This is a genomic window from [Phormidium] sp. LEGE 05292 (genome assembly GCF_015207735.1).
Lineage (GTDB): Bacteria > Cyanobacteriota > Cyanobacteriia > Cyanobacteriales > Aerosakkonemataceae > Floridanema.
In genome coordinates, this window is record NZ_JADEWG010000002.1 from 1 (window position 1) to 57,302 (window position 57,302).

Annotated in this window: 62 protein-coding genes and 3 pseudogenes (1 of these 65 running past the window's edge); 24 read left to right on the forward strand and 41 right to left on the reverse strand. The window is 41.2% G+C overall.

Annotation, left to right across the window (positions count from 1 at the left end; all coding sequences use genetic code 11):
• The 3 genes from IQ264_RS00840 (at position 1) to IQ264_RS00850 (ending at position 2,403) form a co-directional block, all read left to right on the forward strand.
• Positions 1–114, forward strand: coding sequence for a transposase (locus IQ264_RS00840; protein ID WP_413470325.1), 114 nt, complete (start codon positions 1–3; stop codon positions 112–114).
• Between the two features lie 22 nt (positions 115–136).
• Positions 137–1,666, forward strand: a complete 1,530-nt coding sequence (locus IQ264_RS00845; protein ID WP_193977659.1) for a hypothetical protein — start codon at positions 137–139, stop codon at positions 1,664–1,666.
• 122 nt (positions 1,667–1,788) lie between these two features.
• Positions 1,789–2,403, forward strand: coding sequence for a hypothetical protein (locus IQ264_RS00850; RefSeq protein ID WP_193977661.1), 615 nt, complete (start codon positions 1,789–1,791; stop codon positions 2,401–2,403).
• 93 nt (positions 2,404–2,496) lie between these two features.
• Here the strand turns inward: IQ264_RS00850 and IQ264_RS00855 are convergent, their stop codons facing one another.
• Positions 2,497–2,898, reverse strand: coding sequence for a four helix bundle protein (locus IQ264_RS00855; protein WP_193977663.1), 402 nt, complete (start codon positions 2,896–2,898; stop codon positions 2,497–2,499).
• A 90-nt stretch (positions 2,899–2,988) separates the two neighbouring features.
• On the opposite strand from IQ264_RS00855, the gene IQ264_RS00860 reads away from it, so the two are divergent.
• The 7 genes from IQ264_RS00860 (at position 2,989) to IQ264_RS00890 (ending at position 14,744) form a co-directional block, all read left to right on the forward strand.
• Positions 2,989–6,189, forward strand: a complete 3,201-nt coding sequence (locus IQ264_RS00860) for a hypothetical protein (protein ID WP_193977665.1) — start codon at positions 2,989–2,991, stop codon at positions 6,187–6,189.
• A gap of 47 nt (positions 6,190–6,236) precedes the next feature.
• Positions 6,237–7,103 (forward strand): hypothetical protein, encoded by an 867-nt coding sequence (locus IQ264_RS00865; protein WP_193977667.1) that lies wholly within the window; start codon positions 6,237–6,239, stop codon positions 7,101–7,103.
• Positions 7,104–7,193: 90 nt separating this feature from the next.
• Positions 7,194–8,279 carry a hypothetical protein gene (locus IQ264_RS00870; protein WP_193977669.1) on the forward strand — a complete coding sequence of 362 codons (1,086 nt, stop codon included), beginning with the start codon at positions 7,194–7,196 and terminating at the stop codon, positions 8,277–8,279.
• A 51-nt stretch (positions 8,280–8,330) separates the two neighbouring features.
• Positions 8,331–9,044, forward strand: coding sequence for a hypothetical protein (locus tag IQ264_RS00875; protein ID WP_193977671.1), 714 nt, complete (start codon positions 8,331–8,333; stop codon positions 9,042–9,044).
• A gap of 11 nt (positions 9,045–9,055) precedes the next feature.
• Positions 9,056–11,056, forward strand: coding sequence for a hypothetical protein (locus IQ264_RS00880; RefSeq protein ID WP_193977673.1), 2,001 nt, complete (start codon positions 9,056–9,058; stop codon positions 11,054–11,056).
• Between the two features lie 5 nt (positions 11,057–11,061).
• Positions 11,062–11,826: a hypothetical protein gene (locus IQ264_RS00885; RefSeq protein WP_193977675.1), complete on the forward strand. Its 765-nt coding sequence runs from the start codon at positions 11,062–11,064 to the stop codon at positions 11,824–11,826.
• A gap of 521 nt (positions 11,827–12,347) precedes the next feature.
• Entirely contained in the window at positions 12,348–14,744 is a 2,397-nt protein-coding gene (locus tag IQ264_RS00890) for a response regulator (protein ID WP_193977677.1), read from the forward strand.
• Positions 14,745–14,761: 17 nt separating this feature from the next.
• Here IQ264_RS00890 and IQ264_RS00895 read toward each other — a convergent pair whose 3' ends face one another.
• Together IQ264_RS00895 and IQ264_RS00900 are read right to left on the reverse strand one after the other, a co-directional pair.
• Entirely contained in the window at positions 14,762–15,565 is an 804-nt protein-coding gene (locus tag IQ264_RS00895) for a hypothetical protein (RefSeq protein ID WP_193977679.1), read from the reverse strand.
• Between the two features lie 328 nt (positions 15,566–15,893).
• Positions 15,894–16,115 carry a hypothetical protein gene (locus IQ264_RS00900; RefSeq protein ID WP_193977681.1) on the reverse strand — a complete coding sequence of 74 codons (222 nt, stop codon included), beginning with the start codon at positions 16,113–16,115 and terminating at the stop codon, positions 15,894–15,896.
• A 2-nt stretch (positions 16,116–16,117) separates the two neighbouring features.
• Here IQ264_RS00900 and IQ264_RS00905 point away from each other — a divergent pair.
• Positions 16,118–16,345: pseudogene (locus IQ264_RS00905) on the forward strand (IS607 family transposase); the annotation flags it as partial.
• The gene (locus IQ264_RS00910) at positions 16,342–17,565 is read left to right on the forward strand and encodes an RNA-guided endonuclease InsQ/TnpB family protein (protein ID WP_193977685.1); all 1,224 of its coding nucleotides are present in this window, start codon (positions 16,342–16,344) and stop codon (positions 17,563–17,565) included. The pseudogene IQ264_RS00905 and the gene IQ264_RS00910, both read left to right, overlap by 4 nt.
• Here IQ264_RS00910 and IQ264_RS00915 read toward each other — a convergent pair.
• From IQ264_RS00915 to IQ264_RS00955, 9 genes are all read right to left on the reverse strand, one after another.
• Positions 17,543–17,737 (reverse strand): hypothetical protein, encoded by a 195-nt coding sequence (locus IQ264_RS00915; RefSeq protein WP_193977687.1) that lies wholly within the window; start codon positions 17,735–17,737, stop codon positions 17,543–17,545. The two genes, IQ264_RS00910 and IQ264_RS00915, sit on opposite strands and share 23 nt — an antisense overlap.
• Before the next feature lie 4 nt (positions 17,738–17,741).
• A complete protein-coding gene (locus tag IQ264_RS00920; protein WP_193977689.1) occupies positions 17,742–19,091 on the reverse strand; it encodes an AAA family ATPase in 1,350 nt (449 codons plus the stop codon).
• Positions 19,092–19,247: 156 nt separating this feature from the next.
• The gene (locus IQ264_RS33325) at positions 19,248–20,180 is read right to left on the reverse strand and encodes a ParB/RepB/Spo0J family partition protein (RefSeq protein WP_193977691.1); all 933 of its coding nucleotides are present in this window, start codon (positions 20,178–20,180) and stop codon (positions 19,248–19,250) included.
• Positions 20,177–20,947 (reverse strand): ParA family protein, encoded by a 771-nt coding sequence (locus IQ264_RS00930; RefSeq protein ID WP_322744571.1) that lies wholly within the window; start codon positions 20,945–20,947, stop codon positions 20,177–20,179. Before IQ264_RS00930 ends, IQ264_RS33325 begins: the two co-directional genes overlap by 4 nt.
• Before the next feature lie 101 nt (positions 20,948–21,048).
• Positions 21,049–21,519, reverse strand: a complete 471-nt coding sequence (locus tag IQ264_RS00935) for a thermonuclease family protein (protein WP_193977693.1) — start codon at positions 21,517–21,519, stop codon at positions 21,049–21,051.
• Positions 21,506–22,192 (reverse strand): thermonuclease family protein, encoded by a 687-nt coding sequence (locus IQ264_RS00940; RefSeq protein ID WP_193977695.1) that lies wholly within the window; start codon positions 22,190–22,192, stop codon positions 21,506–21,508. Before IQ264_RS00940 ends, IQ264_RS00935 begins: the two co-directional genes overlap by 14 nt.
• Positions 22,193–22,201: 9 nt before the next feature.
• Positions 22,202–22,372, reverse strand: coding sequence for a hypothetical protein (locus IQ264_RS00945; protein ID WP_193977697.1), 171 nt, complete (start codon positions 22,370–22,372; stop codon positions 22,202–22,204).
• A 405-nt stretch (positions 22,373–22,777) separates the two neighbouring features.
• Positions 22,778–23,341 (reverse strand): GIY-YIG nuclease family protein, encoded by a 564-nt coding sequence (locus IQ264_RS00950; RefSeq protein ID WP_193977699.1) that lies wholly within the window; start codon positions 23,339–23,341, stop codon positions 22,778–22,780.
• Positions 23,342–23,558: 217 nt separating this feature from the next.
• Positions 23,559–24,527 (reverse strand): GIY-YIG nuclease family protein, encoded by a 969-nt coding sequence (locus tag IQ264_RS00955; protein ID WP_193977701.1) that lies wholly within the window; start codon positions 24,525–24,527, stop codon positions 23,559–23,561.
• A gap of 653 nt (positions 24,528–25,180) precedes the next feature.
• Between IQ264_RS00955 and IQ264_RS00960 the strand changes: the two genes are divergently transcribed.
• Entirely contained in the window at positions 25,181–26,419 is a 1,239-nt protein-coding gene (locus IQ264_RS00960; protein ID WP_193977703.1) for a glycosyltransferase, read from the forward strand.
• A 130-nt stretch (positions 26,420–26,549) separates the two neighbouring features.
• Here the strand turns inward: IQ264_RS00960 and IQ264_RS00965 are convergent, their stop codons facing one another.
• Positions 26,550–27,092, reverse strand: coding sequence for a PadR family transcriptional regulator (locus tag IQ264_RS00965; RefSeq protein ID WP_193977705.1), 543 nt, complete (start codon positions 27,090–27,092; stop codon positions 26,550–26,552).
• Between the two features lie 128 nt (positions 27,093–27,220).
• Here IQ264_RS00965 and IQ264_RS00970 point away from each other — a divergent pair, with 128 nt between their 5' ends.
• Both IQ264_RS00970 and IQ264_RS00975 read left to right on the forward strand, forming a co-directional pair.
• Positions 27,221–28,114, forward strand: coding sequence for a pirin family protein (locus IQ264_RS00970; protein ID WP_193977707.1), 894 nt, complete (start codon positions 27,221–27,223; stop codon positions 28,112–28,114).
• On the forward strand, positions 28,107–28,523 hold the full coding sequence (locus IQ264_RS00975) for a hypothetical protein (RefSeq protein ID WP_193977709.1): 417 nt from the start codon (positions 28,107–28,109) through the stop codon (positions 28,521–28,523). Before IQ264_RS00970 ends, IQ264_RS00975 begins: the two co-directional genes overlap by 8 nt.
• A gap of 94 nt (positions 28,524–28,617) precedes the next feature.
• Here IQ264_RS00975 and IQ264_RS00980 read toward each other — a convergent pair whose 3' ends face one another.
• The 4 genes from IQ264_RS00980 to IQ264_RS00995 all read right to left on the reverse strand — a co-directional run bounded on the left by IQ264_RS00980 (position 28,618) and on the right by IQ264_RS00995 (position 30,998).
• Positions 28,618–29,238, reverse strand: coding sequence for a DNA-3-methyladenine glycosylase family protein (locus IQ264_RS00980; RefSeq protein WP_193977711.1), 621 nt, complete (start codon positions 29,236–29,238; stop codon positions 28,618–28,620).
• A 29-nt stretch (positions 29,239–29,267) separates the two neighbouring features.
• A complete protein-coding gene (locus IQ264_RS00985) occupies positions 29,268–29,990 on the reverse strand; it encodes a pentapeptide repeat-containing protein (RefSeq protein ID WP_193977712.1) in 723 nt (240 codons plus the stop codon).
• A 170-nt stretch (positions 29,991–30,160) separates the two neighbouring features.
• Positions 30,161–30,583, reverse strand: coding sequence for a DUF1348 family protein (locus IQ264_RS00990; RefSeq protein WP_193977714.1), 423 nt, complete (start codon positions 30,581–30,583; stop codon positions 30,161–30,163).
• A gap of 37 nt (positions 30,584–30,620) precedes the next feature.
• Entirely contained in the window at positions 30,621–30,998 is a 378-nt protein-coding gene (locus IQ264_RS00995) for a hypothetical protein (protein WP_228061198.1), read from the reverse strand.
• A gap of 68 nt (positions 30,999–31,066) precedes the next feature.
• Between IQ264_RS00995 and IQ264_RS01000 the strand changes: the two genes are divergently transcribed.
• Positions 31,067–31,474, forward strand: coding sequence for a TetR/AcrR family transcriptional regulator (locus IQ264_RS01000; RefSeq protein ID WP_193977977.1), 408 nt, complete (start codon positions 31,067–31,069; stop codon positions 31,472–31,474).
• 43 nt (positions 31,475–31,517) lie between these two features.
• Positions 31,518–31,847: an arylamine N-acetyltransferase gene (locus IQ264_RS01005; protein WP_228061199.1), complete on the forward strand. Its 330-nt coding sequence runs from the start codon at positions 31,518–31,520 to the stop codon at positions 31,845–31,847.
• 199 nt (positions 31,848–32,046) lie between these two features.
• Here IQ264_RS01005 and IQ264_RS01010 read toward each other — a convergent pair whose 3' ends face one another.
• The 12 genes from IQ264_RS01010 to IQ264_RS01065 all read right to left on the reverse strand — a co-directional run bounded on the left by IQ264_RS01010 (position 32,047) and on the right by IQ264_RS01065 (position 42,215).
• Positions 32,047–32,514, reverse strand: a complete 468-nt coding sequence (locus tag IQ264_RS01010; protein WP_193977718.1) for an NAD(P)-dependent oxidoreductase — start codon at positions 32,512–32,514, stop codon at positions 32,047–32,049.
• A 298-nt stretch (positions 32,515–32,812) separates the two neighbouring features.
• A complete protein-coding gene (locus IQ264_RS01015; protein WP_193977720.1) occupies positions 32,813–34,948 on the reverse strand; it encodes a DNA translocase FtsK in 2,136 nt (711 codons plus the stop codon).
• A gap of 111 nt (positions 34,949–35,059) precedes the next feature.
• Positions 35,060–35,356 carry a hypothetical protein gene (locus IQ264_RS01020; RefSeq protein ID WP_193977722.1) on the reverse strand — a complete coding sequence of 99 codons (297 nt, stop codon included), beginning with the start codon at positions 35,354–35,356 and terminating at the stop codon, positions 35,060–35,062.
• A gap of 41 nt (positions 35,357–35,397) precedes the next feature.
• Entirely contained in the window at positions 35,398–35,715 is a 318-nt protein-coding gene (locus IQ264_RS01025) for a hypothetical protein (RefSeq protein ID WP_193977724.1), read from the reverse strand.
• Between the two features lie 234 nt (positions 35,716–35,949).
• Positions 35,950–36,315, reverse strand: a complete 366-nt coding sequence (locus tag IQ264_RS01030) for a hypothetical protein (RefSeq protein WP_193977726.1) — start codon at positions 36,313–36,315, stop codon at positions 35,950–35,952.
• Positions 36,302–36,535, reverse strand: coding sequence for a hypothetical protein (locus IQ264_RS01035; protein ID WP_193977728.1), 234 nt, complete (start codon positions 36,533–36,535; stop codon positions 36,302–36,304). The genes IQ264_RS01030 and IQ264_RS01035 overlap by 14 nt, the downstream gene beginning before the upstream one ends.
• A 238-nt stretch (positions 36,536–36,773) precedes the next feature.
• Entirely contained in the window at positions 36,774–37,286 is a 513-nt protein-coding gene (locus IQ264_RS01040) for a hypothetical protein (RefSeq protein WP_193977730.1), read from the reverse strand.
• Positions 37,249–37,683, reverse strand: coding sequence for a hypothetical protein (locus tag IQ264_RS01045; RefSeq protein ID WP_193977732.1), 435 nt, complete (start codon positions 37,681–37,683; stop codon positions 37,249–37,251). Before IQ264_RS01045 ends, IQ264_RS01040 begins: the two co-directional genes overlap by 38 nt.
• Positions 37,684–37,942: 259 nt before the next feature.
• Positions 37,943–38,164, reverse strand: a complete 222-nt coding sequence (locus IQ264_RS01050; protein ID WP_193977734.1) for a hypothetical protein — start codon at positions 38,162–38,164, stop codon at positions 37,943–37,945.
• 141 nt (positions 38,165–38,305) lie between these two features.
• Positions 38,306–38,623, reverse strand: a complete 318-nt coding sequence (locus IQ264_RS01055) for a hypothetical protein (protein WP_193977736.1) — start codon at positions 38,621–38,623, stop codon at positions 38,306–38,308.
• A 72-nt stretch (positions 38,624–38,695) separates the two neighbouring features.
• Positions 38,696–39,121 carry a hypothetical protein gene (locus IQ264_RS01060; protein WP_193977738.1) on the reverse strand — a complete coding sequence of 142 codons (426 nt, stop codon included), beginning with the start codon at positions 39,119–39,121 and terminating at the stop codon, positions 38,696–38,698.
• 37 nt (positions 39,122–39,158) lie between these two features.
• Entirely contained in the window at positions 39,159–42,215 is a 3,057-nt protein-coding gene (locus IQ264_RS01065) for a DNA cytosine methyltransferase (protein ID WP_193977740.1), read from the reverse strand.
• 308 nt (positions 42,216–42,523) lie between these two features.
• Here IQ264_RS01065 and IQ264_RS01070 point away from each other — a divergent pair, with 308 nt between their 5' ends.
• The gene (locus IQ264_RS01070; protein WP_193977742.1) at positions 42,524–43,138 is read left to right on the forward strand and encodes a helix-turn-helix domain-containing protein; all 615 of its coding nucleotides are present in this window, start codon (positions 42,524–42,526) and stop codon (positions 43,136–43,138) included.
• A gap of 177 nt (positions 43,139–43,315) precedes the next feature.
• Here the strand turns inward: IQ264_RS01070 and IQ264_RS01075 are convergent.
• Both IQ264_RS01075 and IQ264_RS01080 read right to left on the reverse strand, forming a co-directional pair.
• Positions 43,316–43,471 (reverse strand): annotated as a pseudogene (locus IQ264_RS01075) (IS1380 family transposase); the annotation flags it as partial.
• A gap of 155 nt (positions 43,472–43,626) precedes the next feature.
• Entirely contained in the window at positions 43,627–44,184 is a 558-nt protein-coding gene (locus IQ264_RS01080; protein ID WP_193977744.1) for a hypothetical protein, read from the reverse strand.
• 262 nt (positions 44,185–44,446) lie between these two features.
• Between IQ264_RS01080 and IQ264_RS01085 the strand changes: the two genes are divergently transcribed.
• Positions 44,447–45,694, forward strand: coding sequence for an aminotransferase class III-fold pyridoxal phosphate-dependent enzyme (locus IQ264_RS01085; protein ID WP_193977745.1), 1,248 nt, complete (start codon positions 44,447–44,449; stop codon positions 45,692–45,694).
• A 31-nt stretch (positions 45,695–45,725) separates the two neighbouring features.
• Here IQ264_RS01085 and IQ264_RS01090 read toward each other — a convergent pair whose 3' ends face one another.
• Both IQ264_RS01090 and IQ264_RS01095 read right to left on the reverse strand, forming a co-directional pair.
• A complete protein-coding gene (locus IQ264_RS01090; protein ID WP_193977747.1) occupies positions 45,726–46,601 on the reverse strand; it encodes a radical SAM protein in 876 nt (291 codons plus the stop codon).
• A 221-nt stretch (positions 46,602–46,822) separates the two neighbouring features.
• Positions 46,823–47,185 (reverse strand): annotated as a pseudogene (locus IQ264_RS01095) (transposase); the annotation flags it as partial.
• 180 nt (positions 47,186–47,365) lie between these two features.
• Between IQ264_RS01095 and IQ264_RS32560 the strand changes: the two are divergent.
• The gene (locus tag IQ264_RS32560) at positions 47,366–47,653 is read left to right on the forward strand and encodes a helix-turn-helix domain-containing protein (protein WP_228061200.1); all 288 of its coding nucleotides are present in this window, start codon (positions 47,366–47,368) and stop codon (positions 47,651–47,653) included.
• Entirely contained in the window at positions 47,557–48,033 is a 477-nt protein-coding gene (locus IQ264_RS32565; protein ID WP_228061205.1) for a transposase family protein, read from the forward strand. The genes IQ264_RS32560 and IQ264_RS32565 overlap by 97 nt, the downstream gene beginning before the upstream one ends.
• Before the next feature lie 129 nt (positions 48,034–48,162).
• On the opposite strand, the gene IQ264_RS01105 is transcribed toward IQ264_RS32565, so the two are convergent.
• Entirely contained in the window at positions 48,163–48,333 is a 171-nt protein-coding gene (locus IQ264_RS01105) for a hypothetical protein (RefSeq protein ID WP_193977749.1), read from the reverse strand.
• 112 nt (positions 48,334–48,445) lie between these two features.
• Between IQ264_RS01105 and IQ264_RS01110 the strand changes: the two genes are divergently transcribed.
• The 3 genes from IQ264_RS01110 to IQ264_RS01120 all read left to right on the forward strand — a co-directional run bounded on the left by IQ264_RS01110 (position 48,446) and on the right by IQ264_RS01120 (position 51,284).
• Positions 48,446–50,020 (forward strand): glycosyltransferase, encoded by a 1,575-nt coding sequence (locus IQ264_RS01110; RefSeq protein WP_193977751.1) that lies wholly within the window; start codon positions 48,446–48,448, stop codon positions 50,018–50,020.
• Between the two features lie 34 nt (positions 50,021–50,054).
• Positions 50,055–50,714, forward strand: a complete 660-nt coding sequence (locus IQ264_RS01115) for a hypothetical protein (RefSeq protein ID WP_193977753.1) — start codon at positions 50,055–50,057, stop codon at positions 50,712–50,714.
• Between the two features lie 366 nt (positions 50,715–51,080).
• Positions 51,081–51,284, forward strand: coding sequence for a hypothetical protein (locus tag IQ264_RS01120; RefSeq protein WP_193977755.1), 204 nt, complete (start codon positions 51,081–51,083; stop codon positions 51,282–51,284).
• Positions 51,285–51,328: 44 nt separating this feature from the next.
• Here IQ264_RS01120 and IQ264_RS01125 read toward each other — a convergent pair whose 3' ends face one another.
• The 7 genes from IQ264_RS01125 to IQ264_RS01155 form a co-directional block, all read right to left on the reverse strand.
• Positions 51,329–52,021, reverse strand: a complete 693-nt coding sequence (locus IQ264_RS01125; protein WP_193977757.1) for a class I SAM-dependent methyltransferase — start codon at positions 52,019–52,021, stop codon at positions 51,329–51,331.
• 295 nt (positions 52,022–52,316) lie between these two features.
• A complete protein-coding gene (locus IQ264_RS01130; protein WP_193977758.1) occupies positions 52,317–53,108 on the reverse strand; it encodes a glycosyltransferase in 792 nt (263 codons plus the stop codon).
• A gap of 65 nt (positions 53,109–53,173) precedes the next feature.
• On the reverse strand, positions 53,174–54,142 hold the full coding sequence (locus IQ264_RS01135; protein WP_193977759.1) for a phosphotransferase: 969 nt from the start codon (positions 54,140–54,142) through the stop codon (positions 53,174–53,176).
• Complete coding sequence (locus IQ264_RS01140) at positions 54,130–54,954, reverse strand: glycosyltransferase (protein WP_193977761.1); 825 nt, start codon at positions 54,952–54,954, stop codon at positions 54,130–54,132. Before IQ264_RS01140 ends, IQ264_RS01135 begins: the two co-directional genes overlap by 13 nt.
• Positions 54,951–55,871 carry a TRM11 family SAM-dependent methyltransferase gene (locus IQ264_RS01145; protein WP_193977763.1) on the reverse strand — a complete coding sequence of 307 codons (921 nt, stop codon included), beginning with the start codon at positions 55,869–55,871 and terminating at the stop codon, positions 54,951–54,953. The genes IQ264_RS01140 and IQ264_RS01145 overlap by 4 nt, the downstream gene beginning before the upstream one ends.
• 27 nt (positions 55,872–55,898) lie before the next feature.
• Entirely contained in the window at positions 55,899–56,624 is a 726-nt protein-coding gene (locus IQ264_RS01150; RefSeq protein WP_193977765.1) for a PIG-L deacetylase family protein, read from the reverse strand.
• 3 nt (positions 56,625–56,627) lie between these two features.
• Positions 56,628–57,302 carry the 3' portion of a glycosyltransferase family A protein gene (locus IQ264_RS01155; RefSeq protein ID WP_193977767.1) on the reverse strand. 510 nt of this gene lie beyond the right edge of the window, so 675 of the gene's 1,185 nt are visible here — the last part of the coding sequence; the start codon falls outside the window, past its right edge; the stop codon is at positions 56,628–56,630.

Here is a 57,302-nt window from a genome sequence, read left to right on the forward strand (position 1 = left end):
ATTAATAATAAATTGAAATTACTCAAACGTTGTGGATTTGGCTTTAGGAATTTCCGCAATTTTGAATTAAGAGCTTTATTGTTCTGGCACTTCCCTAATAATTTAGCACAGTAAGTACGGAAGAACCGATGAACCATTGACTAAAACCCAAAGACAGAGAAAAGTTAAGAGCAATGATTCAGAGGAATTAACTTTAGAAGAAGCTCAACCAAAATCTAAAAGTAAGAGCCAATCTCGAACCGATGAATTAGATGACTTATTAGATGAATTGGATGGAAATGAACCATTATCTAAAACTAAAAATCAACCTCAAAAAGATGAGGTAAAATCAAATCACATTAGCAGACAATCAGTTCATCAATCATCAAATAACTTAGATATTGATAGCATACTCGATGTTACTTCCCAGGTTAGTAGTCGAGCCGCCACTTCTGGAAGTGAAGTAGATGGTACAACTGTTGGTGGACTTAGTACTCAAATTGCTGTCCTCACTACTTTGATTGGCAAAAAAGCAGCCGCACAAGTTTTTGCAGCAGCTAAAGCTACTGGAAGAGAACGTCAGATTAGTCATATTATCAAAAGACTTAAAACACAAAGTCAACGTGCTGACTCCTTATCTTCACGAGTTAAAAGCTTGTCCCAAGAAGAATCAGATGAATCAGATGAATTAGAAACATCACCAGATGAACCCATAATAATGGAGGAATCTTCGTCAGAAGAAGAGGTAGAATCTGTATCAAATCCTGGGGTTATTTTGGCTGAAGCTATTAACCAAATCAGCGATAGAATCGATAAAACTTCCCTCACCTTAGCACCAGATACTTCAGACAAATCTGAACCTATTAAAATTGACACCAACGCTAGTTTTGATAAACAACTTGCACAAATTAATCAGGCTCTCGACCGACTAGAAAAGCGTCTCGATACTCTAGAAGCACGAATTGAAGCTTTAGAACAAAAACTTTCTCCTACTGAACCAGTGGTTGAACCTGATAATGGTTCAAATTCAAACAACAGCAAACCGTCTCCATTAAAACCGATAAATATGGACAATCCCAACGATAAAAAAGCGTCTGACTCATCACAAATTGCTTCCTTATTAGCACAAATTTATAACCTAGTTGAAGAAGAAGCAGCAGCAGCAGGTGAAACCTTAGAAGATGGAGTTGAATTGGGAAGCACCAAACTTTATCAGACTCGCCAGCGTAATTCTATATCTGTAAAATTAGAAAATCAACAAGGTGAAGAGTTGTTCCGAGCAACTTGCTCCCAAGGTCAATGGAAAGTCATTAATGATTTCTTGAGCCAAGAAGACAAACAAGAAATCGCTCGTTTAGACATTCTACAACAAACGATTCATCAAGAAACATTAGCTGAAGTATTAGGGAGAAGCGGTTTAACCCAAATGAACTTTACCGACTTGCAAGGTCGTCGTCTCGACTTTGAAATTGAGTTTAACGATAGGTCTAAGTCCTCTGCTTCTATTCAAGGCTTTAACGAACACGATGAAGTAGTTTTTGACGCAACTATTGCTAAAGGTAAAGTTGAAGTACTTCAGTGCGATATCCCTATCGAAGATGTAAAATATCTGCTTTCTCAAAAGCAACATAATTCTCATCTCGAAGCACAAAAGAATCAAGAAAGCGAATCCGAATTGGAAGCTTAAAATGTCTCCCCTCTAATTGGAGGGGTTCATTCTAACTATTTCAATTGACCGAGTATGGTGAAGTCACGAACACCGAGTTCCTTTTAAATTGGCATCGAACCTACATAAATCAAGAAACTCTTATGACAGTTTACCAAAATTCTTTGAAGAGCCAGCGCAAAAAACTCTTATTCAATCGCTGGTTTGCTCAACAAAAAATCAACCTTGGCGATTTACTATTTATTGCTATTTGCATAGCAGCACTAATCTACTTTACCATCCGTCAACCCTTTTTTATCACAATACTAGGTTGCTCTAGCCTTGTATTTCTCAGTTTATGGCATATCGTTAGAGCTATTCCAATTGTAGAACGGTATATTGGTAGCAAAATTCGTTTTTGGCACGTTACTACTGCTATTATTACCGCCACTGCATTATGTTCCGTACTCGATTCTCCAGCTAATGCAATCTTTCTTTCAGGTTTAGAAGTATTTATGCAACAACTAGCGCAAGGTGCGGCGGCGGCGGGAGGTCAACCGATTTCTACTGATGTGATTACGTTGATTTTCAACTTAATTCGAGGTGCTTTTCTTTTGCTAGTAGCTGCTGCTTCCTTGTTCGCTTATAACCAAGCACAGCAAGGAAATGATTGGCGACCAATTGTAACTCAAGTAGCACTGGCTTTTTCCATTGTAATTGCTATTGATGTTGTTACCTTTTTATTCGTTGGTAATGGTACTGGTGGTACTGGAGGCTAGAAAGAAGAGGGGGGGAGTGGGTGAGTGGGTGAGTGGGTGAGGGGGTGAGGTTTGTGAAACGCTAATAACTGGCTTAATTTCCACCTTTGATTCTTACTGCTGTTTTTTTTGTGTTGGTAGGAGCCACCTAGAAAAGTTAGTAATCATGTTAACTAATGTGCCTAGTATTCGGTTGTACTGCCGATAAAGTTCCCTACCAACTTCGACATCTAAGTAGCCACATTTAACAGCAAATTCAATCCATGTTTGAGTTTCAGCAGCTTCTGCTTCCGCATCACTTAATTTGGATATAAAAGCACCTTCATAACGCCTTTTACGCCATGCCTCTGATAAGTTTGCACAAACAGAACGTGATGACCGACGAATTTGATCAACCAACGAGTACCTTTCTTCAACGGGAAATTTCTTAGAAAGTTCAAAAATTTGCATAGCTACCTCAAAAGCAAGTTGGTAAACTTCCAAATCTCGATGAGATTGAATTTGTTTACGGCTCATTTTAAACCCTCCTTTTTCCTTCCTTCTTTTATTATCCCCCACTCACCCACTTACCCACTCACCCACTCACCCACTCTCCCCCTTAAAACTATGCTCAAAGACCCAGACAAAGACTTTGTAACTGTCAATAAAATCCTTGGAAAGCAAGCATCAATAGGCTTTATTCCAGCCGAACAACTCGTTCCTTGGATGGCTATCGCTATTGTTTCATACATTCTCACTAACGGCTTTTTTAGCTTGGGAATGCCTTGGTTTTTCACTACTACGTTCTGGCTAATTATTAGTTGGTGGTTTTTGACAGGAAAAAAACCTCACCTGTTTGTAGATAAGTTCAGATTCCCACCCGGTAACGAATGGTACAACGGCAATCTATCATACTTACCCCCTGTACCAGAAAAACGACCGCCTGCGCTTCGTACTCGCTTTAAAGATTCGCAAGTTCGCATCAAACTAAAACCCAAACTTGCGCCGAATCAACAAGGAGGTAATAGCAGACTTATGCCATTTCAGAACTACCAAAATCTTCTGTGTCTAGTGACCATCAAAAAAGATAATCGCGAAGTATCGGGTTATTTGCTTAACGAAGGCAGTCAATATCAAGTTGTATTTGGTTTCCAGACTCAAGGATTGCATAACCTCCTATATCGTCAGGAAGTTAGCAATGCAGCTACTGCTTTAGAAGAAGGATTAAAAGATATCCCTCCAGGTGAAAAGTTGGTATTCCATACAGGTTGCTATAGCAATGACAGTATTCGACAGCAACAACTAGACGAACAAGTTGAAAATTGCGATCTCAAACCAATTTCAGTATTAATCAGAAACGAACAAAAGCGCGTTCAAGAATTAACGCTAACTGGCACCAGACAGGTGTGGAATCAAACTATTTTCTGTACTTGGACATTTAACGCGCAATCTGGTTCTAAATCCAACGACCCTTTGAGTAAGTTTATTGACGGCATTTTAAATACAGCTAGCAGTATCACTGCCCAGTTTACCGGAAACGATCGCCTGAGTAAAGAACGCTTTTACAAGCAATTACTACTGCAATCTTTCGAGCAAGGTTACTTAAGTTGGGAAATCTTACTTAATACCAAAATCGGGCTAGAAATTCAACCGATGAATGCCGAGCAATTGTGGTCATACTTGTGGAAAAAATTCAACAATACACCTGCATCGCCTATTCCGCAATTACTCACTTTAGAAGAAACTGCATCCGACTACAAACTAACGGAAACTATCAACAGTTATAAACACGCTTGCACCATTTTAATTGAAGGTCAAAACGGTCGTTCCAGTTGTCCAGAACACAAACAAGATAAATCGCGCATCTGGCTAAATGGCAGAAATACGGAATGCGGCGTGCTGACAATGGAAGAAAGTCCCGGTGGTTGGATTAATACTAGAGAACAATTGAGATGGCTGTGGAAAGTGATGAGTTCCACTTACGTTCACGATACCGAAGCAGTTGTGGAAATTAGTACAGCTTCTAACTTTTTTATTCAAGACAATTTAGCTCGTCAAGCCAAACAATCTAAAACTGCTAGAAAACTTGCTTTGGAAAAAGGACAAGGGCGAGATGTCGGTGCTGAAGTTAAGCAGGACGAATCTTTCGATGCTCAGAAAAAAATGTACAAAGGTGCGAAAGCACTGCACGCTGCGGTTGTGTTTTTAGTCTATCGACCAACTCCAGAACAACTCAATCAAGCTTGTCAAATGTTAACCAATAGTTTCGGTTCTGCCAAAGTAATTAGAGAGCGAAATATTGCTTGGTTAGTCGGGCTAGAAACTTTACCAATTACGCTCGGTTGGCTCTTGCACAGCAGTTCGCTCATTAACGAACGTCGCCTTACTTTTGATACAGAAACTGTTGCAGGTGTTTTACCTTTAACTGCGGTGAGAGATCTCGATTCAATTGGTGTCGAATTTATCACTAAGGGCGGTAAGCCTGTCTGCATTGACCTCATGCACGAACAAACTAGCCGAGCTGTCATTACTGGGGAAAGCGGTAGCGGTAAATCAGTTTTGGGTTGGCGATTTGCTCTTGATGCTTTAGCTGCTAACATTCCTGTTGTTGGCATGGATATTTCTAGCGGTTCTGGTAGCACGTTTGAAACTGCTCTAGCACTTTTAGGCGATGATGGTGCGTACTACGACATTACCAAAGGTAGCTCTAATTTACTCGAAATTCCCGACCTGCGACGCTTTGATAAAGAGGAACGCTCCCGTCGGTTAGACCAGTGGAAAGAGTTTATTAGAAAATCCCTGACTATTATCAGTATGGGTAAAGTAAATGACCCTAAATTAGCGCAGCGAGTTGACGCTATTCTGCTGCTGACTTTGAAAAAGTTTCTTGAAGACCCAGAAATAATCGAACGCTACAATGTTGCCTTTGAAAAAGGTTGGAAATCAAGCGAATGGCAAGAAATGCCAACCCTCAAACATTTGCTCAAATTCTGCACTAAGGAACAATTAAATCTACAAAACTTTACCGACCTCGATCGCATTGCCATCAATCAGATTATTACTCAATGTAATGCCTTACTTGCTTCACCTTTAGGAAAAGCGATCGCTAGACCTTCTACCTTTTCCCCCGAACCTGCAATTAAGTTTTTCGCTTTGAGCGGTTTGAGCAACGAACAAGACCAATATTTGATGGCAATGAACGCCCATGCTGCTTGTATCCGCAATGCCCTTTCACACCCGAAAAGTTTATTTATTGGCGACGAACTTTCGATTTTGTTCAAAAAAGATGGCTTTGCTGAAGTAGTAGGCGAACTTTGTGCGGTTGGACGAAAAAATGGCATTTCAGTGTTACTGCTTTCCCAAGATATCGATAGCATCTGCGATTGCAGTGCAGGAACGATGATTCTCCAAAACATGGTTTACCGCATTACCGGGAGATTAACATCTAATGCAGTTAATTCTTGGGTTAAGCGTTTGGGATACCCATCAGAAATTATCGGTCAAAATGCTACCGAAGCGTTTCTTCCAAAAGCCACTGAACTCTGCTCAAATTGGCTGATTGAAAAAGGTGGTCGCTTTTGGCAAACGCAATTTTATCCAGGCGAAATGGTATTAGCGAGCGTAGCAAATAATCAAACAGAATTGATGGCTCGCGCTAGAGTGATGGCTCAATATCCCGATACCCTAAAAGGGCGATTGTTAGCCCTCAAACAGTTTACTTCTGAATACGTACAAGCCATTAAAGAAGGTCGCTCTCTTGCCAATATTGGCAACAATTCTCTTTCCGATATTCAGCACAAACAACATCCCACTCGGATGGCTAGCTGACAGCTAATGTCGGTCATTACACAACAATCTCTAAAGGAGAATAGACGATGAATACCAGAATACTTGTGATGAAACTTGCTCTCACCGTTCCGGCGCTCGGAATCGCGTTAATGCTAAACTCTGTAGAGGCGCAAGCTCAAACTTCTGATAAGTCTAACACTACAACTACGGTTCCTAGTTCTAGTTTGAATAACGTCAATCCTTCTAGCTTCACGGTTCCTACTTCTCAAACTCAACAAATCGAGCAACAAATTCAGAAAGAATCTGAAGAGTTTTTAGGTCAAGTTAAGAATCCAATTGATAAAGTATCGGGTGCGATCGCCAAAATTACGACGCAACTCGACCAAATGCTGCAATCATTCGTAGGTTCCCTCAAAGTTCCCGATTTACAAGAAGTTGTAGCTAAAATAATGAGTGGTAACTTCACCGATAATGAAGGTACTAAACTATCTGCAACTTTAGAGAATAAACCGCAAGGTTCTTACAGCATTCAATCAGATTTAGCTAACCTTGCCCAACAGCAAACAGCAACTTCAAGTGCTTCAGACGCTACTCTCAGTAAAGCTGCTCAGAATAGGCAAGCTCAAATGGCACAAATGGTTGACCAAAATGTTACTAAAAATATTCAACTGGGTGAAGAATCGCAAAACCAAGATGTGACGCAACACATCATGCGTAATATCTCTCAACAAACCGCACTAACAGCGCAGAATCAAGGCGTGATTATACTTCAAAACCAACAAGCGCAGATCGATCGCGCCCTCGCTAATACTTTAAGCGCTCAACAAGCTAAAGAACTCAGCGAACTTAATGTAACTCAGCGAAGACAAGATGCTGCTGCTGGTACTGCTTCTTCCACGCAAGCCGGACTGTTTCAAATGCCGGGTGGCATTACGTTAGGAGAAAAAGAATAAGTAACTCGAAAAGTCAAAAAAAGTTAGTTAGCAGTCAGTCTTTATTAGTAATTGAAATTGACTGCTGACTGAGCATCGAGGAGTCAGAAAATGTTTGCACCATTTATTGCCCAAACAAGCACAGCAGGACAAGCTTTAGATACCCTTTCTAGTGCCATAGAAGTTTCCCAAAAAACAGTCGAATCTTGGAATTTACTATGGTTTAACACTTTCAATACCCAAGAATCTGCTTTGTGGATTGCCTTAGTCAAATTGGGATTAATTTTGGCAGGTATGTCCGTTATCTACTTAGCTGTTACTAGCGGTAAGGAAATTATCGAAAAACAATCTTGGTCTGAATTGATTGCTATGCTAATTTGGCCGATCGTTATTCTATTTTTCTTGAGTAACAATGGCAAAATTCTAGCTGAAAGCGTTAAGTTTGTTCATGGGATTGGAGGAGCGCAAGTTCAACAAATATTGGAAATACAATTGGGAGAAATGACATTTAGAAGCGCTCTGACAGATGTCAATCTTACCAGTGCTGCCAAAGAAGAGATTGAAAAACTTTACAGCGAATGTCAGGGTAAAGTAGGCGAAGCTTTAGTTGAGTGTTGGAATGATAAAAAAGAAGCAGCCCAAGCTATTCTCAATGAAGCCGAACAGAAAAATGGTAGTCCTCTCAAAAGTTTGCAGCGATTTGTTGAAAATCTAGCCAATGTTACTAATGTCGCCGATATCGCTAGTGGTGATTTTGCCGGACAAGTTTTTCGCTCTACTGTCTTGCCAATTATTCGCTTAATTTTGAGAGCAGTTCAGTGGGCTTTTGTCAATATCTTAGAAGCTGCATTGTTGTTAACAGCATTGTTCGCTCCTGTGGCGATGGGTTTATCTTTACTACCATTACAAGGAAAGCCTATTTGGGCTTGGTTAGTTGGATTTATGTCTTTGTTTGGAATTCAGCTTGGCTACAACATTGTGGTGGGATTGGTAGCTGTAGTTATCGTCAATTCCGATGCCGAACTCGTCACTGATATTGCTTTCCTTTTCTTTTTAGCTGTGTTTGCTCCCGTTCTAGCTATTTCCATCGCTAGAGGCGGCGGTACGGCTTTATACAATGCGATCACTAATAATACCAAACAGCTTACCGATATTTTTAGCAATGCGATCGGTGTATTTGCGGGCAAGTTGATTTAAGACATTTAATTGCTTTAACAACTGTTATTACTTTACTTCTGTGTGAAGCTTATGACTTTTAAATCATCACCATCTCAACCCTTATTACCAGAATCAAAAAACACTTTAGCTTTGTGCTTCGTGTTACTGACAGCTATGGTTAGCATTTTGACTGCTGCTGTTGTATTCAATACCTTGAGTCTCAAAACATTGTCTCAAAAGAAAGTAACATTCGTACAACTCAAAGATGGAACGACAGCTTCAGTTATGGAAGCAGATGGTTTATACAGAGAACCAAAAACTATCAAAACTTTTGTTTCTTCTTGGGTTAATCTCACCTGGGGGTGGGATGGAAAGATTCCCGGTACAGATGACCCCGATCCAGGGATAAAAATCAAAAAATCCGAAAGAGTTCCCACCAGTGCATGGATGGCTTCTTTGATGATGGAGTCACGATTTGGAGAGGCTTCTTTGGTGGAACTTGCCAAATTAATACCGAACGGAGTTTTTGAAGGTAAAACTCGTTCTACAGCTTACGTTTCTTACCTTTCCGAACCGAGAGAAATCAAAAAAGGTGTTTGGGAAATTGATGTAATTGCTACCCGCGTCGTCCTCGAACAAGGTGTTGGCGAAAGCCGACAACCATTTAATCGCACTATCACTGTGAAAGCAACTGAAGTTCCCATCTCTCCATTAGGCGAAAATGCCAACCTGGTTGAAAAAACAGTTAACTCGATGCGTTCAGCCGGGTTGGAAATTACCAAAATTGTTGAATTTAAACCATAAAGAGGTAGATTATGAATCAACAAACTAATCCCGCAGATCCTAATTCCATCAATTCTTCAACTACAGATATTGAAAATAGCAAGCCAATTGATGCCGAGCAAAGTAACAGCCATCCAACCCAGACATCGAAAGTTGAATCTTCTGCTAATTCAACCCCTTCTTCTTCAGGAAATGATATCGACTTCAACGAATTTGCTGGTTTCAATCCTCATGTTTCACTAACACTTGAAGCTCAATACCAACTCGCTCAAGATGAAGAGAAACCCTTACCTCCTCCTGTTTCTGAAAGAGGTATTCCACGAATGGTAGCGATGCTCTTGTTAACTGGGGGAGTGATATTACTGGGGCTGGTAATTTGGGAGTTTGTTAAACCCAGATCGGCTATCAAACCGATCGCTCAAACCACACCCAAGGAAACTAAAGAATCTCCCATTAAAGATGAAAAGCCAGAACTGCTGGCTAGGTTAGCTTATGTTGACCAACAGAAACTCGTAGCACAAAACCCAAAGACTGAGAAACAACCCCAAACAGAACCGGAAGCCAAACCAACTCCTCCCCCGGTTGCGGAACGATCGACTCCACGCCCAGCGCCTGCTAAGAGTCCGACACCCCCTCCCAGAACCATTGTCCGAACCGTCACCGTTCCTGCACCACCCCCACCGCCCAAGACTATTGTGCGAACGGTCACCGTTCCAGGGCCACCTCCGCCGCCGAAGGTTATTGTGCGAACTGTTACTGTTCCTGCGCCAGCCCCTAAACCCGCACCTGTTTCCACCCCCGAACTTACCCCCAAACCGATAGCAACTCCAGCGCCTACTACCGAAAAAGTTGACCCTTTCGAGCGCTGGAACCAGCTGGCGCAGTTGGGTCAAACCAGGGGAAACGTTGAAAACGATTCTTCTGTTGGACTCCAAAATGCTTCAACACCGACTGGCGCAGACACTCCTGGTTCTGAACCACCGTTAATCTCTGAAATTCAGGTATCCTCAAAACCAACTGGTAAAGAACAAGCCTCGAACAGCATACTTACAAACAATACAGCGGTTCCCGTTACCGTTGACGATCGCCTGCCATCAGACACAGCTATACAATCGCGTCTTGGCGGCTCACAAGCAGAACTCAGTGCTGCGCGAGTGGCTCCACAGTCATCTATAAGTAGACTGGGACATATCGCAGATGAATCTGCCTCGTCTGGCTCTTTACCAACTTCTAGCGATCGCACTTCCGAATTTTTGACAGTTGCGATCGGCAATTCACCACAAAACAAACAACCCGCACGCAACAATCTCTCACCAGGCGCGATCGGGATTCTGACTCGAACGCCCCAATCTTCAAAACCAACGGAAACGGCACAAGTAGCACTCGGAACTACAGCCTCTGGGACAGTATCCGTTCCCCTGCTGTGGGATGAAGATAGCCAGGAGCAGCTTTATAACCGATTTGCCATTACCTTAACTGAAGACATTCTAGCGACAGACGGCTCAGCAGTATTAAAAGCTGGGACGGTCATTATTGCTAAAGCCAATCGGGTCGGTAAAGAAAACCGGATGGTACAAGCGAGTGCGATCGCAGCTGTATATACCGATGAATCGGGACAAGTCAAACAGCAAGAAATTCCTAATGGTGTAATGCAGATTGCAGGTGAAGATGGAGAACCGTTGATTGCTAAAGGTTATCTCGATCCTGGTGATGATATTGCCAAACAAGATCTTCTGATTGCTCTGCTGTCTGGAGCGGGACGAGTCGGAGAAGTTTTAACCTCACCCAGAGTCAGAAGTCGCAGCAGTATTAGCAGCGGCGGGTTTTCCTCTGACACCATTACTGTAGAAAGCCGAGACCCTCAAATTTGGTCTGCCGTCCTCGATGGCTTTTTTACCCCTCTAGCCAAACGACTTGAAAAACGCTCCGATAAAGCGGTCGAAGAACTTTTAAATCGCCCCAATATTGCAATGCTTCCGAAAGGAACTAAGGTTTCGCTCGTTCTCAATAGTTTTCTCAACGTTAATCCATAATAGCCATGAAGACTTGCACGAAATTCCCCCATCTCCAAATTCTTGGTTGGTCTTTAGTAACAGCAGCGATCGCTGCTGGCACTTGCCCGATAACCACCTTAGCCCAATCATCAAGTGGTTATCGAATAGTAAATCGCGATGTTGCTGCTAATGGCGCGATCGATGTCAAAGTGTATCCAGGGCGAGCAAGTGCGATCGACTTCACCCAAACTGATGAAGTAGTTAGTTACGTAATGATTGCTGACCCTTCTCGTCTCGTGTTCGGTACAGATACGGAATTATCAGACGGTCGCGCTAAAACTGTATTTTTGCGATCGATTCTACCATTGCGATTCCCTGGTGCTACTACTGCCAAAATCACCAGCCTTTCCATAAAAACAGTGGACTCTAGAGGTAGACAGCGACTTTACACTTTTAACGTCGTACCAACCAATAATCGGCAAGACCAATTGGGAATTCGGATTGCTACAGTTCAACAATCTGGAAATCCCCCTAGTTCGGATATTAGTACAGATCGAAGTATTAGAACATCAGAAGTAGAAAGAGGGTTGTCAATTGCGATCGCAAGAAGGTACACGACAGCTAATGACCCTGTTGTTTCTCAAGTGCAACAGTTTTTAGACAAACTGAGAAATCAAAACTTATCCCCAATTGATGCTGCCCGAGAGGTGGGATTAGATTTCTCAGTAATTATTGAACTCGTCAAGATTGCCAAAGAAGAACCAGCTATTTCCTTGACTCCTATTCCCGTTCAGGCATCCAGAGGGTAAGGAGTGAGGTTAGGTTATCTGCCGAGGGTTAATTTTCTTTTCTAGTAGTTGATAGTTCCATTATCTTCAGATATGCAAATCTTCACAGCTTTCATCAATCTAATAAAAACTGCATTCGAGATGGGGCTATCAACTATCCTTAACAGGCTCGTTCGATTCAAACAGTTTATTCAAAGATTAAACGAAGGCTACAACGATTTCTTTCAAAGCTATTTAATTTGGCACTGGTTCTTTGTGGGGCTAGGAATTTTACTACTTTTACACGCATTCTTTACTGGCAACATCCGGGGGATGATTGCTAATGCAGTCATTACTGCTTTTGTTTCCCCCATAGCACCGTTTAACAAAATTCCTGGATTGGTGCGATATCTAACAATTGGGCTATTGACAATCGAACAGCTATTGGAATCCATCCGACTTAAGTGACATCTAACAAAGGTTTATCACTCCAGGCTGAACCATAAGTTATCAGGGCTGAGTTATCAACGAAAAAAGACGGACAAAGTGATTGAAAGAGGCTGATGAGACATCTGACAAATAAGCTTAAAAAGAATTCGCCGCCTTTATCGCTGCGCTTACTCTTAACAGTTCCCTTTGCTCTTTTGATTACTGCATCCGTTGGGCTAACTGGGTGGATATCATTTATTGCCAGCAAGCAGACAATGAACGACTTGGTGGCACAGTTGCTTCAACAAGCAACTAAACGCATCTCGGAACCCTTGGACTACTTCGATAGTTTGCCTAATGCCAACCAGGTCGCTCAAGAGAGCGGACAGTCTGTTTTGAAAGACCTACAAATCAGCCCTAATAGTCAAATTTTTATTATCAATTGTTCGGGAAAAATCATTGCTTACTCTACTCCTAGTACGAAAGATATTCCCGATTATCTAGTTGCACAAAAATTAATTCATCAGCAAAATATCATTAAATATTCAGTCCAATTTTTGATAAAACATTTCGATAATTTATATGCGATTGAAAAGAGTAAAACGCTCAATTTTACTGTTAATGGCGACAAACATTTACTCCAGGTCAAACCTTTTTCCGAATCGGGTTTGGAGAACAAGCACGGTATAGATTGGTTAATTGTTGCTGTCGTCCCTGAAAGTGATTTTATGAACCAGGTGAACGCCAACACTCGCATCACGTTCGTGCTTTGTTTGTTAGCGTTAATTCTCTCTATTGTACTGCTATTATTTATTTCTTTAAGAATCGAACTCAAACTATGGCGATTAATTGAGGCTACGCAAGCAATTGCTCAAGGAAACCTGAACCAAGAGGTGTTAGGAAGTAATGTCGCCGAACTAGAATATCTAGCTCGTGCTTTCAACCAGATGAGCCAACAATTGCAAAAATATCGTTCTCAATCCGAGTATTACTCCAATATCCTGGAACGGAGAGTCGAATCTAAAACTCGCCAACTAAAACAGAAAAACCGGGAACTCAAACTGGCAAAAAAGGTAGCTGAAGCGGCTAATCATGCTAAAACTACTTTCCTCGCTAATATGAGCCACGAATTGAGAACGCCACTTAATGTAATTCTTGGCTTTGTCCAACAGATGACTCGTCACGAGCTAACGACTCCCTCTCAGCAGTCAAGGCTGGATGTTATCAATCGAAGTGGCTCACATCTGTTAAAACTTATCAATAATATTTTGTCTCTGTCTAAAATTGAAGCGGGTCAGATGACGCTCGATGAAATCGCTTTTGACTTCTATGCTTTACTCGATGATATCGAACAGATGTTGTTGCCCAAAGCTAACTTGAAAGGTTTGCAATTAGTTTTCCAACGTTCTAAAAAAGTCCCGCAATATATACGGACTGACGAAAGCAAATTGCGCCAAGTTTTAATGAATCTTTTAGAAAATGCGATTAAATTTACTGACTCCGGCAGTGTTACACTTCAAGTTCAAGTAACTGACCGTTTACGTCTATCTCCTGACGAGCAATCGTCAAAAGTTAAAGCTTTACTTTTTTGTATTAGCGATACGGGTTCCGGTATTGCACGAGAGGAATTGGGGTCTTTATTTAAACCATTCGTACAAACCGAAACTGGTAGGCGCAGTCAAACCGGAACTGGATTGGGGCTGCCCATTAGTCGTCAATTTATTAAAATGATGAGTGGCGATATCCGAGTGAAAAGCCGATTAGGGCAAGGCACCGCTTTTCGGTTTTATATTCGAGTCGGTTTGGCTGAAGTTGGTGAAGTTAAAAATAACCTATCGCCTTCCAGAGTTATTGGTTTAGCACCTAACCAACAAAAGTATCGCATCTTGGTTGTTGATGACCAATGGGAAAATCGTTTGCTTTTAAGTGAGTGCTGTAAGGAAGTGGGTTTTCAAGTTTGGCAAGCATCTGATGGCAAAGAAGCTATTGAGTTGTGGCAGCAACACAAACCTCACCTGATTTGGATGGATATTCGGATGCCGATAATGGATGGCTATCAAGCTACTCAATATATCAGAGAACAGCAAAACGGTGAAGAGACGGTGATTATTGCTTTGACGGCTAGCGCCTTTGATGTCAAGAGGGAAAAAGCTTTCAAGGTTGGTTGCAATGACTTTGTGGCTAAACCTTTCCGAGAAGGGGTAATTTTTGAAAAGATGGCACTTTATTTGGGTGTTCGCTACGTCTACGAAGCGGAATCTTCCAATTTACAAGAGCAGCATCAGTTAGTTCAAAAGCTCACTCCTGAATCGCTTTCTGTGCTGCCTAAAGAGTTGCTAACTCAACTTCATCAAGCAGCGTCGCTTGGGGATGACCAAAAAGTTAAAGAACTGCTCGAGCAAATTCCCCAGTTGCAAAATCCACTCAAAATTGCACTTGCTCAATTGGTTGAAGATTTGCGATTGGACACTATCAGCGATTTAACCAAATTGTATGTTGAAACTGAAGGATTGGCATCAAAAGCGAGGTGAAGCCACGATAATTTTTCTTATTTTTTCTTAGGATTGAAAACAGTGTCGATAGCTCTATCGATTAATTCAATGGCTTCCTCGCCTGGGTAACTAGATACGGGGATTCTGCGGTTGGTTAATTTTGGTGGGTTAGTACCGTGTTTCGCTTGGTAATAATCGTCAGCGAAACTTTGGATTAGCTGAATTTGGTCGGGATTACTTTTAATACCTTTTTCTTTCAATCTTTCTGCTATTGTCCAAGCTTTCTTTGATTTAGCGTTAGCTTTGTTGCTAGCTGAATTATGGTTTGAATGGTTAGAATTACTAGCCTCAGTCTCAGGTGATGAACCATTCTTTTGTTCAACATTATCGGTTGAATTACCTGCTTGTTGAAAATACTCTTCTAAAATCGGGATAACCGAACGATACCACTTTAACTGTGGCCCTTGCCATTTGTTAGTTTTAGAAGAAGCTAGCAAACTGATACCATGTTCGCAGCCTGCTTCCGTGATTACCCAAATTCGCTTTTCGTCATTTCTTTCCTGGTATCCCAGCTTAGCTAATGCAGTGTTTACTTGCTCCGGTTTGATTTTAACGGTTAAGTTCTCTGTTAGTGTCGCCGCTAGTTCTGTGACGCTCATTCCCTCTTCTGGTAACGAGTGAGTTGCACCAATTAAAGATTTGGCTAATTCTGCCACTTCTTTAAGTTCGGGGTGCATGGCAGCTAAAGCATTGAACTTGAACTGAGCTATTGCGGCATTACTCAGTCCGGCATTTTCTAGCCAGCCTGATAGTTGGTCGATAGTTTGGACGGCAGTAGCAACCTGTTCGGGAGAAAGCATAAAGTAATCTTCTAGCTTTTCAACAGATTAAAGACTATTCCGTTACAACAGTCCAGCTATCTGTAGAGCAAACTCTGACTTGAAGAAGATTTTGCCCAGGTTTGGAAGAAGAAATTGGCCAGCTTAAAATGTTTCGTTACTTAAATATTTCTCAAGCGTCAACTTTTCCTGTAGTCTGCCTGTATGTCATTTTCCGGCCTTTTTTGGAACGTAAAGTTGACCATCTGTTTTTGGAACGTAAAGTTGGCCATATTGACCAATTTCTTCTTTAAGTTACACAAACTTATCCACGCTTTTTGTGCGCCATGGCGCACAAAGTCACTCACCCTTAAGGGCCATCTCCTCTGACATAACCAAGCTCCACCAACGCCGTCAATAATTCCAGTTCAAACCGCTGATAAGCTGAAACCTCTCGCAACCGTTCCAATCTTACCCGTTCGCCAATAGCATCAAAAAAATCCGCCACCTTTCTTTTCCCTCGCCGCTTGTCACCCACAACATTTCTGTAAGCTTGTGACAAAACCACTTTCGGGTCGAAAATACCTTCCACCTCGAGATAGAGTAACGAGGTTTGGGCTAAACTACATCAAACTTCTGTTGTCGGCAACAGGTAAAAGGTTGGAAATTGTAAACGATGCAGACAACGGAAAAGATGAGTTGATGCAGGACTTAGTATCTGTAATCACTTCATTCGTGCAACGAATTTATGGATTAAGGAGAGCCAAAAGAAAAACCGAAAAAATTATGGCCCAACTACACAATAATGGGGGAGAAGAATGAGATTAGTGGAGCGTCATGTTATAAAGATAGGTCATCAATTCTATAAAGAAATAGATGATTTGGCGTGGCGTTCCAAGAATCTTTACAATTATGCCAATTACTTAGTGAGGCAGTCATTTATTGGGGAAGGTAAATATCTGAATAATGCTGCTATCTTTCATTTAGTAAAGCATCATGAGTCATACAGTGCAATACCTCGAAAAGTTAGTAATCAGGTATTAATGGTGCTACATCGAAACTGGAAATCGTTCTTTGAGGCACAGAAGTCTTACAAACGAAATCCCTCAAGGTTCAAAAGTCGTCCGAAGTTACCTAAGTACAAAGATAAAGACAAGGGACGAAACATTGTAATTTACGAACTGGGAGCGATTTCTAAACCTTTGCTAAGAAAGGGGGTTATTAAGTTATCTCAAACCGAAATCACAATTCCAACAAAGGCAACCGATGTCAAAGAAGTACGCCTTATTCCTCAATGTGGACGGTATGTAATTGAAGTAGTTTATTTCCAAGAAATCAAACCACTTCAGTTAAACCCTGATTGGGTAGCAGGTATCGATATTGGATTAGATAATTTAGCAGCGTTAACTTCAAACAAGCTAGGGTTTAAACCTATTCTTGTTAAGGGACGACCACTAAAATCTATCAACCAGCAATACAATAAAAGCAGATCTATTCTGCAATCTCAACTCAAGGGTAATACTAAAACATCAAAACGTATTCAAGCATTAACTTGTCAACGTAACAACCGAGTAGACAACTATCTACACAATGCTAGTAGATGGATTATTGATTATTTGGTGAGGGAAGGAATTGGGATATTGGTTATTGGAAAAAATGACCAATGGAAGCAAGAAATTAATTTAGGTGCCACAACTAATCAGAACTTCGTAAGTATTCCTCATGCTCGATTTATTGAGCAGTTAAAATACAAAGCTGAATTAGTTGGGATGACCGTTTTAGTTAATGAAGAAAGTTATACTTCTGCTTCATCGTTCTTGGATTTAGATCCAATTCCGGTAAGGAGCGAAGGTGCAAAACACACCTTTAGTGGTAAACGGATTAAAAGAGCTTGGTATAAATCAAAGAATGGAAAACTCATTCATGCAGATATCAACGCCAGTCTCAATATCACAAGAAAGGTAGTCCCTGCGGCTTTTAGCTTAGGGATAGTGGGTATTGCAGTTTACCCTTCTCGGATCACTCCGGGTAAAGTAGCTTAGGATATTTGTCCATAAATCTACTAACTGTAAACAATCCCAATACCTCTCCCACCTCAATACTAGAGCGAGCTAACCGCAAACATAACTCCTCTGTAGCACGACGCAAAACAGGAGGGAAAAATCGATAGTCAGTTGGCCCTTCGGCAAACAAAGCCAGTCCCAAATAGCGCATAGGGTTAGTTCTCCCGGTCAACGCTACTTAAATACCGTTCCACCTCAAAGCGACTGACATACTCTTGCTTCCCATTAGAAGTAGCTACAGGTCGAATTCGAGTTTTCCGACTTACAGAACCAACTTCCGGGTTGACAACGCTAACTAAATCAGCAAACATCGCCTCTCCTTCCTCCAAACAAGAGAGAACTACTGGCGAGTGACTGTTAAGCAATATCTGAAAAAACGGTTCCTCCTCATCCACTTCCAAAGAAGTTGGAGCAGTTACCCCCTCCCGCAACCTTTGAATTAGCGTCATCAACCGAGATGGGTGAACTCCGTTTTCCGGTTCCTCAAAACAAACCAACCCGCGATGCTCTGGGTCATGTAAGATGGTCAGCAAAGCTAGAACGCGCAACGTACCGTCGGAAACTACACGAGAACTAAAAGGCTGTTGATGAGCGTAACCAATCTCAATCCGATACTCCCGGTCTTTCTCATCTTCCTCTACAATTACATCCACTACACCAGGAATCAGAGAAGCTAAATCAGCAGCAATATCTGCAATAACTCCCTTCGGCTGGCTTAAAGTAGCTGTTTGAGCTTGAATTCTAGCTAGCACTGTAGCTAAATTTGCGCCATCTGGTTCCAGTTCGAGAGCAGCAGTGGTAGCACTCGGTTGTCGTAACTGTCTGGGGTCGAGTTGGAGAAAACGTATCGCGAGCATTTCTTCTCGAATGGCAAACAGATGAGGAAATTCCGCACTGGTAATGGAAGAAAGCACTGTCGCTTCTGCATTTGTAGCTGAGTGCGTGCGACCTGCCTGATTATCTGGCAGAATTTGAAAGCGGCGCACCCCTTCCGCTTCTACTGTAGTTAACCAAGGTGTGGAGCGAGAATACTTGAAAAATGCCTCTCTAAATTGAGAGGATGGTTCTTGTCCTAACGATCGCCATCGGTCATTTTCGGGCAAGATAGGTAAAGCCGCTTCTCTGACTACAATAAGTCGCTCCAACCCTCGCTCATCTTGCCTTAATTCAATTTCAACTTCGTAACGCACCCTTGAATGAGAAATTTCCACCGTATCACCCCAAGGGTCGCTGACTTCTTTGAAGAGAAGTAATTCAACGGCAAAAGACATTTTCGTACTTCTTGTACCATCAGCTTGCCGTCTGAATAACTCAACGGCTTCACCGCGCAGATTTTTTACTGCGTCGCGTAGGTTATTCCCTGCTATTTGGGAAAGAAATCGCAGCGCATCGAAGAGGTTGGATTTACCCGCAGCATTTGGCCCTAATATCACCCCGAAAGGAGATAAATCAAGCGTAAAGTTCTCAAAGGTTTTGAAACCGTTAATCTCTATTCGGGTTAACATTTTCTACCCATCTTGCTAGAACGTAAGAAATGAACTTTACTAATTTAAAATCAGCTTTATATTCCCCTGAGTGTACTACAGCGAGAAATTGCGATTGCATTTATCAATATAGCCTTGAGATCGAATGTTGTTATTGACAAACAGCAGATAGCTTTATTATTGCTCATCTACTAAAAGTGCTTCCATCTGGCTAAGTAGCTTTTCCAAAGCTTTTTGCTTTTTCGGATTGTCCCAAAACTTAGCTACGAGTAACTGACGCGATACTTCTTTCATTCTATTTTTTAAAGGATTTTGTGTTGGTTCGGATTTAGCTGGGCGAATAGCTTTGATGCGTTCTTTGATTTGGCTGAGCGACCAATTCTCCTCGATCGCTTCCTCTAAAAATTCTTCTCGCTTCCTTATATCTTTAATTCGAGCGATCGCGCAAGCCTTCGTATATTCGATGCGTCCTTCCCGCAAGACTCCAATAATATCTTCTGGCAGATTCAACAAGGGTAGCCGACTGCTGACGAAAGATTCCCAACTCATCAGCCCCAAGGAGCTAAACAATTCCTCAATTTCCTGCCCTTGGGAATTACCCAAAACGTTTTGGGTAACTTTTCCTTTCAGTTCGTTTTGCATTCGATACAGTAGCCCACGAGCTTCTTCCAGAGTTACTTGCAGCCTGAAAGCCAGTAATTGCAGGATGCCTTCTGTTTCTTCAACCGGATTTAAATCTTCCCGTTGCAAGTTCTCTATCAAAGATAACACAAGAGCTTGTTCGTCGCTCAGTTCCCTCACTACTACTGGGACACTGGTAATTCCAACTATTTGAGCGGCTCGATAGCGACGTTCTCCAGCTACTAGCTCGTAGCTTCCCCCATTCATCGATCGTACTAGCAATGGTTCTAGGATACCGTGTTCTTTGATAGAAGCTGCCAGTTGTTGCAGCTTTTCCGGATCGAAATATCGCCTGGGTTGCTTTGACGGTAACCCGATGGCAGAAATTTCAATTAGTTGTGCAGCTGCCTCTACTTCTGGTTCTCCTAGTAGTGCTGCGACACCTCTAAGTTTGCTGGTATAGGGTTGGTCTTTTTTGCTCGAACTCACTTTAGACTCTCTAAACTTTTAGCGATTTTGTTTAATACAGCTACGGCTGGATGTTTGGAGTTAGCTTTAGCTAAAGGTACTCTAGCTTCCGAAGCATCTGGAAAAGCGATCGTGCGAGGGATGGGATCGTAAACTTTAGCCAAGGGAGACAACTGCTCGGTAATAGCTTTAAAAGTTCGCGTTTCTTGGGCTGTACGACCATCGTACATGGTGGGAATGAAACCCGCGATCGCTAGATTGCGATTAGCTGCTTTGCGAAGTCCTGCAATTGTCCTTAATAATAGATCCGTACCCTGAAATGCTTTAAATTGAGTTTGGATCGGCACTAAAACATGAGTAGCTGCTACCAAACTAACGATACTCAATATACCCAAACTGGGAGGACAGTCGATCAGGATAAAATCGTAGTTGGGCAGTAGGGGAGCTAAAGCATTTTTCAAGCGCATCTCTCGCATCATACTTGCTACCAATTCTAGTTCGGCAGCACTTAAATTAATATTAGATGGAGCTATGTCTAAACCGTGAATTTTTCCCTGAATTGCTAATGGTTGTTCTCCCACCACCGCATCGTAAACGGTGGTTTCTAGTTCCACCGGGTCAAGTCCCATAAAGGTGGTGAGCGAAGCTTGCGGGTCCATGTCAACTAAAAGCACGCGGTTGGGATGACGTAGAGCTAAGTGGTAGCCCAAGTTCATGGTAAGAGTAGTTTTCGAGACACCGCCGCTTTGATTGAATAACGCTATGATGCGCGACATAGGTGTGGTCATACAATAAAGTTGTATCCTAAATAATAAACTCGTATCCTAAACAATAAAGTTGTATACGGCCAACTTGTGCCTTAAACATTTTTGTACAACTTTTCAGCTAGCTACTGATGCCCCCACAATCCCAATCGCTGTTCCTTGGCGTCTTGCTCGATCGACTGGAAGGTTTCGCGGTTGGGGCAGGATTCCCCCGTAGTTCTGGCTAATCCTGCTGCTAGCAGTTCGGCGTTTAGCGACGTCTCCTCATCCTGGTTAGTCGTAGGTGCGTAGACTTCTGCTCTTATGGTATTGCCGTCCGATCGCACGGTCACAACCACCAGCCCTTTAGCCTCTTCATCTGTCAGATCGGTCAGTTTTTTAAGCAGCTTCCTAGCTTGACCGTCCTGTTTTGCCGGGACATCGACGCCGCAAAGTCTGACTCGGTAGGTCTGCCCCTGACTCGTCATCTCGATCTCGTTCCCGCTGGCGATCGACTCAAGAAACATCCTTTGATTTGGCAGTCGATCGGCGTTGCAGGAAGCCAAGAGCAACAAAGAAAACAGTAATGTGCCTTGCAGGAAGCTAATCCCCGACATAGCACTTGGGCTCCTCTCCACCGGGACGGGAGTAGGCCGATCGACCGCCGCAAGCATTACCCCGTCGATCGATGTCATACGGACATTGGCATCCCTGCCCCCTAGTTGGCTCCCGCAGCGGAGTGGCAGCAGTTTGGGTAGTAGGTGCGGTGGTGGGTCTGGCGACTGGCTGTTGCGGGGTTCGCCGTCCGGCTCGGAAGTCCCAAGGCATGATTGGGCTGGGTTGACTCCAGAAAGCCAATCGATTTTGTCTAGCTCCGGCTTCTGCCTGTTGGTACTCGCCACGGCTGGCATTGCACCCGCTAAAATATTGCGGATAAATAATCGCGTAGCCCTCCCGAACCATCTGTAAGTTCACAGATTGGTTGCCTTTGAGAACCTCCGCAACTGTTCTGCCGTACTGGTCGCGATCGATAAACCGCAGTCGCACCGCCTGCCCAGTTGGTAGAAACTGCCCCAATCTATACCTGGCTCTTTCACCCCAAGGTTGCTGGGAGATTTCCGGTGCGTCGATGCAGCCTAGCCTCACGGTAACGGTTTGGTTAGCGCTGCGGACTCTGATTGTATCGCCGTCGCCAACGCTGATAACTGTGGCCGATTGTTGCTGTGCGATGGCTGTGGGGACTGCTATCAGCAGAAAAATTGCGACAGCGATCGAGAAAAACTTCTTCATGACTTATTTTCATTCATCATCCAAACTACACCCATAGGCGATCGCAATCTTATCGCCTAAAGCTACCACACAAGCACCAAAACAACGGTTAGGTTTGGCAATGGTATTAGATATCCGTTTTATATACAATAAGGAGCAAAAGTTAGCCTTATTTTTAAACAGTACAATCTTTCCATCCACAATATTGGCACTCCCAGACTAGCGAGGGTTCGTATTTAAGGCAGGGCATTTCGCAGCCGGGACAACGCCCTGTAAATAGGGGATGCCAGTCTAACAATTCGAGTTGTTCTTTTTGCGTCCAACGTTTTTTGGGCTGCTTAATCAAATGGCCATTATAAAACGAGGGTTCTATAGTTAATTCCCCATCTATGAATTTCGTTTCTTCTAGTGACCAGTTTTCGTCAGGATTTAAATCAAAAGAATTATTAGCAGGCATTCGGCATTTTACCAAATATTATACTTGGTATTTTAATGAACTACCCCGCCGCAAGTGACGACATCAATAATCAGGCTTCCCCAAAGCATTGATTCGCTGATCTAACCCCAGTACCTAGCGGCTCAGGGGGATTTCTTGCTCACATTTCGTTAAGAAAATTTCCCAAACGGTTGACACCATAGTTCCCAATTTTCCTTGTTAAAGGGACTTCGCCACTTTAAAATTAACTCGCGCTCTAACTTCTGCCTAGCTTTTCTATCCGGTGGAGTGTCCCACCAGAACGCTGTCGCCACTTCAACAGGCAACTCATAACGACGGTGCATCTCAATGTAATTAATTATGTATTCTTGGCAGTCGTGACTTATCCAGCGCTGCTTAGGAGTTCTTTTGGTTTCGCCCACGTACAACAGAATTGGCAGAGCGTTATCAATCACCAAGTACACGCAGATTGAATCTCCTTGCTCTGGCATCCGGTAAAACTGTGAGGGCTGCAACTTCAGAATAAAAGGATCGATAGCATCTGAATCGCAATGGTTTGGAGCTAAATCAAATAGCGTTCCTTGCTGTGGTGCTTGGCTTTCTCGCTGCTTTTGTTGGTATCTAAATATTTGATTTTTCCACTTCTGTAATGCCTCAGAGTCCATGACTAGCTGCTCTGGTTTGCTAGTTTTGTCGTAAAAGTCTGGGAAGAGGTTAAGCTGTTGATGTTCCATCAATTTAAGCCTTGACTTTACTAAAAAAATAATTTGCCCTGGTGAAAATATTTCGCCTTATTTCTCAATGATGGATTTCTCGATCCCATAGCCAGTTGTTACTACATTGTATTCACCTTAAATATTCTACAATAATAGTTACATCAAAAAAACAAGCCGATAAATTAAGCTAATCTTTAGGGCGTAATACCCCAAGCTCCCTCAGCTAAGCGGAAGATTAAGGAACCCTTGCAACCGATCGTAATGGGATTAGAGCTATCGCTATTGAACTATTTCCATTAGCAATAATATCCCGTTCGATTGAATTTAATTCTTTTGGCTGCATTTGCCGTAAATCTTCCAGTGCTGCTTTAGCATCATCGCGTCGAGGGAATTTATAATACTCAGTTAAGCTATCTATCGGGTAATTGAAACGCTTGTATTTATGCTTGAAATACAATTCTACATTTCCCCGGTGTTCCCAAGTTCCTAAAACGCTAATTTCAATATTTTGGTAATGAGAGCGTAAGTCATGCTGGATTTCAACTAATCTTTCTGGCATCATTCGCTTAGTAATCCCAATTTTTAACAAAGTAATGTCATCTGCTTTTATTTTCAAGTAATAGAGACGAGCTAATAAAATATTTCTTAGTTGAGCGCGATACAATTGGAGATCGACTAACCTTTCTGGTAAGTTAAGTTTTTGGATGACTTTAGCAAGTTCTGCTTTTCGTTCAAATTCAGATAATTTCTTCAACAGCAACGGTTCTTGCAGTTGATTGAATTTTACTAAGTCCAACATCCCCATAGGAATTTTTCCTAAATCGGTAAATTCATAACTTGCAGGTTGACGATAAGGATTTTTGCGAATTACTCCTGCTTTAAATAGCGGTGGTAATTCCGGTAAAAAAGGAATACCCCAGTCATTTTCTCCAAAAGATTGCCAAAGTTTTTTAAGTAATTGAAGAGATTTACCGGATAATTGAATATGGAAATTATCGTATAAGGGTAGAGTAGGAACTTCCCGCTTTGTAGCAACCGGATAACAAGTTTCCTCAGAGTGAGCGAAATGGTGTTCTTTGATAGTTCCTTTTTTCGCTACTAAAAGACCACCGCAGTAGGGACATCTTAAGTTGGTTTTACCGCTAGGTACATCGGAAATTGCCACGAGGGTGTTATTTTTATCGACGCCAAATTTCAGCCACATAGAATACCTAAAACTGAAGTTGTTGAGTATTGAATACCAATAGAACGAGCAACACCCTGCCAAACCTGGTTGTCCAGGTCATCTCATGTCTAGTGGAGTTAATAATTTATTAATATTTTAGTATTTTTTATCGAGTGCTATTCATCTGCTAAACGAAATCAACTTGTAAGTAGAGTGGCGAACCGAGCGCAAGCTTGACAGTAAACAGACAATAATATTACTAAAGTCAAACAAATTTGATTAGCTCTATCTTTAAAGGTAGTAAACTTAAAAACTTTATTCATCAAGAAATATATCATTAGTGAGAGCCGAGCGCATCCTTATTAACGGAGTAGAGAAACGTTATCCAATCTCTGCCTTTTGAGGAACAAATAAATCAGTCTTTCGAGGTAGCAAACTCATCTTTATTAATGGCCATAATAGGAGCAAGATAAAGCTCTATAAAACTTATATAACTAACATATCTACCAAAAGTCATTTAACCTATCTGTTTTGAACGGATAGGTTTTATTATTACCAATTTTTGGGGATATATGTAATAACAAATAGCCATAGCGAATATAAAATATTCCGGAGTACTTTTTAACTTTTTAGTACTTACCTACTATTACCAACCTAAATATTATAAATAGTAATTTGAGTTAGGAGTTACAATGCGCGTTCTGTTGTCAACAATTGGGTCGCGGGGCGATGTTCAGCCGCTGGTGGCGCTGGCGTTGGAATTAAGGAACCTCGGCCAAGAAGTTCGCCTGTGCGTACCCCCCGACTTCCGCAACTGGATCGAGAGTCTGGGGATGCCCGTCACACCCATCGGACCCTTCCTGCGATCGACCGGGAAAGCCAGCCCATTGGCAGCTATACCCACGCCCGAGCAGCGGCGTCAGATGATGGAAGGCACTCTCGCCATCCAATTCGAGACGATCGCAGCAGCAGCTAAAAACTGCGATATCATCGTGGGAGCAACAGCCCTCCAGATCGCCGCGCCCTCAGTAGCAGAGCGGATGGGCATCCCGTACATCTTCGCCGCCTACTGCCCGACCGTTCTGCCATCACCGCACCACGCGCCACCCGTACTGGCCATGCTGGGAGACACGTCGGTACCCGCAATAGCCGACTACCGAGAACTGTGGGATCTGGATGCACGACGCTGGAACGATATGTGGGGTGTCCTGCTTAACTCCCATCGGGCATCACTCGGCCTCAGAGCGGTCGATGATGTACGCAGCCACATCTTCACCGACCGACCCTGGCTAGCCGCCGACCCGACGTTGGCACCCTGGCCTGACCCCGCTGACCGAGCCGTGTTCCAGACCGGAGCCTGGATACTGCCGGACGAGCGTCCACTCTCCCCCGAACTGGAGGCATTCCTCGACGCTGGCTCCCCGCCCATCTACTTCGGCTTCGGCAGCATCCGCACGCCGGAAAACCTCAGCCAGGTGGCGATCGCATCAGCTCGTGCGATCGGACACCGTGCGATCGTGTCCCGTGGTTGGGCTGACTTGTCTGTTGTGGACGACGAACCCGACTGCTTGGCCATCGGCGAGGTTAACCAGCAGGCGCTGTTCAAACGAGTCGCAGCCGTCGTCCACCACGGCGGCGCGGGCACCACCACTGCCGCCGCACGAGATGGTGCGCCTCAAGTGGTTATCCCCCAGATGTACGACCAGCACTACTGGGCGCAACGCATTCACCACCTGGGCATCGGAACCGCACACGAAGGAGGCACACCAACCACTGACTCTCTGACGAGCGCTCTGTTACACGCACTCCAACCCGATGTGGTTGCCCGTGCCCGAGCCATTGCCATCGCCATACACAGCAATGGCGCACTCCTCGCCGCCCAGTGCTTGATAACCGCCGACAAAGAGAACGCACTCCAAGAGCGATTATAATGAGAGAATTGCCCAAATTTAGATGATTTAAGGCGAAAATTACAATAGGTTCAAAGGTTCCCTCTCACCAGAAGCGATCGCTTCTATTTGTGGATGGGATTACATCATCTTCCCCACTATAAAATTTCTACTATTCAGGTTGGATTCGGACTATTTCTATAGCTTCATCGAGCCAGTCAAGATAAGTTTGTTCTCGCCGCGTTACCAACTCCAGTACCAACTGCTGCAAGAACTCCTCGCGAGATACTTTCGGATCGTTCGAGGAATTAATATCGTGAGCCTTACACTCGTCTAATTTCTTCCGTCTTGCTTCCATTTCTTGCTCCAACAAACGAATAATCGCTTCATTGGGTAGCTGGGCGGCAAAGTAGAGTTGCACCAACAATGGTTCTCGCCAAATTGGTAGGGGTTGATGAGTTCTAAGCCACTGATTCAATTCCTCTTCACCTGTTGGTGTAATGCGGTAGACCTTACGATTGGGGCGATCGTACTGAACTTCCACCGTGCAGGTAATCCAACCTTGCACCTCTATTTTGTCCAACGTGCGATAAATCTGTGCGAGATCTGCTGGCCACAGATGTGCTATGCAGTCATCAAAGCACTCACTTTTCAAGTCGTAACCAGTCCGCTCCTGTTGCTGAAGTAGACCGAGAATAACGTAGGCAAGAGACATAGACGGTTTACCGAACTCTCAAGGAATACAAGCCCTACTCATCAAGTTTATATACTCCTATGTTAATATATGATTAATCAGATATAAGACAAATGATATAAAAAATCTGATTCCCAGGAGGCAATAGTATGACCGTGCTTTCTCAAACGCTGCGAACCGTTGCCGGAATCATCAATAGCGTTGAAACCTTAGAAGGAGAAGGGTTCCTAGTACGTCGTCCCTTCCCTAAAAGCAGCTTTTCACAGTTCGATCCCTTTCTTCTCCTCGATGAATTGGGTCCCATTAACCTCAAACCCGGTCAGGCAAAAGGCGCACCAGATCATCCCCATCGGGGCTTTGAAACCGTCACTTACGTTTTGGATGGGCAGTTGGAACACAAAGATTCCTTCGGGCATACAGGAATGCTAAATCCGGGCGACGTGCAGTGGATGACGGCAGGGGCAGGGGTGGTGCATTCAGAAATGCCTTCAGCAGAATTTACTCGTACAGGTGGACGGCTACATGGGATTCAACTGTGGGTCAACCTGCCACAACGGGACAAAACGATCGCGCCGAGGTATCAAGAAATTGGCGCGGCTCAAATTCCGGTAGCTCAAAGCGAAGATGGATCTGTAACGGTGCGTGCGATCGCTGGAGAAGCGTTAGGAGCTTTGGCTGTAATTGAAACCCGCACGCCGATTATTTATTTGCACTTCACGCTGCAACCCGGTGCATCGATCGTCCAAAGAGTACCGAAAGAATACAACGCTTTTGCATATATATTGGATGGTTCTGGTTTGTTCGGCACCGAACAAGAACCCGGTAATGATGGGCAGATGGTAATGTTCGCACCAGATGGGGATGAGGTTGTAATTGCTAACCCTGCTGATGCTCCACAACCGCTCGATTTACTACTGATTGCCGGAGTACCGTTGAATGAACCAGTAGTGCGCTACGGGCCTTTCGTGATGAATACGGAAGCCGAAATTTTGCAAGCACTCGAAGACTACCAAACAGGAAGGATGGGACGAATTAATGGTTAACACACTTATTCAACGCATTCTTCAACATCAATTTTTGAGCAACTTACGCATTAAATTACTGCATTTGCACAAAATGTTGTTGAACGTTGAGCGTATAACTTACGAGCAAGTGCGAGGAAATGTTTCTCGTGGGGAACTGCTACAGCTGGTAATTAATCACGATCGATTTGCCTGGTTACATCAACTTTCCCAACTAATTTTGCAAATCGATAATTTGCTCAATGCTGATGAGCCTGTGACAGAGGAAGCGATCGCCACTCTCATTACTGATGTTCGGACTTTGCTTGCACCAAACGAATGGGGGAATGATTTTGCAATCAAGTATGATGCAGCTCTGCAACGTAGTCCTGATGTGGTATTAGCCCATGCTGATGTTGTCAAGCTAATAACGTCAGACTTTCAGCCATAAATTGATTCAGTTCGTCTTGGTTAAACCCAATTTAGACGAACTGTTTCTTTGTTTCTTCCAAAACCTCATCACCCACTTTCATTTCCAGCCATCCTCAAACTGGCTCTAATTCCAGACTACGCCACAAATACCAGGAAGCAATACTGCAATAAGGCTTCCACCTTCTTCCGAAGCGTTCTGTAGCCTTGCGGTCGGGAAGCGCCTCCAGACCGTAGAGTTTCCTCATACCTGCACGCACGCCTAAATCATCCACAGGTAGTACATCCCAGCGCTGGAGACGGAAAATCAGCAGCATCTGCACAGTCCAGCGTCCGACACCTTTGACCCGCGTCAGAGTCTTAATAATCGCCTCATCGTCCAACAATTCCAACTCTTCAAGCGTAGGCAATCCCTCATTGATATGACGTGCTAAGTCTTTGAGGTAAGAGATTTTAGGACGCGAAATACCCACGCGACGGAGAACTTCATCCGGCGTGTCCAAGACATCTCGTGCCGAAGGAAACTCATTATCAGGATACAGCTGGAGAAATCTTTGGTGGATAACCTTAGCTACCTTAGTAGAAAGTTGTTGATGAAGAATCGATCGACATAGGCAAAAGAACAAATCTCCCTCCAGTTGATGCCGATCCAATTGACATACACCAACTCGGTCAATAAGTCTTCCCAGGATAGGGTCGCAATTTTTGAGAAAGTCGATCGCGATGGAGTAATTCATCGACACACTATCAGCTTGCTCCATACATCTCAACTCGATCGGGAAAGCAACTGCTCTTGCGTTAACTTAGCCCCAGTTAAGTTAGCTCCACTTAAAATAGCTTCATCAAGAATAGCTCCTCTTAGATCGGCAAAGCTCAGATTCGCACCTGTTAAATCTGCCCCCTGAAGGCAAGCATCATTCAAGGAAGCCTTGAAAAAATTAGCTCCTCTTAGGTTAGCTTGACTGAGGTTTGCTCTTATCAACAAACTTCTATACAGGGAAGCCTGACTCAGATTGACTTTACTTAAAGAAGCATCGCTCAAATCTGCTCCAGTTAAGTCCACTCCAGTCAGATTTGCTCGACTCAACTCAGCAAAATTCAATTTCACGTAAGTTAAGTTGCATTGGCTTAACTCTTCTGAGCAAAGCACAGCACACCTCAAGTTAGCGTTAGCGAAATTCCTTTCACCAACTGCGTATCGCCTCAAAAGTTCATCCTTACTCAATCTAGCTAACAGGACAGTCGAAGCTCCTTGATAGCACCAAGATGCTCCTACCAAGTTAGCGGCTGTATTAACAGCTACTTCGTCAGATGAAGGCATCACAATACTGTTGCAACCATCCCATTCACCACCGAGCATAAATGCAATGTCACGAGCAGCATTGGCACAGTCAAACAATAAAACATCTCTGGTATGCTCTGAGAGTAAATTCCTACCCATTAATTGGTTTAGGGCTGAAGACAATCTTGTTTGTAACGGGTTTTTCATGATGATTTTTTTTGAAATAAATAACTAGCCTTCTGGGAACTAGCCATATTTCCAAATTGTGCCTGATGCCAACCAATATATCCGTATGAACTCTCTACTTAACGAGTAGGGATTTCCGCTTGGGTAGGTCTTATATTTTCCAACAGTTGAAGTCAATGATATTTCTTCCGCTAACGTTCCCACCGAAACTTACGTTCCGACTCCCGAATCGGCAGATCGTTGATACTAGCTTCCCGCCGTTGCATCAATCCATTAGGTGCAAATTCCCACTGTTCGTTACCATAAGCGCGATACCACTGACCGGAATCGGTGTGATATTCATATTCAAATTTAACCGAGATGCGATTATCAGTGAAACTCCATAGCTCTTTTTTCAATCGATAATCCAGTTCTGTATTCCATTTCCGGGTAAGAAATTCGCGAATCTTTTCCCTTCCGGTGAAAAATTCGGTACGATTTCGCCAAACTGAATCTTCCGTATAAGCTAAGGCAACTCGTTCGGGGTCGCGAGTATTCCAGGCATCCTCAGCTGCTTGCACTTTCGCTCTAGCGGTTTCTAAAGTAAACGGAGGTAAAGGCGGTCTAGTTTCCATTTGATATTTTTCCTAATTAAAATTGTAAATTATAGGATTATTCAGATTGTGGCGATCGCTCACTCAACTGCTGTTCTAACTGTGCAATCCGAGCTTGTAAAGGAGCTATCATTTCTTGGACTTCGCTAACAGAATAGCGGATGGGAATATGTTGGGGACAATTTTCGCTGATTGCTTCTACGTGGAAAATAATTGCCCGTTCTACTTGAGCAGAATAATTAGGTATTCTTAACCGTTCGATTAATGCAGTATCGCCTTCTACATATTCGGCACGTCCCCAAATTTTTAGCCGTTTGCGGTGACGGTAATCCATTAGAAACAGGAATGCTTTATCATTACCGGAGAGATTACCTACCGTGATGTATTGCACATTTCCCGAAAAGTCAGAGAAGCCTAAAGTCTTTTCGTCCAACACCTTTAAAAACCCAGGTGAACCCCCACGAAATTGAATTTTACCATCACTTTCCAGGGGGAAAGGATGAAATGGTCGAAACAGTGTTGGATTATTTGGAACGATGGTCGAGGGAAAATATCTTGCCAGCACTTCAGGGTGAAGGAGATGCCTTGACGAAATTGACGCGAATGTGCTTACGTTTAAACGAACTTTATGAAGGGGGAGAGCAACCTTGTTTATTTGCTATTTTGCAGTTGGGTTCGGCTAGAGATGTATTTCACGCCAAAGTCAAAGTTTTACTTCAAGCTTGGATTGATGCGATCGCGAATGTATTAGTTGAATCTGGTCTAAAAGAGGAACTTGCTTTGCAACGGGGAGAAGATGCGGCAATTGCTATTCAAGGCTCATTAATTTTATCGCTTGGTTTGGACGATCCGGCTCCTTTTAAACGCGCGATCGCGCAATTACCAACACAACTCACTTCACACGATTTCTAAATCAAAAGTTTGGCTTTTCCATCTAAATCAACGAGTTCCCCTATTGTACAACTCATTTATACTCGCTATATCTGCACTTAATGAGCAACAAATTCCCGACTATGAAGTGAGCAATTGGTATGTTTCAACTCACCCAAATTCGCTGTTCGTTACCTCGCTCATAGCAGCTAAACCCGCTCTCCATTGTCGTTATGCACTCCGAAATAATCAATTAACTGTGCATTATTTAGATGGCCGATTAGAACGGCATATTCTTTCAAAAGCAGCTGAATTACGTGCTGTACTTGAGGATGTTTTTTGTTTGAATTTAGAAGCGCTTCCAGATCTAAATCGTGCGCTGCAACAGGTAGTAGAGGGATTTGATGGCAAATGATAATTTATTATCTCAGATCGAGCGCTCAGTCAATTCTCTACAACCCTTGCATGGAGATGCCAATGCTTCTAATTTAATTCCCACGGTAAGCTAAGAAACTGCGATGGCTGGAATTGGCAATATGTGGCATCTTCGTCTAGAGGATTTTGCGGCTCTGTGTTGAGTTTTGCTTGGTAGCGAACATTTCAAAGTATTTCAATTAATAAGTTTCGGGGATGAGGGCGATCGCAAGTGTCTGAGGCTTTGGCGATCGCCCTAAGTTTGATACTCTGTAAGCGGCAACTGCTTCGGGACGACCGAACACGGGTACTGCCAGGTAAGTAGCGCCTTGTTCCTCGTGAGCAGCTGCTAATTTGACGGCAGTAGCTGGAGCGATCGTACTCATGGATATATGAATGCCTCCAGCCCCTAACTGGCTCAAAATACCATTTTCTCCCTGTATGACAGCTTCTAGTACTGAGTCGTTGGCCAGGATAGTGAATACTATTCCTCCCGGTTCGATGACATCTGCTGGGCGAGATACCAGTTGAGCACCTTTGTCTATTAAGGGTTGGGCTTTTTCGGGAGTGCGGTTATACACTCGCAGCTTGTAGCCTGATTCAATCAGGTTAAGACCTAATGGTAGACCCATATTTCCCACGCCAATCAAGCCGAGCGTTTCACTCATAATGTTTTTCCTGCTGCCAACGACACAGTTCTAAGTTAATTTGCGGTGAGTCTAATTCACTTTGACGATGAGAGCGGAATGCTTTCTTTCAGTAAATATTTAATTTAAACCATTCTTTATCACAATGCGCTTCCTACTTTCTGCATAAGCAACTATGCTTAGCCAAGATTTCAGTTAAATATAAATAATTTACCCAATTTGGAATGTCGTTTCATTTGTATAAAACCCTTCCACGAGTAATCCCTGTTGAAAGATATGGGAAGTTAAGTTTTTCATAAAATACGTTCAAATTTATTTTTTAAGGAACCGGACTATTATTCCACAAAGGCTTAAACCTATCAATAAACTCTTTTTCCCGGCGTTCAATCTCATTACAAACCTCCCAACCAATCCCAGGTTTTTTCCCCTCCACCAATAACTGTTCGATTTGATTTTCTCGATGATGTTCTGGATACTTCAAAGAATTAAACCGAAGCTTGAGATTAGTAGTACAGCCAACATAATACAATTCATAGTCTTCATCAAACACGAAATAAACACACTGCACCTCTGGCAACTTTCCCTTCTCTTGCCATTTCAAATACTTAAGACCTCGCAGAAACACTTCTCTCTCATCCAACATTTCTGCTTCCGCCCACATTTTATCATAAGTAGCTTCCGCCTCCTTATACTGCGGCCCTCCACCCCGTTCCAACTTCCAAGCCACCCGAATCGTTTTTATCTTGCCCCACTCCCTCCTTTTCATAGCTCTAAATAGCAGCATATTTTCCGCTCTTTTTCTCCCCTTAAACAAGGGAACATTTTGAGGTAATTCTCCCTTCTCATACTGGTCGAGTATGTTCTCAGACCATTGAACGTTCGGAACGTTCTGAGATGTTCTCAACGTTCCACCCTTGTTCTGAGCCTGTTCCGAGCTTTTCAGCAATTGTTCTGGATGTTCTCGACGTTCTGTATTCTGTTCTGCTTTAACCTGAGTTACAGTATCTTTAGAACCCTCGACATTCTCCACATTTTTAAACACGGCATTCCAATCATCAACCAAAAGCCCTTGCAATCTTTCTCGCTTATTAGTCTTACAAATTAAATCTCCCTTACCCAGCAATAAGTGAGCGATTGGCGGTGGGTCTAAAGCAACTAAAGAAGCCACAATCGAATCCACTCTTAAGCCAATTTTTACTGGTAAATTAGCCTTGATAATTGACGATACCACTCGTTCCAATGGATGCTGCGTTCCTAAAAATAAATGAATCCCTGCTTCTCTAGCTTTCTGTCCCAATCTTTCAATACTTTCTTCTAAAGCTTTCTTCGATTTACTTTCAGCAACAAAATCAGCATATTCATCAAACAACACCAAAATAATTGGCATCGAATATCCAGCTTGCTGATATTGGTTAATATTTCCTACACCAACTTGCTCGAATTGTCTATATCGCTTCTCCATTTCATCCACTAATGACTGCATGAACGAGATAGTTTCATCCTTATCTTTCAATATCGGTCTAAGTAACCAAGGAATCCCTTCAAACTTACTAAACTTACTGCGTTTGGGGTCAATTAAAGCTAACTTGACTTGCACTGGTAAATAATTGCTTATGACAAAAGCGATAACTGAATAAAACCATTCAGTCTTACCGCTACCAGTCATTCCCACTACCAGTCCATGACAAGTTTCTGGTTCTTGTAAATCTATCTCTACCAATTGACCTTCTAAATTAACCCCAACTGGAATTGTCAGTTTACTTTTATCGGCTTTTTTATATTGAGAAAATAGTACGAATTGTCTATCCTGTCTGGGTACATCAATCGAAATATAGCCCGACTGCGACATGATAATCGGAGTATCTGGTAGCCCTACTCCCACCTTTAAATCTTCGGCTAAATCTTGAATTTTATTAAACTTTATCTTCGGTTGGGGTTTGACTTTATAGCGAATAAAAGTCGGACTGACAATTTCACCCACAAAAGAGACTGGTGCATCAAATTCGGCTAATGAACTAATAATCGCCTCAGCAATATTATTCTGATTAGATTCTTGTTCTTCTCTTGAAGGCAGTTGCCTTATATTTTCCTGGGTTATCGTTTCACCAACAACAGGTACGTAATATTGTCTATCAATGATTTCTTGTCCAGTTACTACTGCCCCCAAAGCATTGCAATAGACTGTCGCCCGTGCTTTTTCATTAGCATTTCGATATGGCGTTTTCTTCCACAAACTCAACGAAGTGCAAATAGCAGAGGCACCTAAAATACTACCTGCACTAAAACAGGCTATTTTAGCAATATTATTACCATTCCAACCGATTTGAGAAATCGGAAAGAAAAGTGATGCCCCCAAACAAGTAGCAACACCAACTAATTGCAAACCACAACGGTGCCACTCTTCTCTATCATTTTGTGTGTTGAATAATTGCCAAAGTTGTGTTGGTCCTTTCATTTTTTGGTAGTAGGTAGTGGGTAGTAGGTAGTAGGTAATAGGTAAGAGATAATAAGTAACAGGTAATATATAATAATCAATCTTTCTCACTACCTACTACCCACTACCCAATTAAAACCAAACCCAAATAATACCGATTAATGCAGAAACTCCTAACAATCCCAGTAGCAGAATCAAAGCGCTAGGACTACTTTTAGTTAGTTGGGATATTGTATTGGGAACTAACGTGATAATAACCATCCCAATTAATATCAGGAAAACGATTAAGCCTTGAATTGCCAAACTGACGATAGTAATTCGACTGGGGAAAGCAGAAATTCGCAGAATCGAATGCAGTAGCGAGAAAATAGACCAGCCTGTTAGGAAGCAGGCGGTGAAGAATAGAAAACCAGGATGGATAAAAGACATGAAGGAAAATGGAGAGGCAGGAAGCAGGCGAGAGAAAAGAATTAGCTAATCTTCAGACCAAATAAAGAAAACTCTTGCATGAATTGATTCGAGTATTCTTTAACAGCTTGTTCTGCTTGCTTGTCAGCTTGTTTAGCTTTCGACAGTGCTTCAGCGTGTTTGACTGCCAGTGGGCCTAATGCTTGAATTGCCTTTGCGTCCGCACTCGCTTCCATCGTCGCGGCTTTCCCGTGTTGTACCTGGGCTGCCCTCCAAGCGACGTGGTTTTGAGCAGAAGCGATCGCGATATCCGATAATGCTTTATACCCTCGTTTGGTATACTTGACCGTTTTTTTCGATTCTTTCGCCTGTACAGCCAATGATTTCGCCTCGTCTTCACTAAAAGTACGTTTGGCTGGTAGCCTGTCTCCAAAGTAGTTTTCTGAAAAATAACCCATTTAGTTAGAACCCCTGCAAAAATTGATTCGTCATTAGTCATTAGTCATTAGTTATTGGTCATTGGTCATTGGTCAAAAGCTATTGATACGCATCGTTTTATTTAAATTCCAAAGAACTCAAATAATTACTAATAACCAATGACTAATGACCAATGACTAAATTCCCGAAGAAGCCAAACACTTTTTGAAGTTAAAAATTGCCGTTTGAGTCTGCTTTAACTCTTTAGTAATTTGAGCATTTTGAGTTTGCAGCAATTTGTTCTGTGCTTGCAAGGTTTGGTTCTGCTTATTCATCAAAGAGATTTGATTCGCCATCATCTGCAAACCCAAACAGAAACCAAATCCTAAAATTACTAGCAATCCCAACACCAAAAAGATAGGTTTGGCATTAGTATTACTCGGACTGATGTTAGTAGCAATTGGCGTGGAAGTGCAGTCGCAAGGTACGAAAGCTTCCGAACGTAGCAACACTCCCGGATACAAAGCAGTAGCCTGTATTCTTTGAAATTCATCTTGTTCCATGAAAGCCTCCTTCGTTTAGTCGGGCTAACTTTTGTTGGACTAATAATTCAGCCAGTTCGATATCGATTCGACTCGGCGCAGTAGGACAGAATTGTTCGTTGGATAGCACTACGTAGTCGCTAGAATATTTGCTTTTTACAAATACCCAATCGCTACTGTTTTCGTACCTAGTTTCGTTCAAGATTTTGACAATTTCTTGGCCAGTTAACTGTTGTTTCATTTTCTATCAATCCACCTTAGAATTAGTGTCGCTAATCTTTCTCCCCTGCTCCCCTGCACCTTTCACGGCATAGAAAGGTAAGGAAAATCCCAGCAATCAGAAGAATTGGGAGGTAAATTTTTCAGTTGATTAAATAGATTCACCAATTTTCGCCACATTATTTGTTGTTCTCCCTGACTGAATTGCTGGGTTGATAGTTCTTTTCTGAGAACTTGAATTTCCTTAAGGATGCTAATTTCTAGTTCTCGAATATCCCGAAGTTCATCTGTGATGGTAGTAAGCCTATCGTCTCCACTTCTACCATCAACAATGGAGGTTTTTTTTCGGTAGCTTCAGGTAAAAAGTTGGTCAAAATTCCTTCTAAGTCAATTTGACCGTAAGAAAAATTTCGTAGTTTGTCCAAATCTTCAATTATCTTCTTGGTAGATTGCACTGTTCCCTGTTTCAAACCAAGCGCATAACCGATTTGTACGCCTGCATTAATGTCAGCTATCTCTTTCATCCCTTTGACGATACCAGCCTTAATTCTTGCTTCGGTAGCTGACTTGTCTGCTTCTACTAATTGCTGGGCAATCTCTGCATATTGGCTACTTATCTGACTGGATAGTTCTTCATTAGAACTATCCTCATAATTGGGTTTTTTAGCCTTTTTGTTCTGAGTGTTCCGAACGTTATGGGCGTTCCGAATCACTTCTTCAATCTTTTGTTGAGTTTCAGAATTTACTGGTGCTTGTCCGTTGTTGGTACTCATTTTTTAACTCCTGAAATTGTTTTTCTAGGTCAATACCCTCTAATAGAAGCGCTTGTTCTGCTAATCCTGCATCCTTCAAAGCGATATAAGTTTTACGAGTATGGGTGCGTTCTCCCAGATGTTGAGAAATTCCCAATCTTAACCACAAATGCAAGCCGAGAACATCTTTTACTTGACTCCAAGACAGAATCTTCTCTTCATAGCGAGAGTATCGAAAGTATCCCAAGGCTTTTAAGTGCGCGTTAATGGTATCTCTCGTGTTTATCCCTAGCAATTTCCTCAACGTTAAAACGTTTATTCCAGCTTCTGTCCTCGGAACGGGTAAGGATACAGTTTGGCGAATATAGCGTCGAGGTGTTGGCAAGTTTTGGGATGTTTGTTGTCGAGAAGTAGACATATAATAAGCATAAAAAAACCGCTCGGTAGCGGGGAGGGTCACATTCACCTAAACAGGTTATTATGACCCTTGATTTTGGTAATTCAAAATGCAAAATTCAAAATTTAAAAAAAAGAAATTATTTTGAATTGTTTAATTAAGGATACAAGCCCCGGTTTAAAAACATGGAAAAGGAAAAAGCGCTCTTCAACATTATTCAAGCCCCTGGCTTTAAATTGATGGTCTTAATTTTGAATTTTGAATTTTGAATTTTGAATTATTAAAGATTTTGGTTATTTAATCTGGCTGCTATTTCGCCAAAATGTAAGCAAATATTAGGCTTCGGTTCTACATATTTTCTGGTATCTTGGTCGGCTAGATAATGCTTTAATGTTTCGATGGGTATACCAGATAACCTGTGCATCTGGTATACGGAAAAGTTGTATTTTCTCCGGAATTCTTTGGGATGAATTGGGTCAGGATTTTTGGGTAGTTTGGACATGGTAGTTTTCTCCTACAATAATGCCCCAGGCGTTAACCAAGGGGGTAAATTCGGTATTTAGCTTAAGTGGCGGCAAACTCTTGCTTTATCGCAGCATTCGGGTATCTTCTGGCTTGGCTAGAAACTTTTCATCAAATCTGCTTAAAATAAGCTTAGTTGACCTTCATTTATGCAAGAGTCCCAATCTAATTCTGTTTTAACGATTAGTTGCTTAAGCTGCTCTATTTCCTTATTGATATCGCAGTCTTCACTGTCGTTATAATCTTTGGAAAAGAGCGCCCCATCCGTAATAGCATCGATGACGTAGTGCCAATTACCTATTAACCAATCGCCCACCGCTTCTAAGTGTTGATTAACACAGAATTCTTCTTCTTCACCGCAGTAACAAAATCCATCAGCAATCAGCGCTTCTGCTACAGCTATCGCTTTTCCTTTTAACCAACACGGTAAGTCTGTCATAGTTTTTGTTTCCTTTCATGCTTCATCACTAAGGTGTCATTCTCAACGCTTTTATTCATGGTTATTTGCTACCTATAAAGGTATGCCAAGTAATTGCTGGACTTCTGTCTTGCCGATATGTTTCCATTGAGGATTGCTGGCTTTTAGTTTGATTGGTTGAATTGCACGCTGGTTAGGGAAAGGATAGTGGCAACCCCAATCAAATTCAACTAAACTAAATGATTCAACAAACAGAGAGCTTCTGCCATTATTTTGTTCTGGATAATGTTCTATCCAGATTGTTTTTTTGACATCGAGTTCATATTGGTATGCCACGAGGGTAGCTATTCCCTCTGCCATGTTGGTAACAGATGTACCTTCGTTTGTTTCGCTCTCGCTAACTATTACGATTGTTTGTTCGGGCAGAAAATATATTCTGACCCGACAATGGCTCTCACAATTGTAATAGCCAGGGTAGTCAAGAATCTTGTCCTCAAGAAGAATTGCTGCTTTTAGCATGATTTTGCACGCTTTAGGTTCAATTTTTGAAATTTATTTAAAACTCTATTTCTTCCGGAAAACCTTCCTGACAAGGTTCTACATTGGCTAAAATTTCTGCCATTGCTTTTATGCCTTGTGATAATGCTTTCCCTTTTTGATGGGTAAATCCACTTTCATCGACATATTCGCCTTCTTTATCCCATCCTGGTACTCCCAAGCGGTCGAGACAGCGACCTAATTGGTAGACTGCTTCATTTATCTGCTCGCCAAAGTATTCGTTTATTTCAGATAATTCTTGGTTTTTATTTGCTAAATATTCTGCTTGTACTAACTGTTTTAATTCCGCTTCAGTTAACGGCATTTTGAGAAGCGATTCTTGGTAATTACTGATGTAAACAGGCATTTGAAATTTCGTACTAGGTCTTAAAATTACTACTGCCTGCTCTCTTGGCCCACAGATGGTATTTTCTATTTCTACTTGCTTGAATATGCCAATATCGTTGATTAAAGCATCGATTGGACTCTTGACTATCCGCACGATGTCACCAGGCTCAAATGTTTGAGCTTTTACCTCATCCTTAGAGTCTGGTTGACTTGGCAAAATTTGTTTGTATGTCTCTAGTTCGGAAATAGCTTCGCTGTATTTCTTTTCTAAAGATTCATAGGCTTGGTGTAGTGATTCGATTTGCTGCTGCATCACCATTAATTGCGAGGAGATATTATCATCTTTATCGTTATTTTCGCGATTAGCTTTGGTTTCATCTAACTCAGCTTTTAGTTGCTGAATTACGGAGTCTTTCTCTTGCACTAATTCGGTTAACTGGCTGTACTCCCGCGTGGTGATAGGAATTCCCCCACCACCGTGTTTGGTGGTAGGCTTTTGTAAGCAAGTTGCCACTGCAACTGCTATTTCTCCTGTAGTAGGTTGGGCATCTACGTTTTTTGTTCGTAGCTTTGCTAATAACTCGGCTTTGGTCAGGATAGCTTCTCTGTCATTTTCTCGAATATCCCAAACTCGGAAAACGCGATCGCAGTCTGTCTGTGTTGCTATACTTTGACTTAAGTCAGATGTAATAGTATTGGCTAAGTTTTTGGCTGCTTTGTCTGATAATCCCAACCGTGTGGTCAATTGGCGGCGACATTTATCGAGTTTCGATAGCTTCTGCTCGATTTCGTTGATTAATCGTTCGTCCCCGCTATCTGCGGCTGTTTTGAATTGTTCGTGTAGGTTGGCGGATGTAGCTAAAATTGCTGTTAACTCAAGATAGGTGTCTGGGTCGATTGCTTTGACTGAGGAAAAGTCGAATTTTATTAGTTCCCCAGATAATAGCTGAACTGAAATATCTTGGTTTTCTTGGATGTTTTCGACGATAGCGAGATTACCGGAGTGTTCGGAGTCCGAAGCTAAAATCTTAACTGGTTTACCAATTGCTATTTCTGTAATGGGTGCGATGGAGAAATTGTCTGCTTTTATTCTCTGTTTGATGAGGGATACCGTCCATTTGGCATCTTCGGTTAAAATTTGTTCGATTTGTTCTTCTGTCCCCGCTAGCAAGGCTGCTGCGTGACAGATGGGCATATTCAGGATTTGGTCGTAGAGTTGGGGACATTTCTCGATGAGTTTGGCTTGGGCTACTAGGTTACGGTAGTAACGGACGATTTCGGGGGGAAAGCAGTGTTTGAGGAGTTGTTTGAATTCTGCTTCGCCGAGGGCTTCCAGTAGTTCGAGGAGTTTGTAGCCTAGTTCTAGTCCTTGTTCTTTTAGTTTAGCGATCGCTCCCGTGTGGGTAAATCCCAATTCGACGACTTCTCTCGCTAGAGCGATGGTTTGGCTGCTGGTTAATGGGGGGAAGTTGTAGTTGTCGAGGAAGGTAGAAGTGGTGGTTGATTGCATGGTGATGCTCCCGGTGGGTTGATTTTGAGTTAGAATTTCATTCGCTTTTTTTTGTTTGTTTGAAGTGCTTTCCTGTATGGCAGGAAGCACTTCTACTTTCTTGTGTGAGAAAGCTACTGGATATGCTGTGGGTAAATAAGGCTTAACTGCGTTAGCGACGATGGCTGCTAGCAGGGAGGGTACGCCGTTTCCGATGGCTGAACCTGAAATCCAAGCTTCATCTGGCAGCCAAAACCAATCTGGAATGGTCATTAAACGGGCTGCACCGCGAATGCCTAAGTTTTTCCAAGTTCCATCGGGTAGACGAATGTTGATGGCGTTGGCGCGGCTGTTGTGGCGCTGGTCTAACCAAATGCTTTTGCGGATTGTCCAACTGGTTTCGTGGGGAAGTCGGACTTTGGGGTTGCCATAAGCGCCTACTCGTTCGATTAGTAAGGGTTGTTGTAGGAAGTGGGATGGTAAGTTGGTGAGGCGTTGCAGTTGGGCAGGTGTAGGGTGGATGTCTTCTAGGTGGGGTAGGAGGTCGCAGATGGCTTCATACCAGCCGATAGGTTGTGGCGCAGTTGGTTGGGGAACGAGAGGAAAGTTTTCTTCCCTACTCCCTACTCCCCACTCCCTACTCCCTTTTAGGGCGATAGCCAGAAAGCGATGGCGTTGTTGGGGGATGCCGAAATCGGCGCTGTTGAGAATTTTGGCGGTGAATTGGTAGTCCAGGTCGATGAGTGCGGTTTTGATGAGTTGCCAACTGGTGGATTGTTGGTATTCTGGGACGTTTTCGATGATGAGGAGGGGGGAATGGAAGGTTTGGAATGCCTTGATTGCGGCGGTGGCGGTGTCGATGTCGGATTGGGTTTCTTTGGCTTTGGGGTTGCTTTTGGAGAGGTGTTTGCAGGATTGGGTGAGTACGAGGATGTCAGGGGTGGGGAGGTCGTTGAAGCGATCGGAGGCTGCTACTTTTTGCAGGGTTTGGCGGATGACGGGGTGGTGGAAGTTGGTTTGGTAGATTTGGGCGATGGCTTGGCTGAGGAAGGGGTCGCTAGTGTCGTGGTCTATATTCCACAGGCTGTGGATTCCTGCTGTTTCAAAGCCTGCGGTCATGATGCCGCCTCCGCCGCAGAGGTAGCCTGCTGTGGGGGCATTGGGTGGCAGAATTGGTTTGGGGGCGGTAGCCCAGCTTATTGGGCTATTGGGTTCAGAATGGCAGGGTTGAGGATTCATGGCACAACTGGCTTTTTTTGGATGCACGAATCTGTCAGAGCAGTGATCATAGTTCTGCTTTGAAGGCTAGGAGTTGAGAGGGTGAATAACTAATTGGGTTCGGTACTGGCAGGGCAGCAGGAGTAGAACAAACCTGGAGATTGCTAGGTCTCGTATTTGCCGATGTTGGCTTGCCAGATTTTGAAGGTTAATTTCTTCTACTTTACATCTGCGAACTTAAGTTCGCAACCCTTTCCTAAAAATATTTACGCACTCCAGTTCGCAAGTAAAAGCTTGAAAGTCTCCTTGATTAATTCGATATTGAACTTATGAGTCTTCATTCGCTGAGAATTGGGTTGGCTAAGTTCTGGACAAAGCGCGGACGCAAACAATTAGGTCAGTTAGTTAAGCAAGCTCGAGAGAGGCTAGGATGGAGCCAACGGCACGTTAGTGACTTGACTCGACAAATCAGCCCCACGTATGGAGTGAGCGATGGTGCTATCAGTACGCTTGAAAATGGGGCAAAGGAACCAAAACACAACACTGTAGTAGCAATTGCTGCAGTTGGTTTTGTGATTAATCCAGTAACGGGTCAACCGTTCACAGAAGACGAACTATTTGATATTGCTGCTGAACGTCTTGACCCGCAAACAGGGAAGTATAAGTTAGGAACTGAAGAACTGACGATCGCTGCCTTAATCGAGTTAGAAATTAAAAATCAACCCAGATTGCCTAAGCGGTTGGCACTGGAAAGGCTAGCAACAAAGGCACAATTAGACCCAGACAAGCTAGAAGCAATTTATGCAGGGCAAACCCCTACAGATGAAGAACTGGCTAAGTTGGCTCAAGCTCTAACTAAGGATGATGGAACTTTTTGGCACGATATTGAGTTACAAAAAGTCCGTGACAAGGAGCTTACCCGCATTTCTCACAAACTAATTTGAAAAGCTGATTTGGGGATGAAAAATTGAACTTTTTGAAAAACTTGGGATAGGGAAACAGATGCCCAAGAAAAATTTAATTTAAATTTACCAAACCGTTACTAAAACGTATTCAAAAAACTTTTCATCAAAAAATAGACTGCACATATATATGGTCAGTTATTGACGAGCTATTTAGTCTATTTTTAATTTTTTATCTAATTCAGCTATTAAAATAATTCCGGCATTTGAAGTGATTCTCCCTCCCGAAAAATTAGCAATGATTTCTTGTCTTTTAACTTTTCCCAGGTTGAATTGCTTATGCTTACTGGCTTTTTTTCGAGAACTGGGAGTCATAAGCTGATTGACATTAGATTTTTTACTCCTCAATTATAGCAGATTTGTTTACCTGTTAGTTAATGATTAAATAATTTAATTATCATTAAAAAATGGCAATAAATTTTTCATTTTGTCCCCCTCTAATTCCTGATAAATTTTGAATTAATACCAGTTCACACACCTTCTTGCCACGATAACAGATTAGTGAGGCGCTTTTTGCCCCGTTTTGGTTGATTCAACTGCGCCAAAGCCAATTGTGCTTTCTCTAATCTCGACAGCAGCGCTTTTTCTCCCGATTCAGCTGCTGCTATGGAACGAACAACTAACAGCCGTTCTGTCCAAGTAACAACTTGACCGTTAACTGTTGTACTACGGGTCAGTGGAGTTTCATAACCAGTAGCAATTTTTTTGGTGATGCCATTGGCATAATCATAATCAATCGTAGTTAGGACTTGCTGCAAGGAATTCACAGGGTCAAGGTAATTTTCCAGTTCTCCTGCTGTCAGTTGAGTCGCAGGCAGGGGGCATAAATAATAATCCTGGTTGGCCACTACTGCCCCACGAGTAGAGAGGGCAGCCATTTTACAATCCCCGATGTAGAGTAAGCCAGATTGTTTCAATGTCGAACGCACTCGTTCAATGGCTGGTATATATAAGGGGTCATCAGCTTTATTTCCTGGTAATACATCTGTGGCAATGGGCATTCCCAAGGGATCTAATGTTGATAACATCAGTTTGACTTGGGTCAAGTCGGGACGATGATCTTTGCTATGACCCTACTGAAATAAGCCATCAGGATTGACTCCACAGTAGGTGCTGGCACTGGTGCTATCCAGACGGGCTGTTCTTGGCTTGAGATCGTACACTTGTACTAGGTGGCTACCTAATTCTCGTTCAAATTCTAACCACGAGCCATCGTCTTCTTTCTAATTGTAAAATTAGAAAGAAGTAGCTGTTTTCGATATGACCTTGATTTCTAAATGAGTTCTTAACATGAATTTGACATTGCCAATTACCGGAACAACAAGAAAATTTATTACCACAAATGGAAAGGAAATCTTTTTTAATTCAGGCATTGGAGGAATAGTTGTTGACACTGAGGGAAAAGAGTATTTTGATTTTGTTCTCGGTTTAGGTCCAGTGTCAATCGGTCATGCGAACTCTGAATTTAATAGTATGCTTCTTGAACAACTCACTAAAGGAGTGCTTTTACCAACATATAGTTTCATACATACTGAGTATTGTGAACTCTTATCACAACATTATCCAAATTGGAAAACGGTATGTCTTTTCAAAAGCAGCTCTGAGGCAGTTGCAGCAGCGTTGCGACTAGTAGGCATGAGATTCACACAAAAAGGCATAATTCGGTGTGGTTATATTGGTTGGCATGATGTTCATCTTGCTTGTACTCCTAAATGGCACGCTCCTAGAGGTTCATTGGAACGTGAATCTCTATATTTTACCCAGGGTATGCGTGGGGTTAGCAATATGGAACCAGTTTATAATTGGTTGGATGACAACATTTCTACACTTGAATCACTCTTAGTTAAATACGAGAAAAATATATCATGTTTTATTTGTGATTTTTATGCATTAGGAGACAATGCTTTAGATAAATTAAGACAGTTACAATTACTCTGCCGTAAAAGAGGGGTAGCCATAATTGTCGATGAAACTAAAACCTCTGGGCGACTTAATCCTGGTGGAATTACTATGGATGAGAATGTAGATGTTGACTTCGTTATATTAGGCAAGGCTATTGGCAATGGTATTCCTCTAGCATCTTTAATGGTCAAGAATGTTAATGATTGGAACTTTACAGATTCACGTATCGGCGGCACTTTTTCTCGAGATACACTTGGTGCGGCAGCAGGTGTAGCACAGATCAGTTTAATGACTCAATGGAACGGTTATCTTCAATTACCACGAACTGGTATTCGAGTTTGTAATACAATCAACAAGGCTATCGACGTAGCTCAAGTGTCTCAATTTGTTAAAGTGGTTCCTATGTTTAGTGGAGCATTATTTGAACTGCGATATAGCCAATTAATAGTAAAAAATATTAAGAAACGTGCTTTATTAGAGAGATGTTTTATTGATAACGGAATTTTAATAATGGATGGACATTGCAATTATATTTGCTTAGAGCATGAAAATATTGATTGGGAAAACCTGACTAATTCATGTGTGAAAGCTCTACTACAATGGAAAACCTTGTTACTCAAACTAAAATGTGATTAAAACTATTTAAAAACATTAAAAAATTTGTGTTCTAAGTATAACAACCATTTTCCTCATCAGGATTGATATTTTCAAGATGTTCAAGAAAGTCCCAGTCTACCAAGTTTTCTAGCGGAACTTTTTGCTTATCTTCCCAAGTTTTGCGTTTTAACTGCTCGTGAGAAAATACAAGACCAACACTTCCCAAACATTTTGCACAAGTTCTTAATGGCTCATCAGATGCAAGGTATTCTTTTAGCTGATCTGACAAATTTGAACTCCCATCAAGAGGTATACCATCTTTGAATAAATCTTTAGAATTTTGATTAATGGTATGGGACTGAGGACATTTATAAAAGTATCCTTCATGCACTGAATGACAGCCCCATTGATGTGCAATTTGGCAAGTTGAATAAATGCGTCTTATCAAATCTATATCATCCGTACCTAGACCAGAATGAGACTCTCTGAAGAATTTGTAAGTCTTGTTTTCAATGTCAACTCCAAATTCTTTTCCCCGAATATATAGTTTATTAAGGGTTTCAGTAGAGATTTCAAAGCCAGGATAAGAAGAAATTTCAATAACATCAATTAACTTCCACAAATCATCAGAAGTTTTACCAAGAAGGATGCCATTAGTTACAATCTTGATTTTATCTGCGATACCAGTAGAAATTGTTCTGAGAACAATTTCGGTTAATAAAGGATGAAGTAGTGGCTCGCCACCCAATAATCTCAAGGTTTGAGCATGATAAGACTTGGCTAAAATTCTTAGTGATTTTTCAATAGCTTCTGGAGCAGAAAATCTAGTTTTGGATATAGGGGATAGATGACTACAAGCTCGGCAAGAAAGATTACAGTGTGAAACAACATCAATCTCTAGTATTTCAGATTCAATACGGTGATCGTCCTTTATATAATAGGCCATAACTTTATGTATTTAAGTTTGATTTAGTAGCATATAATATTATAACTCCTAAGAAACACATTCTCAAACCCCTATGGTTGATGGATTTCAGCTGATTGTGTTTCTTCGATCCTTTGCGGATGCGTTAGCGTAGCCTGCCGCAGGCATTCGCGTCCGTTGGGGGCTCAGATCTTGCACCTGTAAAAATAGATGTCAAAACCGAGACTACGTATAAGAGGAATCAATCGTTGAAGCTCAAGTAAAAAAAGAGACACAAGTATTTGAGGAAACAAACATTCAACAGCAGTTTGTGCAGCCTCACCCCAATCAGGTAAATCAGATCGTTGAGTTAATAAATAAGTCCAGTGAGCGAGCAGATAAGCAATTAGAGAGAGGATGAGCCAACGATACATTCCCAGCAATGAACCTTGACCGAAACGATGTAAGCCAAAACGGTGTTTGGCCGTTTTAAACCATCCTTCGATCTGCCACCTCCGCTTGCCCCACCATTTAATCGTACTAGCTTTCAGGGGTTTAGGAGATAAAACAAAACGTTTTTCTCGCTTACCATTATCACGTTTGAGATAGTACCAAGCAACCGAAATTAGTGGGTTTAGACTATGAACGGTTAATTGAGTTAATCAATCAAGCGGAGAGCTTACATAATCAAAAACAAAAAGCAATCGAACAAAAGAAAACAAGAATAATCTTACGCTGGCGGGGGAAGACAGGCTAAGTTAAGTGTAACCGACCAAGTTCTCCTAACGTTAGTATATCTACATCACTTGCCGACATTCCAGATGTTAGGAGTTCAGTTTGGGGTGAGCGAATCAGCGGCCAACTATATATTTCATTACTGGCTGGGAATATTCAGAGAACTGTTGCCAGCGTCCTTAGTAGAACAAGTAAAAAAAAACGACTCAGAGTGGGCATGGATTGAAGAAATATTAAGTCAATTTGAATTAATAGTGGATAGCTGCGAGCAGCCAAGGGAAAGACCAACAGAGTACCAAGAGCAAAAAAGTATTACTCAGGAAAGAAGAAAAAGCACACATTTAAAAACCAATTTATAGTGATGCCCACAGGTAAAGAACTCGTGGATGTAGCAGTAGGAAAACCTGGTGCAACCAGCGATATAACTCTCTGGCGAGAACGAGCCAGGGAGTTAAGCGATAACCAAAAATTTCAAGGAGATAAAGCTTATGTAGGAGAACCAGCGATTGACACACCTCATAAGAAAACTAGAAATAAAGGTATCACGGTTGAGCAGAAACAAGATAATCAAAAAAAAGCTCGAAAAAGAGTGGTGGTAGAACACTTAATTAGACTCGTGAAAACTTTCCGGATAGCAGCCGAAAGATTCCGGTTAAAATCGACAACTTATGAACCAGTAATTCTGGCTGTATGCGGATTAATTAGATGGCGGATAGGTGCGCTCGTTCTCAGTAGCTAAAAAGCCTAACGTTTGGATTTGAATATGGAATAAGATTACCTAAAAAATCTACCACATTTTGACTGCAACACTGTCAAAGCCTTATGTAACCGTTGGTTTTTGACTACCTGCCCTTTAGGGGGCAGGTAGTCAAAAACCAATATTAGAAAGGCTTTGGTAGTTTTTGGAGATGTCTATTTGGGCGCGATCGTCTAACTTGTCCGCCCCCAAATACAAAATCTTCTGGCGGGAAGGGAGTAAGCTAGGGTGGGCATTGCCCACCAACAGGAGAATCAGCTTTTCACGATGGGCAATGCCCATCCTACAAAAAACAGCAAGCGACTGGTAGTAATTTATAGAGTAGTTCAGGTATAATAAAGGACTGATAGTCAGAAATCAAGAGAAAAGTTAATATCTTTTACTACATTTAATTATGAAAAATGTATCAGACCTAATTCTAGAATGCAACAATGATTATTCTAAATTAGAAAAAAATTATGAGATATATGGCTATGGATCACTGGTTCTCGATCCATACAACTCGATTAAGCAAATTCAAACATCTTTATCTTTTCTTTCAGTATCAATAATTATACCCTCATATAATTGTCGAGATACAGTAATTGTATGCCTAAAAGCATTAGCCAAAAGTAGCTTTAATAATAGACATTCTGACCAACTTGAAGTCATAGTTGTAGATGATGGCTCTTCTGATGGAACTTTTGAAGCGCTGATTGAATTGCGTATTGGTCTTAAATACTCAGTCATAAGACAAGCACATTTTGGACGTGCTCATGCAATGAATACGGGAATTGCAGCATCTACGGGAGATATAATTATTTCTTGCGATGCTGATATGATTTTGTCAGTTCATACAATAAGTGAACTAGTAAAACGCCATAGTGTTCTGGAAGAAGAAGTAGTTTTAATCGGTTTTCGTAGCAATATTCATGGTGTTTCGTTAGATATAGCCCAGAACCTTGTCGGACATTTACCAAAATTTTGGGATGATAACCGCTATCACTATGATTGGCCGGGATGGCCAGAAAACATGATGCAAGTGACTAAGCATTTGAAACTTCTGGGTGATGGGAGAAAACTCTGGCTAACTGACACTATTACACCTAGTGATGAAATCTGGACTTTGCCGCGTATGGTATATGGTGCGTTATTTAGTATGCGGCGCAGTTTGATAAACCGTATAGGCGGCTTTGAAGAAAAATTTCAAGGATGGGGATGGGAAGACACTTGGATCGGTACGCTGGCAATTTGTGAAGGTGCTCTTATTATTCCAGTTCCTTCAGCAACTGGGTATCATCTCGATCATCCCGATCGCTCACCATCAAAATGGGAAGAATCTCGACAAAATTTTACTTTAATGGAACAACTTTCACGACAATCATTGAATACAGCTAAATCTAATTATTTAGAAAATGCTCTTGCTAGGATTGTAGAGTACTATGAAAACAAATTTCGGTTTTATGAGCAAGAATTAACAACAGAGTTTGAAAGTATAAACCGCATAAAAAAATTTTTAGATGATGAAGCTAATACAGCTTTTTATCACTTTTGTCTTGGTCAATATAAATTGGCAATCTCATATTATTGTGAAGCTCAAGAGATGAAACCACAGGATCTTGCTAATTATGCTCGGTGCTACTTTGAGATAGGTAATCCAAATGCGGGACTTGAAATATTAGCAGATGCTCTTCAATGTTTTCCAGATGACCCATTACTCTTGATGGAGTCAATCTGGCACTATGCTCGTCTTAATAAAATTTCAACAGTGAAGAAACTTTTTTACGATATGTTATCTGTGATATCAAATGACCCAATTTGCCTTTATCTACTCCGTCATTCACCTGAAGAACATACAAATCGTGGATGGAAATATTTGCAACAAGGATTTGTAAATTTGGCATGGCGCGACTTTACGGCAGCACTTCTACTGGACTGTGATTATAAAGAAGCACATTATGGGTGGGAGCAGTGCGACAAGAGAAACTGATAAATCATAAAATATCAATTGGGAGCAAACACAAATGGGACGAAAACAAGCACTTTTTCACGGTGATGATCGGCGTTTTGATGATCTAGCTGATTTTGTAGGAAATTATTTCACAAATAATGTTAAGTATATAGCTGATGTCGCTGGAGGACAAGGAATGTTAAGCCGGCTTCTCAAAAAGAAGTATAACTTTGAGTGTGAAGTTATTGATCCTCGTGAATATAGCCTAAAAGGTGTGTTTCATCGTAAAACATACTTCAAAGTTGAGATGGCAGCTTACTATGATCTTTTACTTGGATTACATCCAGACGGGGCATTGCCAGAGTTAGTGCTAGCATCAATCATACGACCAACTCTTATAGTACCATGCTGTAATTTCTGGTCTCCTTGCCGTATGGGTATTAAGGAGATGATTGCAGATATTCAATGTTGGTACAAAGAACATGAAGTATCTTATGATATAGTTTGTTTTCCGTTTTCTGGCCCCTACAACATTGGAATGATAACGACTCCACCAATTTCTTCACCAGTAAAAATTCGAGAGGTTGGTTCACATCTAAATAAATCAGATCAAATTACTGAAATCAGAGGTGCACGCCGTCAATTTAAGGCTAAGGCACGAAGTAGTAAATTTGTAAAATCGAAGGGGTGTTGTATACAAACCAATGTTACGAGCGATCCTGGGACGACATAGTGGGATGGCGTCATTCGTGACAGGTTAAGAAAGTGGGGCAAATGTCAATGAGCGAATATACTCAATTTATCCCAAAAGAAAGAGAATATCACCTGGTCGGGGAGAGGGAAAAGGCAATCAGTGATTGCCTTTTCCCTCTCGGTATGATAAATAGGCTCATTTTTCCAACAAAGGAGAGCTTTCGGAACATACCCTTTCGATCGGAAACTACTGGTATCCAGTTCAAAAAGGCTCTTATCTAAATGTTTTGGCTGGTGTGCCCATTTCTTGGTCAAATAATTTGGCATATTCTGTTTCAAATTCTGACCAGGGTATCAGTTTGGCCATGATTACGCATCGACTATCTGCTTAACTTTTTCAGAAACGATGAAACATATCCAAAAAATTTTGCAGGTTTCGCAGTATCAATTACCAGTTATGCTGGAAAAACAAGCACACAAAACACCTAGAGAGCAGTTAGTTAATTATGATGAACTGAGGGAATACTTTGATAATACTCCTTTTTCAGTTTTTTTTACGACCGTACTTCAGGTGGCGACCCCCTTGTTTAGCAAATGTTTTGATGGCTAAAGTACAAGTATATGGTGGGAGTTCAAGTATAAATTGCATGCCATTTAACCCCCTTTGATAAAAGACTTTTTACTCAAAAACACCTGCCACCCTTTCTCAAGAATCTCTATGTGGCTTGAGAAAATCTCTAGAAATACATCTATCGCATCGCTTGGCTTCTCAATCGGTGTTTCATACTCGTAGTCGTCAAAGATCAATATACCTCCTACCTTGAGGAGATCCCAACATAACACTGCATCCCGAAGTACATCTGTTGTAATATGCGATCCATCAATATAAATAAGATCATAACTTTCAAGGGGAAGCATTCTAAGGATTTTTTTAGATTGACCAACCATTTTATCGACTTTGTTTTGTGATCCTGTTTTAGAAATGTTAAAATCAAATGAATGCTCAACTAACATATTTTCAAAAACATCAACGCAAGTTATGCTAGCAGTTGGGCTGGTAAGAATATGATCTAGTAGATAACAAGTAGACATCCCCTCAAAACTGCCTACTTCTAAAGCGTTTAGCCCTGGATAACCAACAAACCCTTTTAGTAATCGCTCCCAATTTGGAATATGCCAACTGAACCAATCAGTTGTAAACTGATATCCTTTTTCCTTACTCTGATGCCATCCTCTTAAAGTATGTACCTGTTGGATATAAGCAGCAGCTTCCTCAAAATTACCTTGTTTAGCACAAGTTAAAGCTAAATCCTCATATATCTTTAAATTTTCTGGAGTGATATTCATAATTTTTTTCTTTGAATGCTAATGAAACAAAAGTTATGCTAAGAATAGCATCCGTTGTGCCAGGCGTAAAGTTAAACTAAGCCAAAACCTCACGATTTCGACTCGTCTTCAAAACGGGACGTGAGACTTTCTCCTCCTCCCGCTCCTCTCTGATAGGCGTATAGCAGCGAACCCTATGTTTACGCCTACACCTATCTAGTTTTTACAAATTTTCTTTAGGTCGTTGAAAGTACATTAGACATCTCCAATAATCCCTAAAAATAGGGCGGAAACCCTTGTATATCAAGACCAAAATTTAATTTATGGAGATGTCTATTGCATTTAACCAAGGGAAAATCCCTTGGTATCTAATATCCATTGCTTTATTGCCAGATCTAAAATATTCAATCATGCCTTTTTCATCGCTTGAATGTAATCTATAATTAACTGTACGAAAACCAGTTGATGCACCATAATGAGTACGGACTAGATGGTTGCTAAGAATTGCATCTGCACGATAGCCATTGAACCATAAATGCCCTACTTGAGTCAGTGTATGCTTACTAATTGCCATACAGTTTGTGTCAACAAGAAAAGGATTTTCTTTATAGAAATCAACAAGTGATGAATCAAGCCCATCAGAAACGCTTTCATATGACTCAAAACGTTTCCAGTAGCCGAGACTATCACAGTTATCGTCAAGTACCCAAGTTCCATCTTCTCGGCAAATCCGCCTAAGAGCAAATACCCATTGAACTTCAAACCTATTTATAGTCTCTATACATATTCTAACATGAGTAGGATCTAACCAGTTGTCTTCGTCAAGAAAAAAAATAATTTCTGCTTCAACAAGATACGAGAAACCAGCATATATTCGATGTCCATTAAAGCCATGCCCACCTGTGTTATTCGGAAGAGTTATAAGATGAATTGGTATGCGTGAAGATTTAAAATCTTTTACAATATTAAATACGATATCTTGATAATCTTTTCCATCTATGACAATGAGGTGGCTTAAGTTGTCGTAGTTTTGTTTTTGCACACTTTCTAGGCATGAGTAAAGGTGTAAATTTCCAATAGTTGGCGTAATAATAACAGCAGATTTCATACAAGAGTACCTCAAGATTTAGATTACTAATTTGTTTAATCTTAATGATTTAACCACCTTTTTATTTAAAATTCAATAAATTTGTATAACTCACCATAGAATTTTATCTTATCGTATTTCATAAACTCTTCTACCCAGTTATATCCCCAAGTAAGATTATTATTCTGTTTGGTAGCTTCAGACAATCCCCAAAGAAAAAATTTGAATATTCCAAACTGAATAGCTTCAAAAATATGCTCTTTTTCCCAAGTCGTTAATTCTCTTTGTTTATTATAACCCTTAATGATTTCTGCTAAATAATTAAAATTTAAAATTTCTTCATCAAATGAGCTAACTAAAGTCGTTCCTAAATCATAAAAACTATAATATCTGTTTACGCAATCCCAGTCAACAATCTTAAATACTTTTTCATGTTTAAATATTATATGTTCAAGAGTAAATTCAACATGGCATATAGACTGGGGTAAATAATCGGGGACTTTTAAATTTTCTATGTTGTCTTTTATATATTCAATAACTTTTAAAAGTTGGCAAGACAATCGTTTAGATTCAGAATAATATTTGAGGAATAAATCGTAATAATATTCGTAAGTTTCAAATGTTTCAAAAAAGGGATAAAATTCTGTTTGTTTGTGAAGTAATCCTAAGTATTTCCCTATTTGATAAGCTTTATTTTTCGTCATATTGCTTACAATAGTGAAATCTAAAAACTCAAAAAGGGCTACTTTACTACCATTATATTCTGTATAAGGATTGTTATTTTTAGAATTAAATAATTTAACAGAAGGATAATTGTTTTCCAATAGGTAATTTACGAGAAACAATCCATGATGTTTAAAGTTATCAAATTCTTTATATTGCTTCAGAAAATATTTGCCAGTTGTTGTTGATAAACAATAGCATAACTGAAGATGTTTTGATTCTCTTGGATAAGTTAGATAACTTTTTAAGTTTCCAAGATTATAAAAATCAAGAATATTTTCTAAATCACTTCTATTAAGCATAACTTTTCCAAAGTTCTCTATAATTCCCAAATATCTGATTGATAATTGACATTGACATCAAAATTATTGGAATATCCACCAAGATAATATTTAACAGTTATTTCATTGTTACATATCATTTCTATACCTAATTTAACAAAATTGTAAAGCATTTTGTCATCTTCAGCTAAATTCTGCTCCCAATCATGCTTTGTAAACGTTTCTGGAATCGGATATTTCCGTAATAGTTCTGTATTTAATAACCAGACATTAGTATCTACTTGCATAACAGATGAACCAACTGTTAAATCAATCCTGTCTCGAAAAACGTTTGAGCCTGGCTCGATCATTCCAAGATCGCAAAATTGTTTGTATTTGTGAAGACCATCTGTGATTGTTCGACTCCATGGCCAATACTGTTCAAGAAATGGAGTCCCATCAAAATTATAAATTCTACGATGACAATATATTGCTTGTTTGCCTGTAGTAAGGGCACAAGACATTAGACTACTAATATGATTTTGTTCAAATTCATTATCGTCATCTAAAAAACAAACCCATGGGGAAATAACCTTAAAAACGCTTTGATTTCTAAGTCGCGCTAACCTAACTGGACCACTCTTATCTTTGTGATTCCTAGTGCAGTATAAGAACTTGAGATGTGATTTGTAGTGTTGAATTTCTTCAAGAAATAGTTGAGTTTCATAACAATCATCAACCAAGATTAAATGACTTAATTGACCTTGATAATCTTGAGACTCAACAGATGCAATAGCCCTACTTAAAGTAGTTAAACGTTTACGGGTAATAGTGATCACAGTTACATGGGGATATTGGGGAGATACAATACGGTTTGTGTTCATACTTGATTGGTTGTTTTCCTCCAACTAAGAACGTTAACTGGTAAGCCTTTACGATTTATGGGATGATCTAACTCGATTTGCCAACCAATATTTTTGGCGCATTCACTAATTTTAATGTATTGTGATTCAGCAATCAACAAAGCGACACGACCATCCGGATGAAGTACACGATCTAATTCTAAAAGTGATTCGCATATAGTATCAGTTGCTACTTCTTCATAAGGAGGTTCACTCGCAATTGAATGAAAATAACAGGAAGGAAAGGGTAATTGACGTGCATCAGCTACAGTATGCTTGGCTCCTAAAAACTGAAGCCCAAACCTAACTTTAGGATCAATATCAGTGCTGTATGTTTCAAAATTATGAGCGACTGCTTCTACGACAAGTCCTCCTGCTCCAGCAAAAGGATCTAGAAAACGTTCAAGTTTTGGATTATAAACTAGATTTACAAGCATACGCGAATCAATCACGGGAAGTCCTCTACGACTCAGTAATCCCCCATCACCACGGTAACCGACAATATGACGAACACCTCCATCTTCTGTTGGCAAAAGAAATTCACGACGATCTGGCGACATATCTCGTATTGCCTTTGTATCAGCTTGATAAAGCTTTTCTAGACGGTAGTATTTTCCTTTCCATCTAGACAGTTCATTTTTATTACGAATTAAATCGTCAGAAACAATTACAACTTGTTCTACTATCTCACTATAACCAAGACGTGGAAAAAGTCCACAAGCAGAAACCAGATTTTCACTAGGTAGCTTAAGATAAAATAATCCCATTGGATCTCCAAAAGGCCCACCAGTTATGAGATATGCTCCTAAATGTTGGAGAAGATGAATAGCTTCTTGAGAAGCAACATATGTTGCTTTTCGTCTAGAGTTTGGTTGTCGCATTACTAATAATTCTTCCATTTCTAAAAAAATCCCACCCACTTCGGATTATCTAAAAAAAGCAAATGTTTCTATAGAACCAACAGTCCTAAAATAATCTTCCATCGAATCCCAAGATTCAAAGAGGCAGATAATTTGCGATTTGTAACATTTAAAAGCATTAATTTTGGATGTTAATTCTTTATCACTCAAATTGATATTTATACGTTTTAACAGGAATCTATTGAAAATTTTATTGTCATCATGTTCATAGTAAAAATCTTGATATAATATAACATTATAGCCCTCATTCTTAAGCAACAAACCAACTTTTTGAGTTAAAATGTGATCGACATGATTCCCATTCGCCATTGGACAATAAATTATAGCGGAAGAAATATTGTGATTAGCCTTAATACTACATAAAATGTCAAGTGGTAAGTGATCATCTTCTTGTTTCTGCAAGGTTCTGAAGTCCTGAATCGTTAAATAAAGATGTTCTCCTAATGAATTTTGACGATAAATCGAGTCAGGGAAGGGTAAAAAGTTTGAAATTGCTCCAAGCTTTTTACAAGCTAAAATATCTTCATTTCGCCGTGTTGTAACAATTGTTTTGGATCCCCAAATTGAATGCAGTTCATTAGCTAATTCTGATAATGGCAAAAGAGCATCACCACCAAAAATTGTCAATATATGCACTTTTTCGCCGTTTTCTGATAAACGACTAATAAAACCACCACAAGAACCAACTACATCATCAAAATGAGGCGATAGAAATAAATGTGTTTTGCTCATAGCTCAATCTTTACCATCCAGCAATTTTAAAATATTTGTGACGATTTCTTTTTTTTCAGACTGTAATAATCCAAATAATTTTATGCCATGTATGACATCATCAAGTTCACCACTCCTTTGAGATAGTTTTAAAGAATACTCAAAATCATTAACACTTTTAGAAAAGTCATCATTCCAGAGTGAGTAAAGTCCACGACTAAAGTATGGTTCAGCAATGGTTCTGTTATCCTTTAGTCTACTCTCAACAATAATCAAGGCATAATTGAGTGATTCTTGCCACTCATCGTCTCCTATAGCAAACTTTGCTACCGATTGGCAATAGTATATATAGTCATTAAATGGATTATTGATATTATTAGTTAATCTCAACCATTGTTGCCAACAACTTAAAGCTCTATCTTTTTGTTGAGTTACAAGAAACGCTTCGGCAAGTTGCCAAAGTGACCAACCGTCTAATGGATCTTCTTTGACCCATTTTTCTAACTGCCTAATACCATTAAATTTGTCACCTTTACGAATCATCTGCACTGCGGAAATTGGACCTTCCCAAGAAGTAACTAATTTTACTCCATTGCGTTTTGGCGGTAGGTCGGGAGAATTACCAAATATAACAAGACATTTATCAGTTCTTACCCATCCAAAAGTTTTGGACAGAGTACATATATACTCTACATCTTG

Bases quoted from the DNA above. Each gene is read 5' to 3' on its own strand.
- IQ264_RS00850 (WP_193977661.1), top strand. From the start codon at position 1,789: ATGACAGTTTACCAAAATTCTTTGAAGAGCCAGCGCAAAAAACTCTTA.
- IQ264_RS00855 (WP_193977663.1), bottom strand. From the start codon at position 2,898: ATGAGCCGTAAACAAATTCAATCTCATCGAGATTTGGAAGTTTACCAA.
- IQ264_RS00860 (WP_193977665.1), top strand. From the start codon at position 2,989: ATGCTCAAAGACCCAGACAAAGACTTTGTAACTGTCAATAAAATCCTT.
- IQ264_RS00865 (WP_193977667.1), top strand. From the start codon at position 6,237: ATGAATACCAGAATACTTGTGATGAAACTTGCTCTCACCGTTCCGGCG.
- IQ264_RS00870 (WP_193977669.1), top strand. From the start codon at position 7,194: ATGTTTGCACCATTTATTGCCCAAACAAGCACAGCAGGACAAGCTTTA.
- IQ264_RS00875 (WP_193977671.1), top strand. From the start codon at position 8,331: ATGACTTTTAAATCATCACCATCTCAACCCTTATTACCAGAATCAAAA.
- IQ264_RS00880 (WP_193977673.1), top strand. From the start codon at position 9,056: ATGAATCAACAAACTAATCCCGCAGATCCTAATTCCATCAATTCTTCA.
- IQ264_RS00885 (WP_193977675.1), top strand. From the start codon at position 11,062: ATGAAGACTTGCACGAAATTCCCCCATCTCCAAATTCTTGGTTGGTCT.
- IQ264_RS00890 (WP_193977677.1), top strand. From the start codon at position 12,348: ATGAGACATCTGACAAATAAGCTTAAAAAGAATTCGCCGCCTTTATCG.
- IQ264_RS00895 (WP_193977679.1), bottom strand. From the start codon at position 15,565: ATGCTTTCTCCCGAACAGGTTGCTACTGCCGTCCAAACTATCGACCAA.
- IQ264_RS00910 (WP_193977685.1), top strand. From the start codon at position 16,342: ATGAGATTAGTGGAGCGTCATGTTATAAAGATAGGTCATCAATTCTAT.
- IQ264_RS00915 (WP_193977687.1), bottom strand. From the start codon at position 17,737: ATGCGCTATTTGGGACTGGCTTTGTTTGCCGAAGGGCCAACTGACTAT.
- IQ264_RS00920 (WP_193977689.1), bottom strand. From the start codon at position 19,091: ATGTTAACCCGAATAGAGATTAACGGTTTCAAAACCTTTGAGAACTTT.
- IQ264_RS00930 (WP_322744571.1), bottom strand. From the start codon at position 20,947: ATGACCACACCTATGTCGCGCATCATAGCGTTATTCAATCAAAGCGGC.
- IQ264_RS00935 (WP_193977693.1), bottom strand. From the start codon at position 21,519: ATGTCGGGGATTAGCTTCCTGCAAGGCACATTACTGTTTTCTTTGTTG.
- IQ264_RS00940 (WP_193977695.1), bottom strand. From the start codon at position 22,192: ATGAAGAAGTTTTTCTCGATCGCTGTCGCAATTTTTCTGCTGATAGCA.
- IQ264_RS00950 (WP_193977699.1), bottom strand. From the start codon at position 23,341: ATGGAACATCAACAGCTTAACCTCTTCCCAGACTTTTACGACAAAACT.
- IQ264_RS00955 (WP_193977701.1), bottom strand. From the start codon at position 24,527: ATGTGGCTGAAATTTGGCGTCGATAAAAATAACACCCTCGTGGCAATT.
- IQ264_RS00960 (WP_193977703.1), top strand. From the start codon at position 25,181: ATGCGCGTTCTGTTGTCAACAATTGGGTCGCGGGGCGATGTTCAGCCG.
- IQ264_RS00965 (WP_193977705.1), bottom strand. From the start codon at position 27,092: ATGTCTCTTGCCTACGTTATTCTCGGTCTACTTCAGCAACAGGAGCGG.
- IQ264_RS00970 (WP_193977707.1), top strand. From the start codon at position 27,221: ATGACCGTGCTTTCTCAAACGCTGCGAACCGTTGCCGGAATCATCAAT.
- IQ264_RS00975 (WP_193977709.1), top strand. From the start codon at position 28,107: ATGGTTAACACACTTATTCAACGCATTCTTCAACATCAATTTTTGAGC.
- IQ264_RS00980 (WP_193977711.1), bottom strand. From the start codon at position 29,238: ATGAATTACTCCATCGCGATCGACTTTCTCAAAAATTGCGACCCTATC.
- IQ264_RS00985 (WP_193977712.1), bottom strand. From the start codon at position 29,990: ATGAAAAACCCGTTACAAACAAGATTGTCTTCAGCCCTAAACCAATTA.
- IQ264_RS00990 (WP_193977714.1), bottom strand. From the start codon at position 30,583: ATGGAAACTAGACCGCCTTTACCTCCGTTTACTTTAGAAACCGCTAGA.
- IQ264_RS01000 (WP_193977977.1), top strand. From the start codon at position 31,067: ATGGTCGAAACAGTGTTGGATTATTTGGAACGATGGTCGAGGGAAAAT.
- IQ264_RS01010 (WP_193977718.1), bottom strand. From the start codon at position 32,514: ATGAGTGAAACGCTCGGCTTGATTGGCGTGGGAAATATGGGTCTACCA.
- IQ264_RS01015 (WP_193977720.1), bottom strand. From the start codon at position 34,948: ATGAAAGGACCAACACAACTTTGGCAATTATTCAACACACAAAATGAT.
- IQ264_RS01020 (WP_193977722.1), bottom strand. From the start codon at position 35,356: ATGTCTTTTATCCATCCTGGTTTTCTATTCTTCACCGCCTGCTTCCTA.
- IQ264_RS01030 (WP_193977726.1), bottom strand. From the start codon at position 36,315: ATGGAACAAGATGAATTTCAAAGAATACAGGCTACTGCTTTGTATCCG.
- IQ264_RS01035 (WP_193977728.1), bottom strand. From the start codon at position 36,535: ATGAAACAACAGTTAACTGGCCAAGAAATTGTCAAAATCTTGAACGAA.
- IQ264_RS01040 (WP_193977730.1), bottom strand. From the start codon at position 37,286: ATGAGTACCAACAACGGACAAGCACCAGTAAATTCTGAAACTCAACAA.
- IQ264_RS01045 (WP_193977732.1), bottom strand. From the start codon at position 37,683: ATGTCTACTTCTCGACAACAAACATCCCAAAACTTGCCAACACCTCGA.
- IQ264_RS01050 (WP_193977734.1), bottom strand. From the start codon at position 38,164: ATGTCCAAACTACCCAAAAATCCTGACCCAATTCATCCCAAAGAATTC.
- IQ264_RS01055 (WP_193977736.1), bottom strand. From the start codon at position 38,623: ATGACAGACTTACCGTGTTGGTTAAAAGGAAAAGCGATAGCTGTAGCA.
- IQ264_RS01060 (WP_193977738.1), bottom strand. From the start codon at position 39,121: ATGCTAAAAGCAGCAATTCTTCTTGAGGACAAGATTCTTGACTACCCT.
- IQ264_RS01065 (WP_193977740.1), bottom strand. From the start codon at position 42,215: ATGAATCCTCAACCCTGCCATTCTGAACCCAATAGCCCAATAAGCTGG.
- IQ264_RS01070 (WP_193977742.1), top strand. From the start codon at position 42,524: ATGAGTCTTCATTCGCTGAGAATTGGGTTGGCTAAGTTCTGGACAAAG.
- IQ264_RS01080 (WP_193977744.1), bottom strand. From the start codon at position 44,184: ATGTTATCAACATTAGATCCCTTGGGAATGCCCATTGCCACAGATGTA.
- IQ264_RS01085 (WP_193977745.1), top strand. From the start codon at position 44,447: ATGAATTTGACATTGCCAATTACCGGAACAACAAGAAAATTTATTACC.
- IQ264_RS01090 (WP_193977747.1), bottom strand. From the start codon at position 46,601: ATGGCCTATTATATAAAGGACGATCACCGTATTGAATCTGAAATACTA.
- IQ264_RS01105 (WP_193977749.1), bottom strand. From the start codon at position 48,333: ATGGGCATTGCCCATCGTGAAAAGCTGATTCTCCTGTTGGTGGGCAAT.
- IQ264_RS01110 (WP_193977751.1), top strand. From the start codon at position 48,446: ATGAAAAATGTATCAGACCTAATTCTAGAATGCAACAATGATTATTCT.
- IQ264_RS01115 (WP_193977753.1), top strand. From the start codon at position 50,055: ATGGGACGAAAACAAGCACTTTTTCACGGTGATGATCGGCGTTTTGAT.
- IQ264_RS01120 (WP_193977755.1), top strand. From the start codon at position 51,081: ATGAAACATATCCAAAAAATTTTGCAGGTTTCGCAGTATCAATTACCA.
- IQ264_RS01125 (WP_193977757.1), bottom strand. From the start codon at position 52,021: ATGAATATCACTCCAGAAAATTTAAAGATATATGAGGATTTAGCTTTA.
- IQ264_RS01130 (WP_193977758.1), bottom strand. From the start codon at position 53,108: ATGAAATCTGCTGTTATTATTACGCCAACTATTGGAAATTTACACCTT.
- IQ264_RS01140 (WP_193977761.1), bottom strand. From the start codon at position 54,954: ATGAACACAAACCGTATTGTATCTCCCCAATATCCCCATGTAACTGTG.
- IQ264_RS01145 (WP_193977763.1), bottom strand. From the start codon at position 55,871: ATGGAAGAATTATTAGTAATGCGACAACCAAACTCTAGACGAAAAGCA.
- IQ264_RS01150 (WP_193977765.1), bottom strand. From the start codon at position 56,624: ATGAGCAAAACACATTTATTTCTATCGCCTCATTTTGATGATGTAGTT.